Genomic DNA, 57,671 nt, shown 5'->3' on the forward strand with positions numbered 1-57,671 from the left:
GCGCGTACACGAGAAAACCGCGTGGATGCTGCGCGCTACCGCGCAATAATCACACTGCAGTAGCTGTATTGTTGATATCGAATGGCCCGCCGAACGCGGGCCATTTTTTTACAGGATGTTTGTCAGTGCCCACGCGCTTCCTTCAGCATTTGCAGGAAGGCGCGGGCGGGTGCAGACAGTGCGCCGTGGCTGCGAAATACGACACCCAACTGCGGGCTGACTGCGGGGGTGGCAAGGGGAATGCTCGCCAGTCCGTATTCCGCCATCTGCGGCACGCACAGCGCGGGCATGGCGCTCACACCCAAACCTTCCTTCACCAGCTTGCCAATGGTACTGAGCTGATACGCTTCGCAGAACAGGTGCGCCGGTTTGCCGCACTCTGAGAAGGCGGCTTCAGTCCAGCGGCGCACCGCCGAGCCTCGATTCATCGCGATAAACGGCAGGCTCGTAAGATCGGCCCAGCGCAGGGTTTTACGCGTGGAAAGTGGATGGGCCGGCGGCAGAACCGCGTGAAAGCGGCTGTCTTCCAGCGGTTCGAATGCGAGCTCGGCCAGATCATCCGGCCGGAAGGTGATACCGAGTTCCGCCCGTCCGTCGCGCACGGCGGCGAGAACCTGCTCCATCACGATGTCTTCCAGGGCCAGATCCACCTCCGGGTGCAGCCGGTGGAACCGGGCCAGCAGGGGCGGCAGCCGGTTCAGCGCATAGGCCGGTATGGCTGCGATGGCGAGCCGCCCGCGCTCCAGTGCGAATTGGCGCTGGATTTCCTCGATAGACTTGTCCCAGTTCTCCAGCAGCTGTTCGGCGCGGGCGGCGAAACGCTGCCCCTCCGGTGTCAGGCTCAATTGCCGGCTCTCGCGGTTGAACAGGGGGCCGCCGACGCTGGCTTCCAGGTTTCTGATGGCGACCGATAGGGCGGGTTGGGAGATGTGCAGGCGGGCGCTGGCGTCGGCCAGGCTGCGGGTGCTGGCGACCGCAACAAAGGCGCGCAGTTGTTTGATTGTGGTGCTCACGGCAAAGGTTCCGGCCTGTCTGTTTGTTAATAAAACTTTAACTAATGTTAATAAGTTTAAATTGGTTTTAAATGTTAGACCAAGGCATGATTGCCCCTATCGCGTTCTGGCGAATAATGGTCTTTAGTCGAACTAAGCCAAATAACGAATAGATCGAGAGAGCAGCCGAGATGAGTAACCAAGCCCTCCCCCTGTGGCAGCCCACTGCCGAGGCTATCGCGTCCACCCAGATGGACGCCTTTCGCCGCCACATCAATGACAAGTTTTCGTTGCAGCTGGCGGATTATGCCGAGCTGTACCAGTGGTCCGTGGAAGAGCGCGAGCATTTCTGGGCCGAATTGTGGGAGGTGGCCGGGGTGGTCGCAGAAACCCGTGGTGAGCGCGTGCTCGGGGCAGATGTCATGCCGGGCGCCGAGTGGTTTCCCGACGCTCGCCTGAACTTTGCCGAGAACCTGCTGCGCTACCGCGATGACAAGGTCGCGCTGGTCGAGCGCCTGGAAAACGGTCGCAGACGCCAACTGACGTATGCGGAACTGTTTGAGCGCGTGGGCACCCTGGCGTCGGCACTCGACGCCGCCGGAGTCGCCAAGGGGGATCGCGTAGCCGGCTTCATGCCCAATATCATCGATACCGTCGTCGCCATGCTGGCGACAACCAGTCTCGGTGCCATCTGGACATCCTGTTCTCCCGATTTCGGGATCAATGGGGTACTGGATCGCTTTGGGCAGGTGCAACCAAAGATTCTGTTTGCCTGCGAGGGATACTTCTATAACGGCAAAACCATCGACTCATTGCCGCGCCTGGAGCAGATCGTGGCCCAGATCGAGTCGATCGAGCAAATGGTGGTGGTGCCGGTTGCCCGCAGCGCAGCGGACACCGCTGAAGCGATAGCGGGGCTTGAGCGCGCGGTGGTGCTGGATGGCTTCCTCGAAACGGCGCCGGCCCGTGCGCTGACTTTCGTGCAAACCGAGTTCAACCACCCCCTGTACATCATGTATTCCTCCGGCACCACCGGGGTACCCAAGTGCATCGTGCACGGGGTGGGCGGTACCTTGCTGCAGCACCTGAAAGAGCACCAGCTGCATACCGACATGCGTCGTGACGATACCCTGTTCTATTTCACCACCTGTGGCTGGATGATGTGGAACTGGCTGGTTAGCGGGCTCGCGTGCGGTGCGACTCTGGTGCTGTTTGACGGCTCGCCTTTCTATCCCGCGGCCCAGTCCCTGTGGGATATGGCGGATGAGGAAAACATCAGCGTGTTTGGTACCAGTGCGAAATATATTGCGGCGCTGGAAAAAGACGGGTGCAAGCCCCGTGAGAGCCACAAGCTGGAAAAGCTGCGCGCGGTGTTGTCCACCGGCTCCCCCCTGGCCCATGAAGGGTTCCGTTACGTGTACCGCGATATCAAGGAGGATGTTTGCCTTTCTTCCATTTCCGGCGGTACCGACATCATCTCCTGTTTTGCCCTGGGCAATCCCACGCTGCCGGTCTATGCGGGAGAGCTGCAATGTCGCGGCCTGGGCATGGCGGTAGAAGTCTGGAATGACGACGGCAAAGCGGTAGCACAGGAGAAGGGCGAGCTGGTGTGTGCGAAGTCCTTCCCGTGCATGCCGATCAGCTTCTGGAATGACCCGGATGGCAGCAAGTATCACGGTGCCTACTTTGACAGCTGGCCCGGTGTCTGGGCGCATGGTGACTACGCGGAAATCACCGGCCATGGCGGCGTGATCATCTACGGCCGCTCCGATGCGGTACTCAACCCCGGTGGCGTGCGTATTGGAACAGCGGAAATTTACCGTCAGGTCGAAAAGGTCGAGGAGGTTCTGGACAGCATCTGTATCGGCCAGGAATGGGGCGACGATGTCCGCGTTGTACTGTTTGTCGTGCTGAGAGAGGGGGTGGCGCTGGATGAGGCGTTAACCCAGAAAATCCGTACCACCATCCGCGCCAACACCACGCCGCGCCATGTGCCGGCCAAAGTGATTCAGGTGGCGGATATCCCGCGCACCATCAGCGGCAAGATTGTCGAGCTGGCGGTGCGCAACGTGGTTCACGGTCGACCGGTGAAAAACCAGGAGGCGCTGGCGAACCCTGAGGCGTTAACCCTGTTTGAAAATCTGCCGGAATTGCAGACCTGAGTAACTGTGCAATCAGGGGGGAGGCAGTGCCAGTAGAGGCCTGCCTCCGCAATCGGCAAGTGGTCAGGCGTGCTGATGGGCGCCCTGATGTACTTGCTTCACCGCGCCAATTTCGTGTTCTTCTTCATCCATTTTCTTGAACGCGAGCCGAATAAAGAACGTCGCCATCAGGCAGACGAAGGCAACGATGGCCAGGCTCAGCAGGCCAGAAAAGCTGGTGAACAGGTCGATCAATGCGTCCATGGTAAGCTCCTTCGGTTGGTATTGCTTGATGAGTCCAGTGTACGAGGCGCCTCGTCACGCCCCTTGATACAGATCAAGCTTGCTCTTCGTGCCTGCCACGTTTTTTCCTCCCGTTTCCATCATCCGCCCACTGTGGTATACCGCGCCCGGCATTCTGCGCTACCCTGTTGGGAGCCGATTGCGAATAATTCAATAATTCACGGAAGATCAGCAATGATTACGTATCTGTACTGGGCCGCAGTCATCGGGCTTGCGGCACTTTGTCTGTTTGCAGGCAGTCGCCTTGGAAGCCTGGGGAAGGGCGCTATCGTCGGGGCCATCGTGTTTCTGGTGGGATGGCTGGCGTATTACTTCCACTATGAACAGGTTTTCGTCAAACGTTTCGGTGGTGTGATGCGTATCAGTGTGCCCGAGGGGCAGCGCCACCTCGGATCCACCTGGAAAGACGACAACCTCTGGGTGGAAAACTATGACCCCAGAACCAATGAGTGCATTTTTTCCGAATACTCCAAAGGCAACCTGCTCGAGGGGCGCGTGGTCATCAAAAACTGTAATCCCCTGATTGAGAAAAAAGAGGCGCCTGGGGCCTTCCCTGCGCGCTGATAGCTTTTGCACCGTGTGATGGGTTGGCGCCCTTTACCCGGTGCCGACCCGGCAACTTTTCACCGTGGCCGGCGTCGCAGTAGTGAATATTTGCAAACGGATAGTTGAATTGCGTCTCTTTCTTCCCGCCACCTGGTACAGCACCCTCGCTGTAATACTGTCGTGCTGCCTGGCCATTTCTGTTATTCAGCCGGCACAGGCGTTGCCTTTTATCGATAGCCTGCCAAAGTTCAAAATTCGCGTCTCGGAAGACCGGGAGCTTCAGGACTGGCTGCGCGAGCAGGTGAACCAGCAGCGCAAATCCAGCAGCGTATTGAAGTCCTACGAGGATCCGCTGGATGTTGCCCGCTACGAACGGGGTACGCTGGAGAAGCTGTTGCGCTCACGCGGCTATTACGATGGCCGCGTGCGCCAGACGGTCACTGACGGCGAAATCCTTTACCGGGTGGTGCCCGGTCCCTTGTATCGGATCAAGACCCTGACAGTAAAAATGCCGCCACATTTGCGCGCGGATTTTCCCGGTGTCGGCCTCAAGGTTGGCGACCCGCTGGAGGCTGAGAAGGTTACCGAGGGCGTCAGCCTGATCGAGAAATATCTCGGCGACCACGCCTGCCTGTTAAATATCGAGGTGGATTACAAAGCCACGGTGATTCACAGCGAACAGGCGGCGCGCCTGGTGTACCGGGTGGCGCCAAGCCCGGAAGTGCGGATTGGCGAGGTTCAACTGGAAGGGTTGAGCACGGTCAATGAAGACTACCTGCGCAAACGCCTGCAATTGAAACCCGGAGCCTGCTTCAACCGCCGCAAGGTCGATGCCGCGCGCCTGCGCCTGTTGCGCACCAACCTGATCGCCGGGGTGAACAGCGAAGTGTCGGAGCCGGTGGATGGTGTGGTGGATGTCACCTTTCGCTTGCTGGAGCGCAATCACCGCACCGTTCGCCTCGGGGTTGGCTACACGTCTGACGAAGGGGCGGGCGTATCGGCCGGGTGGGAACACCGCAACATACTGGGGCGTGGCGAAAAAATCGAAGTGGAAACCCGGCTTAACGAAGTCAAGCAATCCCTGAAAACGGAATTGCTGGTGCCGCGTTTTTTCCGTGACAATCAGGAGTTTTCTGCCAAAGCGGAAGCATCCAATGAAGAGCGGGACTCCTACCAGGCCAAAGCCCTGACCCTTGGCGGCAATATATCCCGGCGCCAAACCCGCAATCGCACGTTCAGTGTCGGTAGTGAGCTCAAGTTCAGTGAGGTAAAGGAAGAGGGCGAAGAGAGCGAAAACTACCGGTTGCTGTCTTTCCCGCTGGCAGTCAAAGTGGATACCACCGATAACCTGCTGGACGCCCGTCGCGGTGCGACAGTCACCATGGAGGTCAAGCCCTACCTGGATCTCAAGGGCTCCGGTACCCGCTTTGTAAAAAACACGCTGGTGATGACCGGCTATCTGACCGCGCAGGAGATGCGCTTTGATCCCACCCTCGCGCTGCGCATCAAAGCCGGTGTAATCAGCGGCATCGACAACCTGGACATCCCTGCCGACGAACGCTTCTATGCTGGCGGCGGTGGCTCGGTGCGCGGCTACAGCTACCAGGCGCTGGGGCCGCGCCGTCTACTGCCGCCAGCACAGCCCGGCGATCCGCCCACACTTTCCGATCCGATCGGTGGGCGTGCGCTGAGTGAAATCTCCCTCGAGGGGCGTTTCCGGTTCACCGACACCTGGGGTGGGGTGCTGTTTCTCGACGGAGGCAATGCCTATGCGGATCCGCAACCACGCTTTGACTCCAGCCTGTTCTGGGGTGTTGGCCTGGGTGTCCGCTATATGACCTCCTTTGCTCCTCTGCGCTTTGACGTGGCATTTCCCCTGGAGCGGCGGGAAGGACTTGGCGACAGTGCCTATCAGGTTTATGTCAGCTTGGGGCAGGCATTCTGATGGCGAGGCGAGGCTTTCTTTCGCGTCGCCGCTGGCCGCTGTTAACCAGCCTGGCGATTGCGCCGCTAATCCTGTTATTGCTGTTTGTGGTGCTGCTGGGGTCGGAGTCTGGCCGGGTAGCCCTGACGCGAAGCGGCCTGTCCGCGGCGGGCCACTACCTTCCAGACCTGGAAATCGTCGTTGGCGAGATCGGAAGCCGGGAGTTCGGGCACTGGTATTTCTCCCACCTCGACGTTCGCTACCAGCAACAGCCGTTGCTGGACGCGCGGGATCTGACCCTGCACCTGGACCTGCAACCCCTGTTGAGTAAGCAGATTCATCTTGTGGAGGTGAGCGCGAAATCCCTGTGGTTCGACAATATCCTGCTCGGGAAGTACCTGGCGGCCCACCCGCCGCCGGAAGAGGTTGAGGAAGTCGCCGAACAGGCGGATGCCTTGCCGGTACCGGCGATACTGGTCGACAAGTTGGCGGTGGGCAGCCTCACGCTGATTGACGCGCAGCTCGAAGGTTTGCCGGTGCTCTCCGTTGCAGGGCAGGGCAGTTATCGCTGGCCCGGAAAAGAGTCGGGCCTGGACTTGGCGATTGAAGAGCACGGCGGCCACCAGTTGCGCATTCACCTCGAGGGCATTTTGCAGTCAGCGGATCACTACCAGATCGCGTTGTCGGCCAGAGAAAATTCCGGTGGCTTTCTGTCCCGGCAACTGCAGTTGCCAGAGAACCAGGATCTGGATGCCCAGGGAAAAATCACGCTGCATGTGCGGGACGACAATCACGTTACGGCGACTGTGGAGCAATTTTCACTGCCGCTGGTTGCCCACCAGTTCGGTCTGGTGGGCGCCGCTGAAATCACGTTGAGTCCGTGGGCGGTGACCACTGACGGTCTGGAATTAACGGTGGATGATTCCCGCCATCGTATTGCCGGGCAAGTAAATGCAGAGGAGATGTCGCTTGCGCTCAAGTTCAATCGCCTGCCCATCGCCATATCCCAGCCCTGGCAGGATTACCTCGTTGGTGGATGGTTGAGTGCAGACCTGAATGTCGCGGGGCCGCTGACATTACCTCAGGTCAATGGCAGCCTGGAACTGAAAAGTCGCTATCAGGCGCAGCCGCTGCATCTGACCGGTGAGGTGGAAACCCGGGACAAAAATATTCGTATCCAGACTGCCCGTTTGGTATTTGCCGGTGCGCAACTGAATCTTGGGGGAACGGTCGATCTCAACAGCGAATCCATAGATGTTGCCGGTTTGATTGAGCGCTTACCGCTGAAAAAAGTGCGGGAGATTCTCGCTGCGCTGGAACAGTCCCGTGAAATCGAAATCCCGCCGGACATTGATGCTGAAATTGCCCGCTTATCGGTAAAGGCTTCAGGGGCCTGGGTGAATCCGCAGCTGGTCGTTCAGGTTGATGGCCGGGTTCTTTACCGGGATCTGGCCGCAGAGGTGCACGGCGCGGCGAGCGGCGACCTGAAAAAATTCGCCATCAGCGACATCGTGCTGGAAGGTGAAGGGGTGCGGGTCAGCGGCAGTGGCGAAGTGGATATCGAAAAGCAATCCCTGCAGTTCCAGCTGGACGCTGCAGCCCGGGATCTGCAGCTCGCAGAACAATTGGGATTGCCCCTTACCCCGGGAACGCGGGTGAATCTGGATGCGGTGGTTGCTGTGACGGGGCCCTGGGTAAACCCGCAGGTTTCTGCGCAGCTGAATTCGCAGGGGGACTATCAGAATTACCGTTATCAACTGGGCGGCGGCGTGTCGGGCGATGTGAACAAGTTGACCCTCGACCGACTGCGCCTGGATCTGTTCACCGGTGCGGAGCTGCCGGCGGAGCCCGATCACTCCCTTGTGGCCGGCGACCCGTCGGCACCGGCGGAAGACTATCCGCTTAAGGAGCAGGACAAGCCTGCGGAGGCCGAGCAGAGCGCCGGAAGTCTTGCCGGGCTGGTCGAGGACTCGGGCTTGTCCGCCCGCCGCGGACATGCGTGGCTGGAAATTAATGGCGTGGTGGAGCCGCAGGCACAGCGGGCAAATGGCAGCATTGCGGGGCGCAACATTCCGGTGTCACTGCTGGAGCTGGTAGGGGCCGAGCTGCCGCCTTCCCTGGTGGGTGAGTTGAGCCTGGACGGCCAGTTTTCCGGTTCTTTTTCCGCTCCGGAAGCGGGCGTGAACCTGCTGGGCCTGGGCAGTTTTCGCGGTGAGCCCTGGCAGATCCAGGGGGATGTCAGTTTTATCGATAGCCAGGTGCGGCTGGCTGACGTGAGGCTGTTGTGGGCCGGGCGCAACCAGCTGGTTGCCAACGGCAATCTCGGTAAGGACGCACTGGAGCTGGATTTGCGGGCGCAGGCCACGCTGGCTGATTTTGAGGACTGGATCGCCGCGGACATCAGCGATAGCGGTGAGCTGACCCTGTGGGCAACGGCAACAGGGTCACCGCAGGCGCCGGACCTTGCGGGTGAAATCAAGGTGACCGGTCGCGCCCCTACATTGCGCGACGATGCTCTGGTACAGGCGCCACTGAGCCTGATTGTTTCCTGGCAGACGGAAGCTGGTGACCTCAAAGGAACGCTCAATGCCAGCCATGGCAGCAAACAGGCGGCCGAAGCGACCATGACGCTCGCGATAGCGCCGATCCTCGAGCAGCTGTTTGCCAAACAGAGCGCGGGAGAGTCTCCGCCGCTACCCATCAAGATGGATGCACGTGGCCAGGCTGACCTGGCCACGTTCGGGGCCTTCTTCGACCCGGAAATTCATACCATGCGGGGGCAACTGGCGTTTGCGTTCACGGCAGACGGCAATACGCTGGCGCCGAACATGCGCGGCAATATCGACCTGCGCGATGGCTATTATGAGCACCGGCCCAGCAATACCCGCCTCCGGCAGCTGGTGTTTGTAGCCGAGCTGACACCGGAGCAGTGGCGCATCGTACAGGCCAGTGCCAGGGATCGCGACCAGGGACGCATCGAGCTGGAGGGGGCGGTCACCTTCCGCGCGCCGGAACACCCGGCCCTCGACTTTGTTTTGCGTGCCCGGGAAGCACACCTTTTGAATATGCCCGCGGCCAAGGGTGCCTTCTCCGGGGAGCTCAAACTCACTGGATCCACCGAGGATGCGCTGCTTGCCGGGCGCCTTAATCTACGGCCGCTGGCGCTGCAGGTTGAACACTTCCTCGGCAGCAGTGTGCCGGAAATTGAGGTCATCGAGGTCGAGGTGGATCAAAACCGTGAAACCGCGGGTCCTTCCATGCTGCAGAACATCGGACTGGCGCTGGAAATAGTCCTAGATCAGCAGTCCTATGTGCGCGGACTCGGATTGGATTCGGAACTGAAAGGCAAAGTCGGGATTACCGGCACCGCCGCCGATCCCCAGGCTTCCGGAACGCTCACCATCGTGCGCGGCAAATTCGATTTGCTTGGCAAGAAATTTGACCTGCAGGAAGGTCAGATCCAGTTCGAGAACAATGTCGCGGCCATTTATATCAAGGGGCTGCATACCTACCCCGAGGGTGAAATTACCGCGGTCATTTCCGGTACAACGGACGACCTCAAAGTGGAATTCAGTTCCAACCCTGCGGCCGCCCAGGATGAAATTTTTGCGCAACTGCTGTTTGGCAAATCCCTGACGGATATCTCCCCGCTGCAGGCGGTGCGCCTGGTGACCATTGCGCGCACGCTGCAAAGCGGCGGTACCGGCTTTGACCCGGTGGCGAAAACCCGCGAGCTGATTGGCCTGGATACCCTGGACTTCGAATCTGAAGAAACCGATGAGGGGGACCAGTACGCCCTGAGCCTAGGGAAATACATCACCAGCCGGATCTACCTGGAGTTGCAGCGCAGTACGGATCCGCTTAATCCGTGGCACGCAGAAATGCAGATCGAGCTGCGCAAGAATTTACGCCTGGAAATCAAGTCCTCGGATAGCAATGAAAGCAGCGCCGGTAGTGTCGAACTGCAGTGGAAGAAGGATTACTGACGGTCTATACAGAGAAAACGCCTTTAATAAACCACAGGGAAGACGGTATGGAATATTCAATTATTGTGCTGGCCGCCGGATATTCCCATCGTTTTGGCAGTGACAAGAGGCTCGCCAATCTCAATGGCGAGCCGATGCTGATAAAGACCCTGCAGAACATACTTTCCGCGGTCGGCGAAAGGGATGATGTGGGTATCCAGGTCGTCATCCGGGCCAGCGATCCCATTGTCAGTCCACAGCTAGCCAAATTGCCTGTGCAGGTACTGAATGCGCCGGTCTGGCCGGTGAGTATCGGCGCGAGCCTGTCGTCCGCGGTAGAGCAGCTTACCAGGCAGGGGGTTATCCCCAAGACCATGCTGGTCTGCCTGGGCGATATGCCCTTCGTGGAACCGGACACGATCCGGACCTTGCTTGCAGAGTCGGACGAAAACAGTATTTGTGTTCCGGTCTGTGCCGGCACCAGGGGTTACCCCATTGCCATTGGTCGCCGCTTCCTTTCCGCACTTTCCCGCCTGCGCCGCAGTGGCCTGGAAAAGGTACTTCGTCTTTATTACGACGCGGTGCGGGATGTGGAGGTACAGGATCCCGCAATCAATTGTGATATCAATCGCCCCGACGACTATTACGCAGTAGTGCGGCAGGATCTGTACGGAAAAATTTCTGCAGTTCCCGATATAACTGAGGATGTGCCGCTTCCATCTGCAACGGAATAATGAAATACGCTTCGGTAGCCACGGCAAAAAACTCTGCCGGCGATTGCGCTCCGTAGGTGTCCAGCACGGAGACGCGCTGGGTTCCGGCCGGGTTGGTAGTGTCGCCGGGTTCCTCGCCGCTATCACTTTCATGGTGCAGCGTATGTAGCCGCTCGCGCAGCTCGAAAAACGCCTCGCGCATTACCGGGCCCCAGGTCTTGCCCTCCGCGCTGTTGGCGAACAGCGGCCGGCCATCCACATAACCATCCTCTTCGTCCAGCTTGTGCGCAAATTCGTGGATCGCAACATTGTGACCCCGTTGCGGGTGGGTAAGCCCCGCCTTCAAATCCCCCCAGGAGATGACCACCGGCCCGCGATAATGCGCTTCACCGGCGCGTGCGCTCTGCCGCGTGGATTCGATATAGCCCTCGCGGTGTATTTCCTCGGCCACGTAAGCGTCAGGGTACATCAGCACCGTGCGCAGATCGGGGTAGCAGCTATTTTCACGCTGTAGCAGGAGCAGGCAGGCATGGCCGGCCACTGTGACCTGCATTTCTTCGCTAACTGACAGCCCGTCACATCCCACGAACTCCTTGTCGCGCAGGAATAGGCTGACGTTTTGCTGCAGTTCGCGCTGTTGCGCCGGCGCCAGGTAGCGGTAGAGGGCAAGATTTTCAGCAAGTAGTGCGATTTGCCGGGGTGTCAGTGTCCGGCTGCGCAAATAGCGCAGCCGACTTCGTTGCCAGGCGTGAGGAATGACCCAGACCAGAATCGCAAAAAGAATGACAGCGAGAAAAGTCAGCAAGTCGCCCTCCCGGCGTCGGCAACAGCAAAGGTCGAGTGATCCTGTTGGGCTTCGGCGGATTACGCTTTGGCTGTTCGCCGAAACTTTTCACCCAGCCAGTTTTGAAATTGCTTGAGCTTGTGGGCGAGGCGGCCGCGCTTGGCCTTGCGATCCTTGTCCTTGGCGCTGACCAGCCAGGCGATCTGTATCACCCGGCGCTCGCCTTCAAATGGCAGGTGGCCATGATAAGAATTGTCTGCGCGCTTGAATGCCGCCAGGGTGCCGTACACAGGTTGAATTTCGGGAATCACTGTCGCTTCGTAATCGCTGATGCTGTGCAGGAAGCGCAAACAGCCGTCGCTGGTCTGTTCCCAGTCGTCGTTCAGGTAGAGGAGCGCGGTGGCAATTTTGGATTTGCCATCGGTGTGGATATTGCCATGGCGTTTCTTGAGTCTTCGTGAAATCGATACATAGGTGGGGTACTGGGACAGGCGGTCTATGCCGAGTCTGTCTCCCAGGGCATCGGCGAATTCAGGCTCCGTCATACGCGCGATCAGTGCGTTCACGCTATCCCCGCACTCGCGGCTCTCATAAGGCAGGTAGCCGGCGCCTTTCAGTTTTGGGAAGTCTGCCAGCAGGGATGGCATGACATCGCGGGGCAGGGTGCCTCGTGACACCATGAAATTGAAAGGCTCGCTCTTTACCAGGGTCTCTTCACTGGAGAGAACGGCAGTCTGCAGCCAGCTACGGGCTTCCGCGGCGAATGTCGACATTATTATTGGCCTCTTTGTGGGGACTGTCGCGCAGTATCTGATCAGGCCAAACATATCAGAGCTGAGTACCCCAGCCAATTGCTGCCGTTTTAGGTCGTCGCTGAGAGTGGCCCCAAGTCACGCATGGAAAGGAGGCGGGTAGGCACAGGCGGAATTTAAGCAGGGTAACTGGGCGTAAACGCTGGAGTGGCGCCCCCGGGTGGACTCGAACCACCAGTCCGGACTTAGGAGGTCCGTGGTTTATCCTGTTAACCGACGGGGGCGGAAGGCGGCCATTCTAACCATTCGGGCGCTTCATGTCATGGTTGCCCGGGTTCTCCCCTTTTCGTCGGCTCCCGTTTGTGCGCCCTGCCACGTTTTGCGCAGTTGTTTCACCGCTGTCACCTAAGGTAACGCGCGCAGTATTGGGGTTACCAATGCGCCCCAGCAAGGCGCAGCCTGCCTGACGCTTTTAAATAGCCAGAAATTGTCGCGATTTGGTCACAAATTGGCGCTAATTTGGCGTCGCTTGCGGGGAGCTGGGCGGTGGTCGGGTCGGGATATGTTGGCGTCGGATCTATCTTTTGTAACCTTCGGAAAAACTGCCCGGGCGTGGCTTAAAAGTTGCTTGACCGAAAAAGCTTACGCTGGCTAATCTGCGAAAGCACAACAACAACAGACAAAGTGTTTCTGCCCTGGCAGATCGAGATTGTGGAGTTTTCTATGAACGGTAACGTTGACGAAAATGACATCGATTTTGATGAAGCTGACTCTTCTTTGGGAGATGAGCTGCTGTATACCCCTCAGAGCCCTCGCGACGCCCGCCGCATGGTCGAAGACCGGCTGGAGGAGATGCGACTGCGAAGGGAGCTGATGGACTATCAGTTAGACTTCTGACTCCGCCAGGAAAGCGGCCGGGAACCGGAGCCAAAAGCTCCGGTTCTTTGTTTTGGGGCATGCCAATCTTGACGGTGCCGGGTGCCGGGGGCCGGGATTCGGGGGCGGGAGGTTGCTACTATCCTGGGGCCCTGCGATCTTGGCAGTGGAACTGAAAGTATCCGGGCGCGGTTTGCATGCCTTCTGGCGAGGTGTATATTGGGGCGTCGTTTGTACGCTTTGCCCGGGCTTGGCCCCGGATTCGAATTGACGATGGAATGAGTGGGATATAAGCGGGACATATAAAGATAAAAGGAACTTCAGATGGTAGTTTCCGACAGGTTTGAAAGCCGGGTTTATTCGGAAGTTTCCGAGTCTGGTGAGACGCTGGTGATTCGCGTATCCGGCCACTTTGATTTCAATTTGCATCGGGAATTTCAGCGTGCTTACCGCAACGTGATACCCGCGCCCAAGAAAATTGTCCTGGATCTTTCTGCCACCGAGCACCTGGATAGCGCAGCCCTGGGGATGCTGCTATTGCTTCGGGATTACTGTGTCGAGGTCGGCCGAGATCGGGCTGAGCCTGAGGTCGAACTGGTGAACCCTAACGCCCACGTGTCTCATATCCTGACCGTTTCAAATTTCGATCGGATTTTCAGCATTCGCTGATCATCCGTCGCCACTGTTCTTCAGCATGCCTGACTTCCGTATTCTTATCGTTGAACCTGACGCGCAGGAAGTCGCGGATATCCAGGCGCTTATTCATAATTGGGACTACACCACCGAGCAGGGGCGGGCGAGGCCGGCACTGATTTGCACGGTTGGCAATGCCGCAGAGGCGGTTTCGGTGTACGAGGAGTTCCGTCCGGAGCTGATCATATTGGGGCCGCTGGCGGCGCAAAGTGCAAGCCCAGCCGAATTGCGCCGTTTACGGCAGCAAAGTGGGATCGAACCGGTACCGATTCTGTTTGTGCAGGAGCTGCAGGAAAATGGGATTGTCCAGGAACCGTTGAGCGGCTGTGACGATGTTCTGACCAAGCCTTACAGCCCGGCACTTGTGCAATTGAAGCTGGCATCGATTCGCCGCTTCTGCGACTTCAGCCGATCGCTGATCGCCCAGCGCGACAGGTTGCGCAGGCATCACGCGGACTTCCTGCAGGAGCAGGCAAATGCGCGGGAAATTTTCAGCAATCTCGGCAATGAGAGCTGTCTCGACGTAACTCCAGCAATTCGCTACCACCTGTCGCCGAGAGCGGTTCTGAATGGTGACCTGCTGGCGGCAACGCACTCCCCTGATGGCAAACTGGTGCTGATGCTGGGGGATTTCGCCGGTCACGGGTTGGCCGCCGCAGTCGGTGCCGTGCCCCTGACATCTATTTTTTACTCCATGGTGCCGCGCGGGTTTTCATTCAATCGCGTACTCCGGGAAATAAATCGCAAGCTCTACGATATTTTGCCGCGACAGATGTTTTGTTGCCTGGTAATGCTGGAGTTTGATCCGCGGCGCAATCACCTGCGACTGTTGAATGCCGGCATGCCGAGCCCCTGCCTGAAAAGCGTCAATGGCGAGCTGCGAATGCTCGAATCCCGTCATCTGCCACTTGGCGTGCTCGCGATGGATCAGGTCGAGCGCTCAGTGGTTAACCTGCGTGTGCGCCCGGGAGATCGGTTGTACCTGTGGAGCGATGGCGTTCACGAAGCGCGCAATGGCGAGGGCGAGCACTTCGGCGAAGCCCGATTGCTGGAATTACTCGGGGGCGGCAGCGGCGACAAAGGCGTGGGAGAGGGATCCGCGTTTGAGCGCATATTGCTGGCGGTAAATGCGCATGCATCGCAGCAGCACGACGACCTGTCGCTGGTCGAGCTTGATCTGACTGATGAGTCGCTTTTTCGCGGTGCCGCTGCCGACGTTGAGTGCAGCAGTGAGCGGAGAGGTGGGCGCATCGGCGAGTGGTCCATCAGGCTGCGCCTGGCTGAAGCGGAGCTGCGCAACGCCGACCCGTTGCCACACCTGCTCAGTATTCTGGCGCAAATGCCCGGTGCGGCCCGCTTCCAGGAGGAGTTGGCCATCGCGCTCAGCGAGCTATTTAGAAACGCCCTTGAGCACGGTGTGCTCGGGCTGGATTCGTCGCTGAAATGCACCGATGAAGGTTTTGTGCATTACTACGACCTGATGGCGGAGCGCCGCAGTGAGTTGGACTCCGGCTGGATCAGCATTGGCCTGCGCTGCCGCGACTGGGGCGGCGGCGGGGAGCTGTTCCTGGAAGTAGAAGATAGTGGTGCCGGGTTTCCTCAGGTGAGCGAGAAAAAGGGTATTTATTCCGGACGGGGGCTGGGGTTGCTGAATTCCGTGTGCCGGCAAGTGGTCACGCGGCCCGGCAGCAGCCATGTGCTTGCGGTGATCGACTGGGGCGAGCCGGTCGGCGGTCAGGCCGAGACGTTATAGGTATCCGCGAAATCCGCACAAACCCGGGTTGGGCCGGTATAATGCCGCCTAATTTTCGTCAACGTCGGTGTGTCATGGCCTCGAACCTCCCGGGATCGCTGGAAGTGCGGAACCTCTCTTGTGAAAGAGACGGTCGCCCGTTGTTTTCCGGTCTCAGTTTTTCCCTCGAGCCGGGCACCGCGGTGCAGATTCTCGGTGCCAATGGCGCCGGTAAAAGCACTCTCATCCGTACCCTGGTTGGCAGTGCCGACGATTTCAGTGGTGAAATCCACTGGTGCGGCACGCCTTTTCCCTCAGCCCTTTCCCGAATGCGCCAATCCCTGCTCTATATTGGTCACAAGGCTGGTGTCCGCCGCGGGCTGACACCACTGGAAAATCTCGCATGGTACGGTGCCACTCGCGCTGATGCATTTGCGGCGTTGGCGGCGGTGGATCTTTACGGCTTTGAGGATGTGCTCTGCCAGCAGTTGTCCGCAGGCCAGGGGCGCCGGGTCGCACTGGCGCGGTTGTTTTTGCCTTCGGCGCCGGTGCTGTGGATTCTGGACGAGCCATTGGCGGCGCTGGATGTACGCGGGGTGGCGAGCCTGGAAAAGCGCATGTCCGAGCACCTGACGGCGGGTGGCAGCGTATTGCTGACCTCGCACCAACCGGTAAACCTGAACCCCCTGCAGCACGTGGATCTCGCCGATTATCAGGTTTCTTATGTTCCTGCGGGCGAACTCTCGGCGTCACAGGAGTCGCACAGTGCCGACTGAATCTGCAGTTGCCGGTGATGAGCGCGGTATGGGAGTCAACAGGTTGGACACTGCCACTGGCCCCGGTTTTTATACGCTGTTGCGCACTGAGCTGCTGCTGGCGCTGCGCAGTCGATCCGATATCGTAAACCCGCTGCTGTTCTTTGTGACGGTGCTGGCGATGATGCCGCTGGGCATTGGGCCGGATCCGGAGATGCTCTCGCGCATGGCGCCCGGGCTGATCTGGGTCATGGCATTGCTGGCGACGTTGCTGTCCCAGGAGTCACTGTTCCGTGGGGATTTTGAAGACGGGTCTCTCGAGCAGCTTTCACTGCAACCACAGCCGCTCTATTTTGCCGTGCTGGCAAAGGTCGCGGTGCACTGGCTGGTGACCGGCCTGCCACTTGCGGTGTTGTCGCCTATGCTCGGGATGATGTTGAACCTTTCCGGCGCGGGCTATCTGCCGTTGGTGATTTCACTGTTATTGGGAACGGCCAGTCTGAGTCTGATCGGTGCAGTCGGTGCCGCACTGACCGTTGCCCTGCGTCGTCCGGGGCTGCTGCTGGCGTTGATAATTATGCCGCTCTATGTACCCGTGTTAATCTTCGGCACCGGAACGGTGCAGGCTGCGCTGGATGGGTACAGTTACAGTGCCCAATTGGCCGTGTTGGCGGCGATTCTCGCTGCAGCGCTGGCGCTGGCGCCCCTTGCTGCGGCTGGGGCCGTGCGGATCAGCCTGGATCACTAAATCGGGATATTTGCAGGTAACTTCCCATTACCCGTTTGCCGCAGCGGTTCGCGGCGCAACAGGAGTCATGACATTGGCCTGGCAATGGTTTCACAGACTGGGATCTCCGCGCTGGTTTTATCAAAAGACCAGCGCCTGGCTTCCGTGGTTGGGCGGCGCCGGCCTTTTGCTGTTGCTGGTGGGCTGTGTATGGGGTCTTGGTTTTGCGCCCGAAGACGCGAAACAGGGCAACAGTTACCGGATCATCTATATCCACGTGCCCGCGGCCTTTCTCGCCCTGGCCGGGTACTACATCATGGCGATTTGCGGCGCCATTGGCCTCATATGGAAGATGAAGCTGTCGTTCGTGGTCATGCGCGCGGCGGCTCCCATCGGCGCGGCGCTGACCTTCATCGCGCTGTTCACTGGTGCCGTGTGGGGCAAGCCGACCTGGGGAACCTACTGGGTCTGGGATGCCCGGATCACCTCCATGTTGATCCTGTTTTTCCTCTATTTGGGTGTCATGGCACTCTCTGGCGCGTTTAGCCGCGAGCAGACAGCCGACAAGGCCAGTGCGCTGCTGGCGCTGGTCGGAACCGTCAACATCCCGATCATCTACAAGTCGGTTGACTGGTGGTTCACCCTGCATCAGCCGGCGACCCTCAAGCTGACGCAATCCAGCACGATCGACCCCAGCATGTTTTACCCGTTGATCACCATGATCGCCGGTTTTTACCTCTTTTATGCCTGGGTGCTTACCCTGCACACCCGCACGTTGATATTGCAGAGAGAGTGGCGCACCCAGTGGGTTCGGGAGCTGATGGGATCGTCATCAGCGGCCGCCAGTCGCGCGCATTGAGCGAGGAACAATCATGCAGTTTCAGTTTGACAGTCTCTCCGCATTTTTCGCCATGAATGGCCACGGCCCCTACGTATGGGCGGCTTACTTTGTTGCGGCTGCGGTACTGGTTGCCCTCGCGGTGACGCCTGCGCTGCGCCAGCGCCGGATGGCTCGTGAGTTCTCCCGCCAGTTGCGGCTTGAGGAGGCCCGCCGTCGTGCCGCGAAGCCGCAGGTCGCTGCGCGGGCCGGCGGTGAAGCCGAAGCGGTCAAGTAGCGCCCCTGGCCGCAGACGGCGGAAACCCAATTAGCCTGGGGCGGGCAGAGGCCTGAGTGCTGTGCCCCGCATCCAATTTCCAGATTTAGTAACCCTTAGATAGACCCCGGACCAACATGCATCCAGCCCGAAAACAACGTCTGATTCTGGTGATCCTGCTGGTGGTGCTTTCCAGCGCTGCTGCGGGTTTTGTGACTTACGCCATGCGCTCGAATATGGACTACTTTTATGCACCCAGCGCGTTTGTCGCGGGTGAAGTCCCATTCGAGAAACGCATTCGCGCCGGCGGTTGTGTGGTTCCGGGCAGCGTCGTGCGAGACAAGGACTCCCTTGATGTCCGTTTCGCGCTGACCGACGGCAATGCGGAGCTGGAGGTGGTCTTCGACAAAATCCTGCCAGACCTGTTCGCGGAGGGTGAAGCTGCGGTGGTAACCGGCAAGCTGCAAAAAGACGGGTATGTGCGTGCGGACCAGGTTCTGGCCAAGCACGATGAATCCTATACACCGCCCGAGGTGGCCGAGACTATGCAGAACCAGGCGAGCTGCAGCGGAGATGCCAAGATATGAGTCCTGAGCTGGGCCACTTTGCCCTGATTGTTGGTTTGCTGCTGTCAGTGGTGCTGGCAGTGGTGCCGCTGCTTGGCACCTACACGGGCCGGGTTCTCTGGATGGATACCGGTCGCCCGCTGGCCCTGGGTGTGCTGGCGTTTACGATACTGGCGTACATCTGCCTGACCGTTGCCTTCGTCAACAGCGATTTCACCGTGGCGTATGTGGCGCAGAACTCCAACAGCATCCTGCCGATGATGTACAAGATCACGGCTGTGTGGGGTGGTCATGAGGGGTCGATATTGTTATGGCTCCTGATGCTGTCGGGTTGGGCTGCGGCGGTGGCGCTGTTCAGTCGCCAGCTGCCCGCTGTGCTCGTCGCGCGCGTGCTGGCGGTACTCGGGATGCTGATGGTTGGCTTCTTCCTGTTCATCCTGCTCACATCAAACCCGTTCGACCGTATCCTGCCGTTCCCGCCCAACGATGGGGGCGACCTGAATCCGCTGTTGCAGGATCCGGGTATGATCATTCACCCGCCACTTCTGTATATGGGGTACGTGGGTTTCTCAGTGGCGTTTGCCTTCGCCATCGCTGCCTTGCTGGAAGGTCGCCTGGACAGTACCTGGGCCCGCTGGGCACGCCCCTGGACCGCTGTGGCCTGGTCCTTCCTGACACTGGGCATTGCGCTGGGCAGCTGGTGGGCTTACTACGAGCTGGGCTGGGGTGGCTGGTGGTTCTGGGATCCGGTTGAAAATGCCTCTTTCATGCCGTGGCTGGTGGGTACCGCACTGTTGCACTCCCTCGCGGTTACTGAAAAGCGGGGCCTGTTCCGCAGCTGGACTATCCTGCTTTCCATCTTCGCGTTCAGCCTGAGCCTGTTGGGCACCTTCCTGGTGCGTTCCGGCGTGCTGACTTCAGTGCATGCGTTCGCGACGGATCCCCTGCGCGGCGGATTTATTCTCGCCTTCCTGGCCATAGTGGTGGGTGCTTCGCTGTTGCTGTTCGCGTTACGCGCGCCAGCGGTGAGTGCCGGCAGCGTGTTTTCGTTCCGGGCGCGGGAAACTTTCCTACTTAGCAACAACGTGCTGTTGGTGCTGATTATGGCGGTGGTGCTGACCGGCACCCTGTACCCGCTGCTGGCCGATGCGCTGAACTGGGGCAAGATCAGCGTGGGGCCGCCGTTCTTCAATATGTTTTTTGTGCCACTGATGCTGGTGCTGTGTGTCTTGCTCGGGCTCGGCATTCACGCCAACTGGAAAGACAGCAAGGTACAAAAGCTGCTGCGCGCCTGGGGCGCACCGGCGGCGGTTGCGCTGATTGGCGCGCCGGTAGTGACCCTGCTGGCCGGGGAGTTCCACTGGGGGGCAATGCTGGCGGTGTTTGCCGGGCTGTGGGTGATCGCGGCGAGTGCGGCGGATATCCTCGCCAAATCCCGCAACGCCGAAACCCTGTGGGCTGGATTGAAACGCCAGCGTGCCAGTTTTTATGGCATGCATCTGGGGCATATCGGCCTGGCACTCTCTGTGCTCGGCGTCGCCCTGACTACGGTCTACAGCATCGAAAAGGACCTGCGCATGTCGCCTGGCCAGAGTGCTGAGATGGCGGGGTATGAGTTTACCTTTGAGGGCGTGCGCCAGGTGCGTGGTCCCAACTATCGTGCCTCCGAGGGCGTACTGTCGGTGCGTGAAGGCGGGCAGGTAGTGGCTGAGCTTCATCCCCAGAAACGCAATTACCTCTCCGGTGGCAACACTATGACCGAGGCGGCGATCGATACCAGTCTTTTCCGGGATCTCTACGTGGCCCTGGGTGAGCCCATGGACAAGAGCAACCTTTCCGGCGATTGGGCTGTACGCCTGCAATACAAGGCGTTTGTTGTGTGGATCTGGCTGGGTGCTGCACTGATGGCACTGGGTGGAGGCATTGCCGTGGCCGACAAGCGCTACCGCAAAGTCACCGCCACGCGAGCCAGCCAATCCGCGGGTTCGGTAGCCGGCGGTCAATCGCCAGCTGCAGTCTGAGTATGCGTGACAAGGAAATACGGAAACTATGGGTCGCCTGAAACTCTTCCTGCCCCTGATTATTTTTGCCGCGCTTGCCCTGCTGTTCTGGCGCGGGCTGTCGCTGAACCCGCAGGAGATGCCGTCGGCACTGCTGAACAAGCCTGTACCGGAGTTTGCCCTGCTGGACGTGGAGGCCAATCGAGAACTGCAGAAATCGGATTTGCCAAAGAAACCACTGCTGCTCAACGTATGGGCTACCTGGTGTGTTTCCTGCCGAGTGGAACATCCGTACCTGAACAAGCTGGCGGAAGAGGGCGTGCCGATCATCGGTATCAATCTCAAGGATGACAATGACGCGGCGCAGAAATGGCTGGAAAAATTCCACGATCCCTACGTTTTCTCGGTAGCGGATGTGGAGGGACGCCTGGCCCTGGATCTCGGTGTGTTTGGTGCACCGGAAACCTTCCTGGTGGACGCCGGTGGCACCATTCGGTGTAAACACGTCGGTGTTGTGGATGACCGCATCTGGCAAACCAAATTGCAGCCGTTGTACGAGCGTTTACAAACTCAATCCTGGGACGAATTTTCTGGTGAGCTACCAGATTCCCTGCTCGCCCGTTGTCACTGAAACGGAAGAAAAAAAGAGCCGTTTTATCTGCTGGCTGGGGCCAGTAACGGATAAGACGGCTTTTTTGCATCAGCTGGAGGCCGCCCGTGCCCAGTACCCGGATGCTTCTCATCATTGCACGGCGCTGGTAATTGGCAGCCCGAGTAACCCGGATGTCATGCAGGCAGACGATGATGGAGAGCCGGGTGGCAGTGCTGGCCGACCTATGCTCGAACTGCTGTTGAAGCAGGAGATCGGCAACGTGGGTGCGATTGTCACTCGCTACTTTGGCGGCACCAAGTTGGGTGTGGGTGGGTTGATGCGTGCCTACCGCGGTGCGGTTGGTGCGGCGTTACAGCGGTCTGAGTTGCGCCCGCACGTGCCCCTGGTTCATTGCCGTATCGCCTGTGATTTTGCCGGCGAATCGCGCCTGCGTTTCCTGGTTACACAGCACCAGGGGGTCTGCAGCGGCGTCGATTACAGCGACAAGGTGCGCATTGATATCGAGTTGCCGGAAACTGAGTGGACTCAGCTCCAGTCCAAGCTCCTTCCTGAAGGATTTGAGGTCTGCCCGCAATAGGGGCGGCGCAAAATTTCTCCCCCAAACACTTATTTGCCACTCAGCCGACAGTTTCCCGCTTCCCTGGCGCGGCAGGCGACGGCTGGTTTGACACCGCTGTCAGTCGCCAACTAGCTTGACAGCGCTGTCGGCCAAAAGCCGTAAAGCGCACTGTTCAAAATTCATTCCTAAAAGGGGTGGTGTCGATACGCAGCATCCGGCCCTTGCGGCCAATGCAGTTGCTGCGAGCAGCCGCAACACCGCGGCAGGGCGTACTTCCCGCTAACGAGATTCCCTGCTTCATTCTCGCAGCGGTCGCTTTGGCAGCTCCTTTCCTGTTTGCTGCCGAAGCTCCGGTTGTGAGCCGATCGCCCGAGGGCTGAGCGGTTCTGCCGGCACGGCTGATTTTCTTGCTGGTCATGCCGTTTCGTTTCTCCGTCTTATGCCCCCGGTGCGGTTGTAGATGTGCCTTCAAAACAGGTTCAACGCCTGTTCCCAAACTTCCGAATCTTCGACTGGGAGAAGAAGACTCTATGAAAACAAAAATAAAAATTGTGTCTATGTTGTTCAGTTTGCTGGGTAGCGTCGGCGTCGCAGCCTACGACTGCAGCAATGTCGCGGAGTATGAAGAGGGTGCCAGCTACGGCTCGGGTGCCACAGTTCAGAGCGGAGGCAATGCCTATCGCTGCGATGTGGGTGGCTGGTGCTCACAGGGTGGACCTTATGCACCCGGCACCGGCTGGGCCTGGGCCAATGCGTGGAGCGATCTCGGAACCTGCGAAGTTTCCAGTTCGAGTAGCAGTTCCAGTGGCGGATCCAGCAGTGGCTCCAGTGGCGGCAGTACGAGTAGCTCGGGATCTGGTGGTGGCGGAAGTTCCAGTAGCTCGGGCGGGTCTTCCGGTGGTGATAGCTGTCCGGCTTATGTGGCTGGATCCAGTTACAACGCTGGCGATGTGGTAAGCAATGCCAGCGGCTATTACGCCTGCTCGGTAGGGGGCTGGTGTTCTTCGGGGAACAGCGCGTACGAACCGGGAGTCGGTTGGGCATGGGAGCATGCCTGGGCTGCAACTACGGCGGAAGCCTGTGCCGGCGGCAGCAGCAGTGGCGGCAGCAGCGGCGGAGGAGGCACGGTGCCGGATGAGTTCTTCTGTGCGCCCGAGTGGAAGACCGGCACGCTCTATACAGCTGGCAGCATCGTGGCTTATCAGGGCATAGCTTACCGGGCATTGGTGGATACCCACTCCATTACTCCGGACAACACCACTTATCCTGGGCAATGGGAAGTCGCCGGCTATCCGGATGACGCCCTGTGCCCGGTGCCGATTCCCAATGATATCGACTATGGCGAAGCGCAACCGGTGGCGGGCAACCTGGATGCGGGGCTGGTGAATCCCACCGGTACTGTTGGTGCCGCGCGCATTGCGAATACACAATCTACGCTCAGCGGTACAAAGGGTGGCGTGGATCCCGCGACTGACAATGGCGGTGACCACGGTGGTCTTGACGTGGATAACGGCGCGCGCGGTTCCAAACTGGTGCCTGGCAGCCTGCCGCTTCAGCACAATACCTACGACCTTACTGCCGGCACCGAAATCGTGACTTACATCGGCGATTGGGCGATCTACGGCCGGCGTTACGATTTCACCAAACTGGCGGCTTCCAACCTCAATCGCATCGTGTACGGTTTTGCCGGGATTTGCTACCCGGATGCCAAGAACGAACAGGACGGCGGTTTCCCAACAACGGCACCTGCTGCGGTCATGCGCACCTGTAATCAGAGCAATTTGCCGGACGGCGCCATGGCGGTTGCGGATTTCGAGGCAGCGTTCCTGCGGGATGTGGGCGTTGCGCCCAAAGGTGTGGTCGGCACCGAGAGTATGTATGAGCTGGACAAAGACAAAGTCGGCGGTGTGTTCGGTGTGTTGTATCAGCTGCGCCGGCAAAATCCACAACTGAAGCTTGACCTGTCCATTGGCGGCTGGACGCTCTCGGAAGGCTTCCCGTGGATGGCCCACGACACCGCGCGCCGCAAGGCCTTTGTGGACTCCGTAGTGCACTTCCTCGAGCGTTTCGATTTCGACGGTGTCGATATCGACTGGGAATACCCGGGCAGTGATGGCGCAGTCGCCGGAATGGCGCGGGAGGACGACGGTGAAAACTATGCGCTGCTGATCCGGGAGTTGCGCGCCGGCCTGGACTGGCTGAGCGAAAAGACCGGCAAGCCGTATCGCCTGTCTTCGGCCATCCCTGCGGGCCTTGGTCGCCTTGAGCGTATCGACTGGTCCCAGGTGCACCCGTACATGGATCGCCTGTATGCGATGACTTACGACCTCACTGGTGCGTGGGAGCGTGAAATCTCCCATCACACGCCGCTCTACAACAACCCCAATGCCGTGGGCTCGTCCGCGGGCACTTCCGCAGACTGGACACTGACCTATCTGCAAAGTCTCGGTGTGCCCGCCAACAAATTGATGATTGGCGCCGCCAATTATCATCGATCCAAGGCGACCGGCACGGATGACATCCTTGAGTTCACTTATGGTCTTACGGGCTCAACCAGTTACGGCGATGGTAACTGGAGTGGTGCCAATCTGATCCTGGGTATTGCCGGGCTCGGCTCCTGGGAAGCGGGCGTTATCGAAGGTTACGATCTTTACCAGAATTATCTCGATCGCAATATCAATCCACGCAACGGCTACTGGCTGTACACCGATAAAGAAGCCAATGCGGATTATATCTTCAATGACACCGTCGGTGCGTTTATTTCCGTTGAAACCCCGCGCACTGTAGCCCTCAAGGCACAGTATGCAAAAGATAACGGCCTTGCCGGGATCTTCTTCTGGATGGCTGAGCAGGATAACGGCTACAACCTGAATACCGTTAACCATGTACTCGGCAACAGCCTGGTGAGCGGCAGCTCGGATGGCGATCCCGCAAGCCAGATTCCGGTCTGTGGGCGCAATATCACGGCCGCGGAGTGTGAGGCCCTGATTGCTCCGCTGAAGTAGGCGGAAACCGCGAACGGATGTAATCAAGCCAGCCGCGCAACCTGAAATACGCGGCTGGCTTGATTCCTCCACCACGACCTATTTATCCAATTACCAATAAAAATAATGGAGTTGCTATGCAAACTGGTTTTTCATCGAATGTTTCGCGGTGGATTACTGCAGCCCTGTTGATATTCGGCGCATCGTCGGTGTCCGCTTATGACTGCAGTGGTCTTTCCGAATGGGAAAGTGCGGCCACTTACAATGGCGGAGCCCTGGTGCAATACGAGGGTACGGCCTACAAGGCAAATTGGTGGAGCCAGGGAAACAACCCTGCCCAGTTTTCCGGCGACTGGCAGGAGTGGACGGCGCTGGGCCAGTGTGATGGCAGTAGTTCCTCCGGCGGTTCGTCCTCGAGTTCATCATCGGGCGCATCATCGTCTTCTTCAGGATCATCATCCGGTTCTACCTCCTCTTCATCGTCTTCGAGCGGTTCCTCCGGTGGATCCTCTGGTGGTGAGGTGTGTGCCTCGCCAGAATATGTGGCCGGTACGGCTTATGCGGCGGGCGAACTGGTGCAGAACGTCGGGTACGAGTATCGGTGTGATATCGCCGGCTGGTGTTCGTCAGCCTCCGCCTGGGCTTATGAACCGGGTGTGGGTTCCTACTGGGATCACGCATGGACAGAGGTGCGGAGCTGTGACAGCTCATCGAGTTCCTCGGGTGGCTCGTCTTCCGGCAGTGGCAGTTCCGGTGGCTCAAGCAGCTCATCCAGTGGCGGTTCGAGCGGCAGCAACAGCAGCCGGATAATTTCCGGGTACTGGCACAATTTTGACAATGGCTCGGGCGTGATTCCAATTGCCGATGTATCCGACGCGTTTGATACGATCAATGTATCGTTTGCCGAGCCAACCGGTTCGGCTGCTGGTGAAATCGGTTTCGTGCTGGACCCATTATTTAACGAGCAGGATTTTATTGACGGGATTCAGGCCAAGCAGGCCGCGGGCAAAAAAATAATTATCAGTATCGGCGGCGCCAATGGCCAGGTGCGTCTTGAGAGCACTCAGGCGCGCGATAACTTCGTCAGCTCCATGATCGAGATTATCGACCGCTATGGCTTTGATGGTTTGGATGTGGATTTTGAGGGGCACTCGCTGGAGCTGAATGCGGGCGATGTGGATTTCCGCAATCCCACCACCCCGGTGATCGTCAACCTGATCGATGCCCTGAAAGCACTCAAGGCGCATTACGGTGAAAGTTTCATGCTTACCATGGCCCCTGAGACTTTCTTCGTGCAGCTGGGGTACAGCTTTTACGGTGGATCCTGCTCCGGTTGCGATCGTCGCGCGGGCGCTTACCTGCCGGTGATCCATGCGATGCGCGATGACCTGGATTGGTTGCAGGTACAGCACTACAACTCCGGCGCCATCATCGGCCTCGATGATCAGTATCACACCATGGGCGTTGCGGATTTCCATATCGCCATGGCGGATATGGTTTTAACGGGCTTTAACGTGGGCGGTAACCCTGATTACTACTTCCCGCCCTTGCGGCAGGATCAGGTGTTAATTGGCTTGCCAGCGAATGTGAATGCCGGTGGTGGTTTTACCTCCGTCAGTGAAGTGCATGCGGCGTTGAATTGTCTGGTGAAGTTGCAAGGGTGTACGACGTACACGCCGCACACCGAAACCGGTTGGACAGGGTTGAGGGGATTAATGACCTGGTCTATCAACTGGGACAAATTCAATAATTTTGAATTTTCTACGGAGCACCGGGCATTTTTGGATGAGTTGTGAGGGTGGTTGAAGTTTGATTCGGAGGGTGCCGGTGCCGGGCTGTGTCCGGTGTCGGTACCTCTCACCTTTCGGGCGCCTGGCGGCGTCTTAAATTGCTGGCGCAATTTGATCGAACTTGGGTTCTCGCACGCCGATCTACCACATACGAAAAAGGCCCACACTTTCGTGTGAGCCTCTTTCGTATGTGGCGGACCGGACGGGACTCGAACCCGCGACCTCCGGCGTGACAGGCCGGCATTCTAACCAACTGAACTACCGGTCCGCATTCCTGACTACCCTTTGAAAACTCTGCCAGGCAGATGAAAGGGATTGGTGGGTGGTACAGGGGTCGAACCTGTGACCTACGCCTTGTAAGGGCGCCGCTCTACCAACTGAGCTAACCACCCCGCGTCAGGAGCTGCGTATAGTAATGATTGTTTTCGGAGTTGCAACGATTTTTTTTAAAAAATTTTTGAATGGCTGTATCCAATGATCTTTGGTCATTTTTGGAGCGATGTCGGAGAGTGGAAACGCGTCACCATGGAATCGGGGGATTTGGGGTAGCATGCGCTTTTCTGAATCCGAATGGGGGAATTTCTGTGAGGCGATATGTGCTAATTGCTGGGGTGTTGGCGGTGACGGGCTGTCAGAATATGGAAGCCGTTTCTCCCTGGATTGATGTAGGGAATCAGATCGCGAAAAACGCCGGTTATGACACGGACTCGAAAATGGCGGGGGCCATTCGTGAGACGTTGAATGTCAGTACCGACAGGGCCGCAACTGGATTGTCTCAGGTGGGTGCATTCCGGCTGCAATTACCCGCAGCGGCGCGGCCGGTCGCTGACAGTCTGCGCCAGTTTGGATTTGGCAGCTACGTGGATCAGCTGGAAACGGCGATGAATCGCGGTGCGGAGCAGGCGGTAGCGGAGGCTGCGCCGGTATTCAAACAGGCAATCGCCAGTATGTCGGTTCGCGATGCCCTGGGTATCGTTCGCGGCGGGGACACTGCGGCCACTGATTATTTCCGTGGGCAGACCGAGAGCGCCTTGCGGATGCGCTATCAGCCCATTGTTGAGGCAAACCTGCGCAAGACCGGGTTTTACGACCAATACAAAAGCATGCTGGCGGTTTATGAAAAACTGCCGATTGCGAACAAGCCGAGTGTCGATCTGGAGCGTCATGTAATTGATAGCAGTATGACGACACTGTTTGGGCGCATTGGTGAGGAAGAGACGTTGATCCGCAGGGATCCCGTTGCACGGGGTAGTGTGCTGATCGGGCAGGTCTTTGGTGAGGGGTGATTCTCCCAAGGGGTAAGCGGAAGGGCACGCGCATCGCGTGCCTTTTTGTTTTCGGACGGGACTGATTCGCCGCTGCGCTGCTCACCCTGCGGGCGCCTGGCGGCGTCTTAAATTGCTGGCGCAGTTTGATCGAACTTGGGTTCTCGCACGCCGATCAGCCATATACGAAGAGGGGCCACACTTTCGTGTGTCTTTTTGTTTTCGGACGGGACTGATTCGCAGCTGCGCTGCTCACCCTTCGGGCGCCTGGCGGCGTCTTAAATTGCTGGCGCAATTTGATCGAACTTGGGTTCTCGCACGCCGATCTACCACATACGAAAAAGGCCCACACTTTCGTGTGAGCCTTTTTCGTATGTGGCGGACCGGACGGGACTCGAACCCGCGACCTCCGGCGTGACAGGCCGGCATTCTAACCAACTGAACTACCGGTCCGCATTCCCGACTACCCTTTGAAAACTCTGCCAGGCAGATGAAAGGGATTGGTGGGTGGTACAGGGGTCGAACCTGTGACCTACGCCTTGTAAGGGCGCCGCTCTACCAACTGAGCTAACCACCCCGCGTCAGGAGCTGCGTATAGTAATGATTTTTTTTCGGGCGTCAACGCCTGTTGGAAATTTTTTTTGTCTTTCAAAGAGTTAAGTCTGGTTTGGGTGGCGGCATTGGCTTTCTGGCGCTGTGTCCCGAGTCATTGGCACTGCTATAATCCGCCGACATTTCGCCGGAGAACTCCTGTGCTGACCAGACGCTTGAAAACGCCCTTCATCGCCATGCTGACCCTGCTGTTCGCAACGCTGGTACAGGCATCCGTGGAAGTTGAGCCGCTATCCAGCAAAGAGCTGCAGGCTCGCTACCAGATTCTGATTGAGGAGATGCGCTGTCCCAAGTGTCAGAACCAGAACCTCGCGGGCTCCGATTCCATGGTGGCTTCGGATTTGCGGCGGGAGATCCGGCGGTTGCTGGAAGAAGGGTTCAGTGATCAGGAGATCAACGATTACATGGTCGCCCGCTACGGTGACTTTGTGCTCTACCGGCCACCTCTGCAGCGCAACACCCTGGCTTTGTGGCTGGCGCCGGGGATTTTTGCCGCGCTGGGGTTGCTGACCCTGGTGACGATTGTGGTGCGTTCGCGGAATGGTCGCGGCAACCGTCAGGACACTGAAATAGAAGAGTTGAGCGCCGAAGAGCAGCAACGGCTGGCCCGGTTGCTTGGGGAAAGTGCGCAGGAGCAAGAGAAATGACGGAATTGTGGATATTGCTTGCGCTGCTCGTGCTGCCGCTCGCGGCCTTTATCGCCTGGCCGGTTTTACGTCGGCGCAGGAAGATTTCCGGCGCTGTAGGTGCGGAAACTGCAGGTGCCGAAGCGGCCCAGAAAGCGCTGTTTCGCGAGCATGTGGCTGAGCTGGAGCAGTCCCTGGCCAGTGGCGCGATTGATGAAGCTCAGTACCGTTCGATGCACGCGGAACTGGCGCGAAAGTTTTTGAAGGAAGAGGGGCCGGCGTTCCAGCTTGCGGAGGCGAACCTGGGCGGGCGGGGATTGCTGTTCGCACTGGTCTTTGCGGTGCCTTTCTGTGCGGTAGGGCTCTATCTCAGCTGGGGCGCGCACGATGACCTGGCGCTGTACCGGGATATTGTGGCCAGTCAGTCCGGCCAGGCTGACATGGACAGTGAGGCCCGTATCACCCAGCGCCTGCGGGAGCGGGCCGAGTCTCATCCGGAGGATCTCACGGGGCGCTATGTGTTGGCGCAGCGCCTGCTGGTCAGTAATGACCTGCAGGGAGCGGTTACCCAGTACCGTTATATCGTGGCCCACGAGCCCGGTGCTGTCGCGATCCGGGCGGAGCTTGCGCAGGCACTGTTTTTTGCCAATGGCTCCCGCATGACCCCGGAGGTCAGCGCCGAGGTCGCCAAAGTTCTGGAGGCCCAGCCCGGCAATACCACGGCGCTGGGACTCGCGGGTATTGCCGCCTTCGAAGAAAAGCAGTTCGGTGAGGCCCGATCCTACTGGCAGCAGGCGCTGGTTCAGATGACTCCCGGATCCAATGCCTACCAGGCGCTGGCCGCCGGTGTTGCCAGGGCAGAAGCCGCATTGGCCAAGGCCGGGGGAGATGTTAATGGTGCGGCTACCACTGCCAAGTCGGGCGTCGCAGAGGCGGCGGAGGTTGCCGACAGCGCTGCCGGCGAGAACAGTATCCGGGTCAAGGTTACCCTCTCGGATGCGGCCAGCGCTGCGCCGGAAACCCCAGTGTTTATCTATGCGCGCACGGCGGAAAGCCCGATGCCCCTGGCAATCGTCCGCCTGACGGCGGCAGACCTGCCGGTAGAGGTGGTGTTGGACGAGTCCCGGGCCATGATGCCGAGCCGCAGCCTCAAGTCTGTGGACGAAGTGGAGCTGGTGGCGCGCCTGGCTGTGAGCGGCAACGCGCGGCCGGCACCGGGCGACTGGCAGGGGCAGGTCAAGTCATTGCCTCGCAGCGACTGGGGCAAGCCCGTCGATATCGCCATCGACGAAAAGATCTGACCTGTTTCGTATCCGATACGGAGTATTGGGCGGCAGTGGCAGCAGGCCGTTGCTGCAGATGGGAGTGGCTGGTCAAAAATAGCGCTGAAACCGCGCTCCCAGCGATGTACAATCGGCGGTTTGCAGTGGCAAAACGGCGAACTGCCTGCAATTGGTAGTCAGATTCCCCAAATCAATCAAGCAAATTACAACGAAGAGCGTTCGGCGGTTATCTCTATCCGCACGGGCGCCGGATGTTACCGAGTTTCAAGACCATGCGTTTGAAGTGCATCAAGCTGGCCGGGTTCAAGTCGTTCGTCGACCCGACCACCGTCTACTTCCCATCCAACCTCAGCGCCGTGGTCGGTCCGAACGGCTGTGGCAAGTCCAATACCATTGACGCCGTGCGCTGGGTGATGGGTGAGTCGTCCGCAAAAAACCTGCGCGGCGACTCCATGACCGACGTTATCTTCAACGGTTCCAGCGGCCGCAAGCCGGTGGGGCAGGCGTCGATCGAACTGGTGTTCGACAACTCCGCCGGCAAGCTCGCCGGTGAATACGCGGCCTTCAGTGAAATCTCGGTCAAGCGCAAGGTGACCCGCGACGGGCAGAACAACTATTACCTGAATGGTGAGAAGTGCCGCCGCCGGGATGTGACCGACCTGTTCCTTGGAACCGGTCTCGGCCCGCGCAGCTATGCGATCATCGAGCAGGGCATGATCTCCAAGCTGATTGAAGCCAAGCCAGAAGAGCTGCGGGTATTCATCGAAGAGGCCGCCGGTATCTCCAAATACAAGGAGCGTCGCCGCGATACGGAAAACCGTATGCGCCGCACCAAGGAGAACCTCGAGCGCCTTACCGATATCCGCGATGAGCTGGATCGCCAGCTGAGCCGCCTGGAACGCCAGTCGGCGGCAGCGGAAAAGTACAGCCGCTTCAAAGAAGAAGAGCGCACCCACAAAGCACACCTGCAGGCGCTGAAATACCGCGACCTGGACGACCAGGCCAAAGCCAAGCAGCAGCAGATCGGCGAGCTCGAACTCACCGTGGAAGAGCTGGTGACCCGCCAGGTGAGCTGCGATACCGGAATCGAAGAACAGCGTGTGGCCTACCACGACCTGTCCGACGCCTTCAATGAAGTCCAGGGCCGCTTTTATGCAGTGGGTGCGGATATCGCACGCCTGGAACAAAACATTGCCCACGCCCGTGAGCGCAATGCGCAGTTGCAGTCCGACCTTTCCCGCACCGAGCAGGAGTACCGCGAATCCCAGGCGCTGCTGTCGGCGGACCAGGAAAAAGCCAGCGAGTTCGAAGCAGAGCTCGAAGTCATCGTGCCGGATCTGGAAATGGTGCAGGCCGCGGAGGAAGAGTCCGCCCAGACCCTGCTGACCGCCGAAGACCAGATGCGCGAATGGCAAAACGAGTGGGATCAGTTCAACCAGGGCGCTTCCGGCTCGCGCCAGAAGGCGGAGGTTCAGCAGTCCCGTATCCAGCACCTGGAAACTTCCAGCCAGCGCCTGCAGGATCGTATCAACCGGTTGAAAGCCGAGCGTGAGGGGCTGGCCGGAAGCGGAGATGACAGCGAACTGGAGCAGCGCAATGAAGAGCTGGCCGAGCTGGAAATGCAGCTGGCCGAGCGTCGCGAATCCATTTCAGAGCAGACTGAGCAGCTGAGCGACCTGCGCAGGCAGGAGAGCGAGCTGGCTGCCGAGCTCGATAAAGAGCGTCTGCAACTGCAGACCAGTCGTGGTCGCCAGGCATCCCTTGAGGCCCTGCAGCAGGCTGCCATGGGGCAGGGAGAGTCGGTGGCCAACTGGCTGCAGACACAGAATCTTCAGGACAAACCGCGCCTGGCGGAACAGATTCGAGCGGAATCTGGCTGGGAGACCGCCGTAGAAACGGTGCTCGGTGCCCAGTTGCAAGCGGTTTGTATCGATCGCATTGAATCGCTGCAGGACAGCCTCGCCAGCTTCGATGGCGGTCAGGCGGTATTTGTTGACGGTCAGGCGGTCACATCCGCAGCGGGTGGCAGTCTGCCCAAGCTTGCCGATGTGGTGCAGGGACCGGCGTCGCTGCAGGGGCTTGTCGATGGCATCTATACCGCCACAGACCTGAACAGTGCACTGGCGCAGCGCAGCCAGCTCAAGGCTGGCGAGAGCATCGTTACCCGCGACGGCTTGTGGCTGGGCCCGAACTGGCTGCGGGTGAGCCGCGGCGCTGATGCCGAGGCCGGCGTACTGGCGCGCAAGCAGGAACTGGAAGACCTTGAGCAGGCGCTCGCGGAGTGCGAAGCCCGTATCGAAGAACTGACCGAGCAGCGGGAACAGTTGCGAGCGCGTGCCGGTGAACTTGAATCCGGTATCGAACAGGCGCGCAACGACGCCGAACAGCTGAATCGCCGCACCGGCGACCTGCGCAGCCAGCTCTCCGCCCAGCGTGCGCGCCAGGAACAAATGGATGAGCGCCGCCGCCGAATCGAGCAGGAGATTGCCGAAGTCCGCGAACAGATGGATGGCGAAGCGGAATCCATTTCCGAGGCGCGAATCGTGCTGCAGGAAGCGCTGGAGGCGATGAGCGACGATACCGATCGCCGCGAGTCCATGCTCGCCCGTCGCGAGGAGCTGCGTGAGGCCCTCGACGCCGCGCGCCAGCGCGCACGCGAAGACAAAGATCGCTCGCACGAACTGGCCATGCGCGAGCAGTCGGTGCGCACCCAGAAAGTTTCCCTGGAGCGTACCCTGCAGGTTCTGCGGGAACAGGTAGAGCGCCTGCAGACTCGCCGCGAAGAACTGCGCCAGCAGATGGAAGATGCGCAGGATCCTTCACTGGACTACCAGAGTGAGCTGGAAGAAAAGCTCGCCCAGCGCATCGATGTGGAAACCGAGCTTTCCGAAGCGCGCAAAAAGTTGGAAGAAGTCGAGACCAGCCTGCGTACCCAGGAGCAGGAGCGCCACAAGGCAGAGTCGGCTCTGCAGGGCCTGCGTGCACAGCTGGAGCAGCAGCGCCTGACGGCGCAGACACTGGAAACCCAGCGTGCCGGTCTGGTAGAGCAGCTGCGTGAATCGGATCACGATGTGGAAATTCTGCTGGATGAACTCCCGGAGGAATTGACCATCGAGGCGGTGCAGCAGGATCTGGAACTGGTGGCCGCACGTATCTCCCGCCTGGGGCCGATCAACCTGGCGGCCATCGATGAATACAAGCAGGAGTCCGAGCGCAAGAATTACCTGGATCGCCAGTATGGCGACCTGACCGATGCGCTGGAAACCCTGGAAAATGCGATCCGCAGGATCGACAAGGAAACCCGTACCCGCTTCAAGGAAACCTTTGATCAGGTGAACGGTGGCCTGCAGGAATTGTTCCCGAAAGTATTTGGTGGTGGTCACGCGTACCTGGAGCTGACCGGGGAAGATTTGCTGGATACCGGTATCGCGATCATGGCGCGTCCCCCGGGCAAGCGAAACAGCACCATTCACCTACTGTCAGGTGGTGAGAAGGCGCTGACGGCCATTGCCCTGGTTTTCTCGATCTTCCGCCTGAACCCGGCGCCTTTCTGTATGCTGGACGAGGTTGACGCACCGCTGGACGACGCCAACGTGGGGCGTTACGCGCGCATGGTTAAGGAAATGTCAGAGCACGTGCAGTTCATTTACATTACCCACAACAAAATTGCCATGGAAATGGCCGACCAGTTGCTGGGCGTCACGATGCATGAGCCGGGTGTATCCCGACTGGTATCGGTAGACGTGGAAGAAGCGGCGGAGTTGGCCTCGGCGTAGGGAGAAAGAGCGAAAATGGACAACTGGCTGATCAACTTGCTGGCGCTGTTGCTGTTCGCCGTTGTGGTGGACGGTGCACGCCGCGCTTATTTAAAGCACCGCGATACGGTAAAGGTCTCCCGCAATCTATCGCGCGCGATGCGGCGCGACATGAACGAGCGCGAGTACGATGACCTCGACACCGATATCCTGTCTCCGGCGCGCAAAATGGATGTGGGCGCGACCACAGTGCGCAAGCCGTCGGTAATCGACGATTCCGAGCTGGAATACATCGACCCGGAAGAGGCGGAAAAACGCCGTCAGATTTCCGCCGAGCTGCCGGGCACGGTACGTGTGGTACAGCGCCGCAAACCCGAAGATGCGTCCCAGGTAAATCGACAGGTGCAGCAGAATTTCCAGTCCTCGCGCAAGCCGCTGGCGGGCAGCAAGCCTGGTCGGGTGGCGGCGGAAGACGCGTCGAGCGAAGCTCGCATTCCGGAACAGGCATCCCTGAATCTGGATGAGCAGGTGCCGATGCTAATGGATTCTGTGGCCGACGAGGCCGCAGCAGCGCCCGCTGGCGAATTCGTGTCCGCATTCAATGAGCCGGCTGTCGGTGGTGATCTGGTCGCCGGTGGCGAGCCCGATGAAGACTTTGTGGCCGCACAGCGTCGCGAGCCCTCGCTCGACGAGTCGGTGAGTCTCGAGTCGCTTCAGGCGGTGGATGTAGAGCAAACTGTGGCCAGCGATAAAATGGCGCCTCCCGCCGAAGAGCCGCTGGTTCAGAAGAAGTCCGGCTGGAATGCGGCAGATATCAAGTTTCCGGAGCTGAAAAAGGCTTCGCCGTTTGCACGCAGCAAGGACAAGGGCCCGGCTTCAGAGCGCGCCGGTTCTCGCCAGAGTCCATCCCGACAGAAATCGGCGGAAGCCCGTCGCGAACTGCCGGTGGAAGAGGTCCTGATCCTCAATATCATGGCGCCCCAGGGGGATTACTTCGAAGGCAACGATCTGCTGCGGGTACTGCTTTCCAGCGGCCTGCGTTTTGGTGATATGAATATCTTTCACTATCACTGCGGCGAGGCAGGTGAGGGCCCCGCGCTCTTCAGCCTGGCGAATATTGTGGTGCCTGGCACTTTCGATATGTCGCAGATGGAAGATTTCACCACGCCCGGTGTCAGCCTGTTCCTGACCCTGCCCGCCGAGGTGGAAGCGCTCAAGGCACTGGATACGCTCCTGACCACTGCCCGCAACATTGCCGAGCAATTGGGCGGAGAGCTGAAAGATGAAAACCGCAGCGTCTTTACCGGCCAGACTGCGGAACACTATCGTCAGCGGGTAATGGAATTCCAGCGCCGCAAGGCGTTGGCCAAGGCCCAGGCCTGACCCGCTGCCATTCCGGTACTGATTTCCGGATAAAGCATCGAAGCGTTGACGGGTGCTCGTTATTGCGGGTGCCCGTTTGTCGTTTCAGAAATCGAAAAATATCAAATAAAAGTTTATTGACCGCCAATGAACGAACAAAACATCCCCCTCGATGTGCAGACCCGGGTTGCGGAGCTGCACGACATTCTCAACCGGGCCAACTACCAGTACTACGTGCTTGATACCCCGGAATTGCCTGATGCGGAATACGACCGCTGCCTGCGCGAACTGCAAAAGCTGGAGCAGGAGTATCCGAGCCTGGTTACCACGGACTCGCCGACGCAACGGGTCGGAGCGGAACCACTCAGTGCCTTCACCCAGGTGCGGCATGAGTTGCCGATGCTCTCTCTGGATAACGCGTTCAGTGATGAAGAATTACAGGATTTTGACCGTCGTATCCGCGATCGCCTGAACAGCCAGAATGCAGTCGAATACGCGTGCGAGCCCAAGCTTGATGGCATCGCCGTAAGCCTGCTGTATCGCAATGGTGTACTGGAGCGCGCTGCGACCCGCGGCGACGGCACTGTCGGGGAAGACATTACCCAGAATGTGCGCACGATTTACTCGGTGCCTCTCAAGCTCCTCGACGGCGATGTGCCGCCAGTGCTCGAGGTGCGGGGGGAAATCTACATGCCGAAGGCCGGATTTGCCGAGTTGAATGACAAGGCCCGTGCCGCGGGGGAGAAGCTGTTTGTCAACCCGCGCAACGCGGCCGCCGGCAGTTTGCGCCAGCTGGATCCGAAGATTACCGCCAGGCGACCTCTGCAGCTCTGCGTGTACAGTGTCGGGCTTGTGGAAGGTGGCGAACTGCCGGAGCGGCATACCGATATTCTCGAGCAACTGAATCGCTGGGGATTCCGTATCAACAGCGAAATGGCGGTGGCGGAAGACATCGATGCCTGTATTGATTACTACCGCAAGCTGGGCGAAAAGCGCGAACAGCTGCCGTACGATATCGACGGTATCGTGTTCAAGGTGAACAGTATCCCGCTGCAGAAACGCCTGGGCTTTGTTGCCCGTGCCCCGCGCTGGGCCACTGCCTACAAATTCCCGGCCCAGGAGGAAATGACCAAACTACTGGATGTGGAGTTCCAGGTTGGACGCACCGGTGCGGTGACGCCGGTTGCGCGGCTGGAGCCGGTATTTGTCGGCGGTGTCACTGTGTCCAATGCGACCCTGCACAACCGCGACGAAATTGCCCGCCTCGGGGTCAAGGTCGGCGATACCGTGATTATTCGCCGTGCGGGAGACGTGATTCCGCAGGTAGTTTCCGTGGTCGAAAGTCGGCGCCCGGACGATGCCCGGGATATCGAATTCCCGGATCACTGCCCGGTGTGTGATTCCCCGGTCGAGGCCACGCCGGGAGAGGCGGTGGCCCGCTGCAGCGGTGGCCTCATATGCAGCGCCCAGCGCAAGCAGGCAATCAAGCACTTTGCGTCGCGCAAGGCGATGGACATCGATGGCCTTGGCGACAAGCTGGTCGAGCAGCTGGTGGATGAGGGGTTATTGCACTCTGTATCCGGTCTTTATCACCTGGAGCTCGACGCCCTGGTTGCGCTGGAGCGGATGGGGGAAAAGTCGGCCCAGAACCTGCTGGATGCACTGGAAAAGAGCAAGGACACAACGCTGCCCAAGTTTCTCTATGCATTAGGCATTCGCGAGGTGGGCGAGGCGACCGCGCGCAATCTCGCGCGACATTTCGGTGAGCTCGATGCGTTGATGCAGGCAGACACGGAAGCCTTGCAGCAGGTTGAGGATGTAGGCCCGGTCGTGGCGCACTATGTGGCGGAATTTTTTGAGCAGCCTCACAACCTCGAAGAAATCGAAGCTCTGAAACAGGCTGGTATTCGCTGGCCTGCGGAAGAGCAGCAGGGCGGTGAGCAGCCGCTGGCGGGGCAAACCTGGGTGCTGACCGGCAAACTGGAAACTCTGTCCCGCAGTGAGGCGAAGGATTATCTGCAGCGCCTCGGGGCCAAGGTTGCGGGCAGTGTTTCTGCCAATACCCATACGGTGGTGGCGGGGCCCGGTGCCGGTTCAAAACTGAACAAGGCCCGAGAACTGGATCTTCCGGTTTTGGATGAGGAGGCGCTGATTGCGATGTTGCGCGAGAGGGGTATCGAAATCTGACCGTTCTGAACGATTTATCAACATGTTGCTGGAGTTTTATTTGCGGATTTCGCAAATGCGAACGGAATGGCGATTTGCATAAACTGGAAGGTGGCTTTCTGGTGGCAGCGCCGTTACAGTTGGCGGGATAAATAGTTTCTGGAATGCGTGTTGTAGCGTACGCGAGGATTGTGCAGAGTGATTCAGGGCGATCAGGAATCCATTGTTTACGGCTGTATTAAAGACAGTAACAGCCTCACCGGCGGCAGCGACCGCCGCCGGGTCAATCGCGAAGCCGTTCTCGCCTTGCCGAGTGCAGACGAGTGGCCGTTTTTGTGTCGCGATATGTTTTCCATTCCCACCATCAAGATGAAGCAGTCCCAGTACCAGACGGATGTCATCCATTTCGGCGCGTCCTACCGCGCGGTCGAATATGAGTGGAACCACTGGATCCAGAAATTCGAGGAACTGCTGCGCAGTATGTACTGGGTTTCTGCCACGGTGCACCTGGAAACCGAACTTTCCGGTACCCACTCGTTTACCTGGGAGGCGGCTGGCCTCTACCACGAGCCGGGCTGCGGTGATATGCAGGTACGCTGCGAGTGGACCCAGGAAGGTCGCGTCAGCATGTAACCATGCAATCAGGGCACGCCCATTATGCGTGCTCCTGAGCGCGAGTTGCTCCCGATCTCCAGTCCTCCCCGTCTTCTGACATTGTGTCGTTCTTTTCAGAGTGCCGTCGGATACCTATCCGGCGATTTCCAGTTGTAACGCATGCGCGCTACTCTTCCTTATGCGCAATTCCCCGCATTGATCATCGGTTAGGTTGTCCGAATTCTGCTTCACAGATTGAAAGGACTAAAGCATGGCCAGTAAATTTCGCACAGAGAAGGATAGTCTCGGCGAAGTCCAGGTTCCGGCTGATTCACTCTATGGTGCCCAGACCCAGCGGGCCGTCGACAATTTTCCGGTAAGTGGGTACCCACTGCCGGTACCTTTTATTCGCGCAGTAATTGCGATCAAAAAGGCTGCGGCGGAGGCCAATTGTGGACTCGGGCTGCTGGATGGTGATATTGCTGCAGCGATTGTTTCCGCCTGTGATCAGGTTATGCGCGAGGATTTCGCCAGGCAGTTTCCGGTGGATGTATTCCAGACGGGCTCGGGCACCAGTACCAACATGAATGTGAATGAGGTACTTGCCCGTCTCGCGAGCGCCAGCTCGGGCGTGGATGTCGGGGCGAACGATCACGTCAATATGAGCCAGAGCAGCAATGATGTGATTCCGTCGGCCATCCACCTGTCAGCGATGCTTGAGATTCAAAACCACTTGTTGCCCGCGTTCTGGCACTTACAGCAGAGTATCGAGCGCAAGGCGAGTGCGCTGGGGGACGTGGTGAAGACCGGCAGGACGCATCTGATGGATGCGGTGCCGGTTACCCTGCAACAGGAGATGTCGGCGTGGAGTGCACAGCTGCACTTGTCCTGCGAGCGGCTGGAAAGTGCGCTGCCAAGGCTTGCGCAGCTCGCGCAGGGCGGTACCGCGGTAGGGACGGGGCTAAACGCGCACGAGGATTTCGCGGAACGATTTGCCCAGCGTCTGAGTATTGAGTGTGGTATAGCCGTTCGCCCTGCGGATAACGCGTTTGCTGCGATTGCCAGCCAGGATACTGCGGTAGAAATCTCCGGCCAGCTAAAGACGGCTTCGGTCACGTTGATGAAAATTGCCAATGATCTGCGCTGGATGAACAGTGGTCCGCTCGCTGGCTTCGGAGAGATCGCGCTGCCGTCACTGCAGCCTGGCAGCAGTATCATGCCGGGCAAGGTGAACCCGGTGATCGCGGAATCTGTGGCGATGGTTTCTGCGAAGGTGATCGGCAATGACGCCGCTATTACGGTGGCTGGTCAAAGCGGTAATTTCCAGCTGAATGTCATGCTTCCGCTGATAGCGTTTTCCGTGTTGGAAAGTATTCACTTACTTGGTAACGCCGCAAGGTTGCTGGCGGACAAAGCCATCGACGGGTTCGAGGTCAATCGGACGCGTATTGCCGAAGCGCTGGGTAAAAACCCGATCTTGGTGACAGCCCTTAACCCCGTGATCGGATACAGTGCTGCGGCGGAAATAGCCAAGGCGGCTTATGCCAGTGGTCGACCGATTCTTGATGTCGCATTGGAAATGACGGATCTGTCGGAAGAAGTGCTGAGGGAAATTCTGGATCCGGCGAGATTGGCGAAGGGAGGGATCATCCGTGGCAACTGATGCAGGCAAAGGAAAATAGCCAGCTGACCCGATTGCTTAAGATATTCAGGTCAAGGCAAGAATAGCGAACAGTATCGCGAGCATCAGTATCCCCAGGCACCCAATCCATATGCCCAGCCTGGTCAGGGTTTTGCGATCTTCCTCGCGGTAGATCAGTCGCTGGCTCTCGGTTTGCCTTCGAATAACGCTGTCGGCTGCATTCTGAAGCATCCGGTTTTGTACCTCCTGTTAGTTTTTCCGATAAATCTGCTGCGTATCGCTGATCCATGTTGAGCTGGTCACCGCAGCGTGGGTATCAGTCGGGCAGCGGCGTTGACAGTGGTGCGGTGATGCTTCACGATTCTGCGCCGCATATACCTGCTGGAGGCCGGTTGCCTTCAGATACCATTGGGTTAGGCCTTTTGCCCGGCTTTCGATAGTATTTAAGGGTAGTGTTGTCGGTCGTGGCCGACTAGCCATTCATTTCTTTCAGATAAGTGCGCAGACTATGGCCATAAAACGCCGTCGATCCTTTGTTACCAGTGTTCTGGCTTGTATTGCATTCATCGCTGCGGCGATCTGGAGCTGGGATTTACCGGTGGCCGATGTGTTGAGCTACCTGGTATTGATGCTGGTGTTTCTTGTCGTGATCGTGGCCGTTGCATTCGGGTTCGGCGCGCTGCTCAATTGGTTGCGCAATCGTAGAAATAAATAAATGGCGAGTACCAGCGAAGAAGACATCCGCATTCCCATTGCTTATGTGCAGCGATTACTGGAAGAAGCTGCGCGCAATGGTTGCAACAGGGACGAACTGCTGGCTTCGGTGGATATCGATGAGAGTGAGCTCGAAGGTACCGCTGCGTTCTCGGCTGTCAAGTACGGTCGCCTCTATCAGCGGGTAATGTGGCTCGCGCAGGATGAGTGGTTCGGGATGTTGAGTGGTGGGCGCGTGCGTCCGGGCTCTTTCCGGCTGCTTTGCCTTACCGTGGTCAATTGCGCGACAGTGCGGCAGGCCATTACCCTCAGCGCGGAATTCATGGAGATCTGTCGCGGGTTTCGGGTAAAGCCGGTGCTGAACAGTCACGACGGCCGCGAGCGTGTGGTCATCAGCGGGATCAGTTCCCTCGCAGATGGCGAATTCGAGCAATTGCTCGCGGAGACCAATCCCAGTGTGATTCGTACAACCCTGGCAGTTTGGCACCGTTTCTACTGCTGGCTGGTTGGACGGGAAATTCCACTGGCGAAACTGCATTTTTCGTTTTCCTGTCCGGAAGAGTTTGTCGCCCTGGCGCAGAGTGAAGCTGAGGAACTGTTGTTTGACCAGCCGAGCAATGCACTGGAGTACGAAAGCCGTTACCTGGACTACCCGATCGTCCAGAGTCCGCAAACGCTGGAAGATTTCATTCGCACTGCACCGTATCACCTGGTGATCAGCGACGGCAGTGCGAACAGTATCAAGACCAAGGTCAAGACGATCCTGAACCGGGATGTCAGCGAGTCCATGCCCGCCGCAGAAGCGGTGGCGGAACGGCTCAACATGTCTGTCACCACACTTCGCCGGCGCCTTCAGCAGGAAAACACCTCGTACCAGAAGCTGAAGGACGAGTGCCGGATGGAGGCAGCATTCCACTACCTCAGCTGTCCGGATCTCTCTAATGCCCAGATTGCCGAGATGCTTGGCTTCGATGAAGCCAGTGCTTTTTTTCGGGCGTTCAAAAAATGGACGGGCGTTACGCCTGGTGAGTACCGCAAGAGCCCCCGCCCAACTGCCACAGCACACTGATAAGCCCGTTTTTCCCGGGTTGCCCTGACTGTCGCGTCACATCTCCCCGCCGTATTTTGTTATCGCTTTGGGCGGATTTCGCCATGGCAGGCGGTAGCTAGTTCTTACTATGATGAATAAAACCAACATATGGGTCACAAGTTTGCCCCAGGGGCGGGCACGCCCAACCAAGATAACCTTTTGCGAAAGAAGAGAGGGTATACAGAATGAGCGAGATCAAGATTCCGCTGCGTGACATGCGCTTCGCGATGCGCGAACTGCTGAACTGGGATCAGCACTATGCGTCGCTGGGATATGAAGACGCGAGTCCTGACGTGGTGGACGCCATTCTGGAAGAGGGCGCCAAATTCTGCGAAAACGTCCTCGCTCCGCTGAATCAGATTGGTGACCAGCAGGGTTGTACCTGGAAGGACGGAGAGGTCAAAACTCCCGACGGCTTTAAAGAAGCCTACCAGCAGTTCGTAGAAGCTGGCTGGCCGTCTCTCGCGCACGACGTTGATTACGGCGGCCAGGGCCTGCCGCCTTCGCTGGGTACTGCGCTGAGTGAAATGGTTGGTACGGCGAACTGGTCCTGGGGCATGTACCCGGGCCTGTCCCACGGTGCCATGAACACCCTGGAAGAGCACGGCACCGAAGAGCAAAAGCAGGCGTACCTGACCAAGCTGGTTGAAGGTACCTGGACCGGTACCATGTGTCTGACCGAGCCGCACTGTGGTACCGACCTGGGTATCCTGCGCACCAAGGCCGAGCCGAATGACGATGGCTCATACGCCATTTCCGGTACCAAAATTTTCATCTCTGCCGGTGAGCACGACATGGCAGAGAACATCGTGCACATCGTGCTCGCGCGTCTGCCCGATGCGCCCGCGGGCACCAAAGGCATTTCCCTGTTTATCGTGCCTAAATTCCTGCCGAACGCCGATGGTTCCGTTGGCGAGCGCAACAGCGTCAGCTGTGGCTCACTGGAGCACAAGATGGGCATTCACGGCAATGCAACGGCAGTACTGAACTTTGACGGCGCGAAAGGTTTCCTGATCGGCCCGCCCAACAAGGGTCTGAACTGCATGTTCACCTTTATGAACACTGCGCGTCTGGGTACTGCGCTGCAGGGCGTCGCGCATGCCGAAGTGGGCTTCCAGAAGTCCCTGGCGTACGCCAAAGACCGTCTGCAAATGCGCTCCCTGAGTGGCCCGAAGAATCCGGACGGTGCAGCGGATCCGATTATCGTGCACCCGGATGTGCGCCGTATGCTGATGACCCAGAAAGCGTTTGCTGAAGGTGGCCGCATGCTGACCATGCTGTGTGCGCAGCAAGTGGATCGCACACACGTGGGTTCTGAGGAAGACAAGAAAGAAGCGGACGACATGCTGGCGTTCCTGACGCCGATCGCAAAAGCTTTCCTGACAGAAACTGGTTTTGAATCCGCCAACCTGGGCCTGCAGTGTTTCGGTGGTCACGGTTACATCGCTGAGTGGGGCGCAGAGCAGAATGTTCGCGACGCGCGTATCGCCACCATCTATGAAGGTACCACCGGCATTCAGGCGCTCGACCTGCTGGGCCGTAAGGTGCTGATGAGCCAGGGCGAACTGCTGCGCAAGTTCACCAAGGTCGTGCACAAGTTCTGCCAGGCGGAAGTCGACAACGAAGCACTGGCTCCGTTCGTCGCCAAGCTGCAGGAAATCAACAAGCAGTGGGGCGACCTGACCCTGCACGTTGGTGCCAAGGCGATGGAGAACCCGGACGAAGTTGGCGCGGCTTCCGTGGACTACCTGATGTACTCAGGCTATGCCGTGCAGGCCTACCTGTGGGCACTGGCTGCCAAAGTGGCAAACGAAAAACTGGCAGCGGGCACTGAAGAGCAGGATTTCTATCGTGCCAAGCTGGCTACCGCGCGTTTCTACTACGACCGCATTCTGCCGCGCACTGCTGCCCATGCCGGCGCAATGCAGAGCGGTGCTGACAACCTGATGAGCCTCGACCCGGAACACTTCGCGTTCTGAGTTCGATGAAGTAACACCGCCGCTGGCAACAGCGGCGGTGTTTTGGTTCTGCAGTCGGTCAATTATTACGACTGCAGAGTCTATACCCGGAGTATCAATGCGGTTACCGGTACATATTTTTGAGCGCTTACAAAGCCTTACTTGTTTGCCTCCAGTCACTCGGGTACAGTTCCGGCTGCCAGATGGCAGCGATTTTTACCTGCAGGTCGCTCGCGAAAACGGCGCGGATAATGGACGCGTAGTCGCGAAGCAGAACATGGGGTTGATCGCAGATCCTGAGCTTGAGCTGGAAATGTCCTTCGATACGCTGAAGGATGTGATTGAGGGTTCGCTCAGTGCGCGGCACGCATTCCTGCTCGGGGATATCCGTTATACCGGTGATCGAGATCTGGCGGCGGCGTTGGCCGACCTTTTTGCCGCCACTTAAACAACACCGAGAAACAATCCAAAGACAGACAGGTTTCTGCCATATATCTCGGCTAGGTACCTGCTGAAAAACATCAATTAAACAATAAATATCAGTCCGTGAGGCCCCGAAATCCGGGGTTTTCGACTATAAACGGACATGGAGAATATCGAGATCAATCCCAGTCTGTGAGTTCCCCTGAGAGTTTGAATGCTATGAGGGAGACTTATGCGTCCGCGGTGACCCAGTTTTCATTCTGGTGGCGCCGGTGAGGCGGGCGATGGGAGTGGCTCAATTCACCACCACAAAAACAACAGCATTGGGAGAAAGAAGTTGGACATCGACCGCAGTATCCTTGACGTGTTTTCGACCGCATCGGCGAAATACGCTGACCGTCCGGCATTTACCTGTCTGGGGCACACTCTGACCATTGGCGATATTGACCGCCTGAGCGCCAACTTTGCTTCCTACCTGCAAAACAATACCAGTTTGAAGCCCGGCGACCGCATTGCGGTGCAACTGCCGAATGTTCTGCAATACCCTGTGGTTGTGTTTGGTGCATTGCGCGCTGGCCTGGTCGTGGTCAATACCAACCCGCTGTATACCCAGCGCGAACTCAAGCATCAGCTGAATGATTCCGGCGCCAAGGCGCTGGTGGTTGTCGCGAATATTGCTGATACGGCGGCTGCAGTGGTTCCGGAGACCGGCGTAGAGCAGGTGATCGTCACTGAAATTGCCGACCTGCACCCGCCGATCAAGCGCCTGCTGATCAACAGCGTGGCCAAATACATCAAGAAAATGGTGCCGGAATTCAGTTTTGCCAATCGCGTGCGTTTCACTGACGCGATCGCGACAGGAGCGAAGCTGCCGCACGAGGATGTACAGCGCGCGCCGGAGGATATTGCGGTACTGCAGTACACCGGTGGAACCACTGGTGTAGCGAAAGGCGCGATGCTCACCAACCGCAACCTGGTGGCGAACATGGAGCAGGTGCGCGAAGCACTCGGCGACTCCATGAAAGAGGGCGAGGAGTTCTATGTTTCCCCGCTGCCGCTGTACCATATTTACGCGTTTACCATTCATTGCATGTGTCTGCTCACAACGGGCAACCATTCACTGCTGATTCCGAACCCGCGCGATATTCCGGGTTTCGTAAAAACCTTGAAGGGCAAACGGTTTACTGGTTTTGTGGGCCTGAATACGCTGTTCAACGGCCTGATGCGCGATTCCGACTTTGCTCAGCTGGATTTCAGCAAGCTGCATACCACCTGCTCCGGTGGCATGGCACTGACCCGTGATACCGCCAAGCGCTGGGAAGAAATGACCGGCTGCGTGGTGATTGAGGGCTACGGTATGACCGAGACCTCACCGGTCGTTTCCTTCAACCCGGCCGATGCGATCCAGCTGGGTACTGTCGGTTTACCGGTGCCGGGGACCGAAGTGAAGGTAATGGATGAAAATGGCAATGACCTGCCGAACAATTCACCCGGTGAGCTTTGCGTTCGCGGACCCCAGGTGATGAAAGGCTACTGGGAGCGCCCGGAAGCTACGGCAGATACCATCGATTCTGAGGGCTGGCTGAAAACCGGCGATATGGCGGTGATCCAGGATGATGGGTACATCAAAATCGTTGATCGCAAGAAAGACATGATCATTGTGTCCGGATTCAACGTGTACCCGAATGAGATCGAAGACATTGTCAGTGCTCATCCGAAGGTAACCGAAGCGGCGGCCATTGGCATTCCCAATGAGCGCAGCGGTGAAACGGTCAAGCTGTTTGTGGTCAAGGCGGATCCGTCCCTGACAGCAGAAGACGTGATCGCCTACTGCCGCGAAAACATGACCGCGTACAAGGTGCCGAAAAACATCGAGTTCCGCGATGACCTGCCGAAGACCAATGTCGGCAAGATTCTGCGTCGTGAGCTGCGCGATGAAGAGCTGAAAAAAGTTGAGGCTGAAGTTAGCGCCTGATAGCGAGAACTACGACGCCTTTGAAAAACCCGCTGCTGGCAGCGGGTTTTTTTATGCCGGAATTTTATGTCCTGACACAGCGTGTAGGGGAATGCGCGGCGAGAGGTGTTCTCGGTGCTTTCGAGGTGGCTGGATCGTGTTTTGCGCTATAAATAGGGAAACCCGACAAGTGCACCGCGCATGACTGAACACGACCACAGGTCTACATTGATCCACGAGGAGTTGCCGGCAGAGCACGAAGATCCTCTGATCCGGGTGTTGCATTCGGTAATCCGTAATGCCATTCGTCTGCTGGCCGTCATCATGGCGCTGGTAATCATCTGGAGTGTGGCTGGTGTGGTTTTGGTGCTTTACGAGCGCCTCACCACGCCGCCGATCCTGCTGTTGGATTACAGTGACCTGTTCGATGTATTTGGTGCCTTTATGCTGGTGCTGATTTCGATCGAAATCTTTATCAATATCCGGCTGTACCTCGGCTCGAACATAATACCGGTGCAACTGGTGGTTGCCACTGCGCTGATGGCCATTGCGCGCAAGGTCATTGTGATGGATCTCGCCGATACCGGGCCGGATTACATCTTTGCCATAGCTTCCGTTGTGTTGGCGCTGGGTGTGACCTATTGGCTGGTGGCAAAGAGGGAAAAGCTCGCCGATGGGCGCGGTAGCGGCCTCGTGGTTAAAAGCGAGCGTGATGTCCCTGAGCGCAAGGAGGAAAGGTAAGCGCTTGGCTGAAAAATGTTGGCAGGTAAATTAAAAAAGGGCGCCCGGCAGAGGCGCCCTTTTTATCTTTGAACCAGATTATTTTCTGGTGTCGGCACTTTCGTCCCGAATTGCGCGGAACTCGTTGCCTTTATACCAGTTTGGCCAGTGGCGGCTGTTAGCCAGCTCCAGGCCGATTTCCAGGCCCAGCGCCAGATCCATCGCCGCGCCTTCCAGGTTCCACTGCGGGTCGTATTCATCGCCTGGCTTGTGGTAGGCGTGAGCGGTGTACTCATCCCCTTTTTCCTGCGCCCAGGCGCGACCGTGTTCGAAACTGTCGGTGCCGGAATCAAAGTAGAGCATTGGCACGCCTTTTTTGGCGAGGCTGAAATGATCCGAGCGATAGAAGTAGCCGCGTTCCGGATGATCTTCCGGAGCCAGGTAGCGGCCCTGTTTCTCCGCGGCCTTCTCCAGCACTTTTTCCAGTTCGCTGTTGCCGTAGCCCATCACGATGACATCGCGCATTGGCCCGAGCACGCCCATGGCGTCGAAGTTGATTCCGGCCACGGTTTTTTCAAGCGGCACTACCGGGTTTTCCGCGTAGTACTTGGAGCCGAGCAGGCCCGACTCCTCCGCGGTTACCGCAACAAAGACGAGGGAGCGCTCGGGACGCTGCGGCAGCTGCGCAACTTGGCGGGCCATGGCCAGCAGGCCGGCAGTCCCGGTTGCGTTATCCACGGCACCGTTGAAGACATGGTCTTCACCGCTGGCGTGATCATTGATACCCAGGTGATCCCAGTGCGCGGTGTAGATGATGGCCTCATCCGGGTGTTTGCTGCCCGGCAGTTTGGCCACGACGTTGCGCGAGCTGGAGGTGCGTACCTCGCTTTTCAGGGCCACGCTGGCGTTGAGGTTCAGGGGCTTGGGTTTGAATCCGCGCTGTTTTGCGGCGTCCATTTCCTGTTGCAGATCCAGGCCCGCAGCCTTGAACAGGTCTTTGGCTGCGTCGCCGGTGATCCAGGATTCAACGGCGACACGGCCGGCATTTTTGTCGTCAGCGGCGAGGCTGATCTGTGCGCCGGACCAGCTGCCACTGACCACTTCCCAGGGGTAACCCGCGGCACCGGTTTCGTGAATGATGATTGCGCCTTCTGCGCCCTGGCGCGCGGCCTCTTCGAACTTGTAGCTCCAGCGGCCGTAGTAGGTCATGGCGTTGCCATTAAACAGGGCTTTATCCTGCGTGGCGTAACCTGGGTCGTTGACCAGGATCACCGCCGTTTTGCCGGTCATATCCAGGCCTGCGTAGTCGTTCCAGTTGTTTTCCGGGGCGACTATGCCGTAGCCGACAAAGACCAGCTCGCTGTTTTCCAGCTGGCTCTGAGGTACCTGGCGCTGGCTGAACGCGACCATGTCGGACAGTGGCTGCAGGGTCTGGGTGTAGGCTTTGCCGTCGACTTCCCCGGTGATTTCCAGTGGGGTGCTTTCGATTTGCATCTCCACTACCGGTACCTGCTGGAACCAGCTGGGTTTGCCTTCTGCATCTTTGGCGCCCGGTTCCAGTCCGTATTGGCCGAACTGCTCGGCCAGGTAGTTTACGGTCAGCTCTTCGCCTTTGGTGGCCGGCGCGCGACCCTCATACTCGTCAGATGCGAGTACCGCGATGTGTTTGTGCAGGTCCTGTGCCATCGCCGCGATTTCGGCTTTTTCGGCACCGCTGATGGTCGGCGCTGCGGGGGCTTCGCCGGCCGCAGCTGCCGCTTGTGACTGTGTTGCCTGCGCGGGCGCAGCGGCGTCACTGGAGGTTGTCGGTTCCTTCTGGCTGCATCCGAAAACCGCTGCGGCAATACCCGCAGCGAGCAGGCTCTTCAGCAGTCCAGCCCCCCGATTTTTGATTGTTATCATGTTACTTCCTGTTCACGTCAATGAAATAAAAGTGGGTGAATTGGGAATACTCAGTTTTTTGCCATGAATGCCAGCGTTGTGCGGATAGGGTGCACAATGTCGTAGGCCAGCTGTCGACAGCGAGCCGGCGACCAGCCTTCTACCGGGTCGGGCAGGTTGTCGTTGTCTTTGAAAGGCATTTCCAGGGTAAGCGCCAGTGTGCGGAACTGGTGGCCACACCAATTGGTACCCACGGTCATGTTGGCCTCGCCCGGTTTGTCCAGTGGGTAGCCTTTTTCGGTCTGGAAGTCCGGACTGATGGCTTCGAAGGCCTGTTTGAACACGTTTTCCAGTGCTGCGTGGCGCTCGTCGTAACCCGGAATGCCTTCACAGGCGGCAACAAAGTTGAAGGGCAGTGCCTCATCGCCGTGGATGTCGAGGAAGATATCGCCACCGGTTGCCAGCATTTTTTCCCGTACCAGATAGACTTCCGGGCTGCGATCCATACTCGGGTTTTGCCACTCGCGATTCAGGTTGGCGCCGGCGGCATTGGTGCGCAGGTGACCGCGTACGCTGCCGTCGGGATTCATATTCGGCACTACATAAAAGACCGTGTCTTCCAGCAGGCTGCGGGCACCGGGGTTGGATTCATCCAGCAGGGCCTCGAGGAATCCCTCGACAAACCATTCTGCCATGGTCTCGCCGGGGTGTTGGCGAGCAATCATCCAGACCTTGTTTTTTGCCTTGTTGGCATCGCCAACAGTGAGCAGGGTCATGTCGCGGCCATCGAGTGTCTGGCCGAGGGTTTCGGAGTTCACCCGTTCATCGGACTGGGCCCACGCCAGCAGATCCAGGTGCCGCTCCCACGAGTAGGGGGCGAAGTAGGCGAGGTAGACCGAAGGCTGGTCCAGGTCGATGCTGAAGTCGAGCGTGTTGCCATCGTACTTTGCGTCGATGCGGAACCAGTTATGGCGGTCGTAAGACGCACATACCTGATAGTTCTCCCAGCCTTCGGGATAGGCGGCCTTACCGGCATTGACGATGCTCATCGCATAATTGTTGCCAATCTTTCCGTCGAGGCGAAAGTGGAACCACTGGTAAAAATCCGACTGGTTATCGAGTCGGATAGCCAACTGGATCGGGTCGCTGTGGGCGTCGATGACTTTGATGTTGCCGCTGTCGAAAGCGCTGCTGATATGCATGCTGATGCTCCGCTTTTGTTTTGTCAGGAGGATACAGAATTGGGACGGAAATTCAGGGTACCCCAGTGTAGCTTGGGGCAAAGCGCTGTGGCAGCGCTGTTTGCGAGCATAAAATCTTGTTAATTATCGCGGAGCTAAAATAAAAAGGCACGGTATTCTCGCGAATACCGTGCCCCTGCCATTCCCTGGCTGCACCTGCTGAGACTACTGCTCCTTGAAATTTCTGGCGTCGACCAGTGACGACTGCTCACTGCCCTGGTTGTTGCGCGGGTGCGATATTCCGGTGCCCCCATCAGAAACGTAGTACTGCTCCCTGACATACCTCAGCAGGTGCTGTTTAAAGTTTAGGCACCGTGCTCGGCGAATGTTGCAGGCCGGGAAAAGTTGGCGTGCAATCGGTTAACTTGTGTGCATGCCGACTTTCGCCGTTTCCTCAGTCGAAATTGAGCTCGCCGTCTTTCCAGTATTTGGTGCCCTTGAGTGTGGCCTGCAGGGCAATGCCGCTTTCTGTCAGCTGGTACACGCGCATGCCATCCATCACGACTTCGCCCCCAACTGCCACGCCTTTTTCCTGTGCCTTTGCCGCTGCATCCGCATGGCCGCCAAAAGACCAGCCTGAATTGACAAAGCGATTCATCACCGCGGGGGAATCGAACACAAACAGCGCGCGGAAGTCTTTCACCCCGAGGCCGAGGCCAACGCCGACTTCGCCCATTTTCATGTAGGTACGTTCGCCGCTGTTGCTAACGGCTACACCGTAGCCGGTGGACGCACTTGCCAGCAGCAGGTTCACGTTGACGTTGCTGAACACTGCATAGCCGGGCGCCCGGGCGACGTCGCCGCGCAGATCCGGCTTGAGTTGGTAGAGCTCGTTGAGCACCTGCCGTTCGGTTTGCTGAATGTGCTGGCGCTGTTCATCGCGGGTCTGGCCCGGTGCGGCGCAGGCGGCAATGAGTGCGACCTGGCTCAGGATCAGCAGGCGGCTCAGGGCGCGTAATATCGCGGACATGGTGGATCTCCGTGGCAGAACTCGGTTTGAAACCTGTAAATGGGTGCCAATTCGGCATGAGTCAGTGAGAATAGCGACGGAGTGCGCCAGTGCCTGCGACCTGGCGCACAAAGTTCGCCAACGTTACATTACACGCCACTTTAATGCCGGCCGGCTCTTCGGGTATTCTTGGGCCGGTTAGGCTTCGGGGGGCAAGTGGGCCCCTGAAGTGGCCGGTTATTCGGTGTACAGGTGCTGTTGCTGAACGTGACCGGTGAGAAAAATCACCCGAACAATTACTGTCTGAGATTTTCCCATGAAGAAATCCGTAAAGCGCGGCGTTGCCGCCACCTGCCTGTTGACCCTGGCCCTGAACCTCACGGCCTGTGGTTACTTCCTGTACCCGGAGCGCAAAGGTCAGTCCGGCGGACGGGTTGACCCGGTCGTGGTGATCCTCGATGGCGCCGCACTGTTGTTCGGCATTCTGCCCGGCATCGTGGCGTTCGCGGTGGACTTTACCAATGGCACCATTTACCTGCCGTCCGGCGGTTCATCCGCGATTGATCGCCACCTGACTGCCGTTGACCCGGCACAGGGCAAGCAAGTGATCGATCAAAACGGCCAGGCGTGGATTGCACTGCCGCTGGATGCCGTTGCCGGACAAAGCAGCGATATCGAACAGATTGCACAGGCGGTGGGTCGCTACGTCGGCGCCCCGGCCGGCGCTGCGCAGGTCGTGTGGGTGGAAGACCTGGCTGCACTGAACAGTGCGCTTGCCCTGGCTGACACTACCGCAGCGCGCTGACCCTTGAGATGGCGGAGCCGGTGAATCGGGAATTCGCGGGCTCTGCCCAGACGGTGGCTGGGTCGGCCCGGCGCTATGCGCAGCCGCCCGGCCCCTTGTACCTGCCGTTTGTATATGCGCCGCAGATCGTCCATATGGGGCTCAATCGCCTGAGTGGTCGCGATTGGATTCAGCCCTGCCCGCAACTCCCCAACTACCAGCACAACAAACTCTGTGCCCGTCGCCGGCTGCAGCAGGGCGTATTTGCGTCTGAGCCGCGCTCCCTGCCTGCGCAGCGGGAGCTGGCATCCACGCTGCTCGGCCACCTGCTGGGCGATCACCGGGCCTATCACCGTGAAGCTGAGCGGCTGGTCTGGCGCGGGGCAGGGCATTCTCTGCACTGGCCGCTGGCGGTTGCCGCCGCCGAACCCCTGTGGGATGCGAGCCTGTGGGTGGCCGATGACATATGCCTCCTGCTGCCTGGCGCGCACGGCTATGAACTGGCTGCCGCTTCCCTGGCGGCGCCGAGCTACTGGAAGCTGGAAGACAAGATTGGGCGGCCACTGAACCAGATCCACAAACCGGTACCGGGCTTTAAGGAACAGCTTGCCGCACAGATGGGGCGCTTCTTTGATCACCTGCGGCCGGAGTATCCGGTGTGGCGTGGCAACTGGTCTGTGGTGGACTCGCCAGAGCTTTTGCAGCGGGGCGGGGGCAGCGAGCCCGGCGATCGCCTGTATCTGCGCGTCGAGCGCCAGTCATTGCGACGCCTGCCGGAGACAGGTGCAGTAGCGTTTACCATTCGCGTCACTATCAATCCGCTCAGCGACCTTCTCTCGGTAGAGGGTGCTGTGAGCGCGCTGGCGTCGGCCGTTGCGGGGATGTCGCCACGTGAATCCCGCTACAAGTCACTTGCCCCGCTTTTGCCCCGGCTTCAGCAGTTCTTTGCCGAGCAGGCGTCAGCGCCGGCCGCCGCTCAGGGCGCCCAATAGACCCCGCACCAACTCCCTGCCAATCTGGCGCCCGAAACTGCTGGCCGCCCGGCCGAGTGATTTTTCCAGGGTGCTCGCGGTCCTTGCGGATTTGCGTGGCCGATCCGGGGTGGATCCGGCCTGTTCTTCGAGGTGCGCGCGCCGCTGGCGCAGCTGCTCGAAGGCGGATTCGCGATCTACGCTTTGCGCGTATTTGCGGGCGAGGGGGTCTTCCTGTAACAGCTGTCGCCGCTCGCTGTCATCCAGTGGGGTAAGACGCGATGCGGGCGGATGGATCAACACCCGCTCCACCGTTGCCGGCACCCCCTCCCGATCCAGGCAGGACACCAGTGCCTCGCCCACGGCGAGTTGGGTGATGGCCGTTGCGGTATCAAGATTGGGGTTGGCGCGGAAGCTTTTTGCCGCCGCTTTCACCGCCTGCTGTTCGCTGGGGGTATAGGCACGCAGCGCGTGCTGAATCCGGTTGCCGAGCTGCGCGAGGATGCCTTCGGGAATATCCATGGGGTTTTGTGTAATGAAGAACACACCGACGCCGCGGGAGCGGATCAGCTTGACGATCTGTTCCACCTGGTCGCGCAGGGCTTTGGGCAGGTCGTCGAACAGCAAGTGGGCTTCGTCAAAGAACAGTACCAGCTTCAGGGCGCTGTCGCCGGACTCAGGCAGGTTTTCATAGAGTTCTGCCAGTATCCACAACAGCAGGATGCCGTAGAGGTGGGGCTGCATGTTGTGTGCATCCAGCAGGTGAATCTGCTGACCGCGCACAAGGTCGCTCAGATCGAGCGCCGGCTCGCCAAACAGGGCGTCTGCGCCCAGGGATTCCAGCGCAAGGAGTTTTCGCTTGATCGCACCGAGGCTGGCGGGGGAGATGGTGCCAAAGTCCGGCTGCAGCGATTTGCGATAGGTTTCGGCAAAATTGATCAGCGCCAGCAGGTCCTTCCAGTCGAGCAAAAACAGGCCCAGTTGATCCGCGATGTGAAACAGCAGTTGCATCAGTCCCTGCTGGTTGTCATTAAGGCTGAGCATTTGCCCGAGTAGTTCGGGGCCGAGCTCGGAGGGCGTTGTGCGCAGGGGGAGCGCATCGGGGCCCCACAGGGAGACGGGGCAGGGGTGGTAGTAAGTGGTATCGAGGCCGAAGCGCGCAAGGCGCTCGCTGACTTTGGCGCTATTGCCACCGGCGGCGGCCAGGCCCGTGAGGTCGCCCTTGAGATCCGTGACAAAAGTTGCAATGCCACGCTGGTTGAGCTGCTCCACCAGATAGCGGAGCGTTACGGTCTTGCCGGTACCGGTGGCGCCGCAGATCAGGCCGTGACGACTCAGCATCTGCGGCAGCAGTTGTACGGTTGCCTGCCCGCTGTCGGGGGCGAGGCCGACAGGAATTGGATCCATGATTTGTGCCACTCACTTGCCGATGCCTTAACTGTAGACACCGGCGTTTGTGGCGGTGGGCTCAGTCCGGGTTTCTGCAGCCGCTTTTAAAGGCTTTGGGTGACAGGCCAGTCCAGCGCCGGAACGCCTTGCCGAATGCGCTCTCGTCGCAGTAGCCCAGTGCCGCGGCAATATCCACGTTGGTCTTTTCGCCTTCGCGCAGCCACTGGCAGGCATAGTGGCTGCGTACCTCATCCTGGATGGCGCGGAAGCTGGCGTTTTCCTCCAGCAGCTTGCGTCCCAGGTGGCGCGGGCTGATGCACAGCCGCGCGGCGACCTGCTCGCGGCTCAGTTGCGGTTCCTGCTGCAGCAGGTGGGCAACGCGCAGTTGCAGGCTCTTGCTGGTGAGCGCCTTGAGCAGCGCGTCGGCCTCGGGTTTGAGGCGTGCCATAACCTGGCGGTCTGCCGCCATCAGCGGAATCTCCAGATCCTGCGGGCGCATGCGGATGCCAGACACCGGGCTGTTGAACTGCACCGGTGCCTGCAGCAAATGCTGGTACTGTTGCTGCACGGCGAGGGAGGGCGTAGGGTAGGCCAGCATTACGCTCTGGGGCTGGAATTCGTTGCCGGTCATTACCCGCGCCTGCGCCAGGCAGATGGACAGCACGGTTTCCACCCGCAGCCGCGCACAGCGCAGGTAGTTGGGCTGATAGCAGAGTTCGACGTAAAAGCTGCTGCGGCGCATTTCGAACTGGCCGCCCTCGCCGAGCAGTGGGTGGTAAATCAGCAGCTGCTCGATGGCGGCGCCGAGGTTTTTCTGGGTCATCAGCAGGTAGCCCACGAGTCCCATCTGGCTGCCCTGCATGGCCTGGCCAAGACGCACGCCCAGCAGGGGATCCGGATAGGCTTCCTGCAGTGCCAGCCAGATATCTTCCTGCACCCGCATCGGCACACGATCTTGCTCGTTAATGTGGGTCATTAAAGATTTGGCAGTAGGCGGGAGTTCCAGCTGAAGGCGCTCCAAACCACTGATTACTGCGCGTGTGTAGCTTAGTGTGACGCTTCTATTGTCTGGTGGGTTCACTAGTGCTGTCCGAAATTAACCAGAGACTGCCCGATTATGACGACAGCCTTCCGGGTTGTCACGCTATATTGACCGCGATGTGAGATTTCGGGAGAAGAATAATGAAACCCTATGCAGTCATCGGCGCCGGCCCCATGGGCCTCTGCAGTGTGCGCAACCTGGTCAAGCACGGCATCCCCTGTGTGGGCTTCGAAATCCACAGCGATGTGGGCGGCCTCTGGGACATCGACAGTCCCACCAGCACCATGTACGAATCCGCGCACCTGATCTCGTCCAAGAGAATGACCGAGTTTGCGGAATTCCCCATGGGCGACGACGTGGCCCTTTTCCCGCACCACAGCGAACTGCGCCAGTACTTTCGCGATTATGCGGAGAAGTTCGATCTTTACCGCCACTACGAATTCAATACCGAGGTCGTCAGCTGCGAGCGCGCCGGCGACGACTGGCAGATCACTACCCGCAGCAATGGCCAGGAGCAGACCCGTATGTTCGGCGGCCTGCTGATCGCCAACGGCACCCTGCATCACCCCAACAAGCCGCAGCTGCCGGGTGATTTTGCCGGTGAAGTGCTGCACTCCGCCGATTACCGCGACCCGGCCATCTTCGACGGCAAGCGGGTGCTGCTGGTGGGCTGTGGCAACAGTGGTGCCGACATCGCCGTCGACGCCGCGCACCGCGCGAAAAGCGTTGATATCAGCCTGCGCCGCGGTTACTACTTCCTGCCCAAGTTCATCGGCGGCAAGGCAACCGATGCCCTGGGCGGCAAAATCAAGCTGCCGCGCGCTATTCAGCAGCGCATCAGCGCAGCGATTTCGCGCCTGATGCTGGGCAAGCCGGAACAGTACGGGCTGCCCAAGCCGGACTACAAGATGTTCGAATCGCACCCGGTGATCAACTCGCTGATCCTGCACCATATCGGTCACGGCGACATCAAGGCGCGCAAGGATATCGAGAAAATTGATGGAAGCAAGGTCACGTTTGTTGACGGCAGCTGCCACGAGTACGACATGATCCTGCTGGCCACCGGGTACAAGCTTCACTATCCGTTTATCGCCCGCGAGGAGCTTAACTGGACCGGTTTTGCACCGCGCCTGTACCTGAACGTGTTCCACCCGGAGTACGACAACCTGTTCCTGATGGGCATGGTAGAGGCGGCGGGTCTCGGCTGGGAAGGGCGCAACCGCCAGGCGGAAATGGTGGCGCTGTATATCCAGCAGCTGGCGAAAGGGGCGAAATCTGCCCAGCAGCTGAAAGCGACCAAGCGCGAAAAGGCGGGGGCGCGGGCCGACGGCGGCATGCAGTACCTGGAACTGGAGCGCATGGCGTATTACGTCCACAAGGACACCTACCTGGAAGCGATGGCCGGTCACACTCGGGACTTGCTCAAGGATTACGGCGCCGGGGATACTGTCTCTGCTCCAGCCGCTGCGGTGCAGGCGGCCAACTGAGGCCGCCCCATCCAATCCCTGATAAACGCGCTTCCCGACCGGGTCGGGAAGCCGCAAGACCGGTAACGTTTCCGTGAATTCAGCCGTAACCGTATCCATAGAAAGTTTCCAGATGTCGCCGGTGGCCCTGTTGGCCCTGAATGCCGTGTTGGCCTTCATGATGTTCGGCGTGTCCCTGGGGCTCCGCACCACTGATTTTGCCAACATCCTGCGGCGTCCTGTGGCCCCGGTGACCGGGCTGGTCGCGCAGTTTCTCTTGCTGCCGGCGATCACCTGTCTGGTGACCTGGTTGCTGGATATCAGTCCCGGCCTCGCGCTCGGGATGATTCTGGTGTCCTGCTGCCCGGGTGGCACCTTTTCCAATGTCATGACCTGGATAGGCCGCGCCAATGTGGCGACGTCCGTCAGTATGACCGCGGTTTCCAGCCTGGTGGCGGTGGTCATGACGCCATTCAATTTTGCCTTCTATGGTCACCTCAACCCCAATACCCGCGACGCTCTGCAGGCGATCTCCCTGCCGGCGGAAAACATGGTACTGGTGGTGGTGGCCGTTTTGGCTGTGCCCATGCTGCTGGGGATGGTGATCGGTGCCCGCTACCCGGCGTTTGCGCAGAACAGCGAACGCTTCTTCCGCACCGCATCGCTGGGAGTGTTCCTGCTGTTTGTGGTGGTGTCGTTCAGCAAGCACTGGGAAACCGCGCTTTCGATAGCCGGCGCGGTGCTGGTGCTGGTGATTGCCCACAACGCCCTGGCCTTCCTGATCGGCGACCTCAGTGGGCGCGCGGCGCGCCTGCCGGTGGCAGATCGCCGCGCGGTGACCATGGAAGTGGGCATCCAGAATTCCGGACTCGCGCTCGCCATTCTCTTTACCTTCTATCCCGGTGCCGGGGAAATGCTGGTGGTTGCCGGCTTCTGGGGTGTCTGGCACCTGGTGTCGGGGCTTTCCCTCGCCGGTTACTGGAATTTCACGCAGCGCCGAGATGCGCGCGCGGAATCACTGCAAGCGGAATCTGCCTGACGCTGTAATCGCAAGCAGTCGCGCGAATAGTCAAACATAAGAGCAGAACAATGAACGAAAAACGCGTATTGATTACCGGCGCTGCCGGTTACGTAGGTCAACAGCTGGGGGAGCTGCTGGCGAAACAGATGGCGGTCGTGGGTGTGGATATCGTCCAGCGCGAAGCAGCCTTTCCGATCATCAAAATGGATATCTGCGATTCCGCGCTGACAGAGTTGCTGCGCGCGGAGCGCATC

The 57,671-nt window shown here is 58.9% G+C and carries 48 protein-coding genes and 5 tRNA genes (2 of these 53 cut by a window edge); 38 read left to right on the forward strand and 15 right to left on the reverse strand.

The annotated features are described in order from the left end of the window. Nucleotides 1-49, forward strand: the 3' end of a protein-coding gene (locus tag ACNKU7_RS12850) for a Dps family protein (RefSeq protein ID WP_418297392.1). It extends 422 nt beyond the left edge of the window; 49 of the gene's 471 nt are visible here — the last part of the coding sequence; its start codon lies beyond the left edge, outside the window; it ends in the stop codon at nt 47-49. Between the two features lie 73 nt (nt 50-122). On the opposite strand, the gene ACNKU7_RS12855 is transcribed toward ACNKU7_RS12850, so the two are convergent. Beyond that, nucleotides 123-1,013, reverse strand: coding sequence for a LysR family transcriptional regulator (locus ACNKU7_RS12855; protein WP_418297393.1), 891 nt, complete (start codon nt 1,011-1,013; stop codon nt 123-125). Nucleotides 1,014-1,183: 170 nt separating this feature from the next. Here ACNKU7_RS12855 and ACNKU7_RS12860 point away from each other — a divergent pair, with 170 nt between their 5' ends. Then, nucleotides 1,184-3,154 carry an acetoacetate--CoA ligase gene (locus tag ACNKU7_RS12860; protein WP_418297394.1) on the forward strand — a complete coding sequence of 657 codons (1,971 nt, stop codon included), beginning with the start codon at nt 1,184-1,186 and terminating at the stop codon, nt 3,152-3,154. 63 nt (nt 3,155-3,217) lie between these two features. Here the strand turns inward: ACNKU7_RS12860 and ACNKU7_RS12865 are convergent, their stop codons facing one another. Continuing rightward, nucleotides 3,218-3,397 carry a DUF3149 domain-containing protein gene (locus ACNKU7_RS12865; RefSeq protein WP_418297395.1) on the reverse strand — a complete coding sequence of 60 codons (180 nt, stop codon included), beginning with the start codon at nt 3,395-3,397 and terminating at the stop codon, nt 3,218-3,220. Between the two features lie 213 nt (nt 3,398-3,610). On the opposite strand from ACNKU7_RS12865, the gene ACNKU7_RS12870 reads away from it, so the two are divergent. The 4 genes from ACNKU7_RS12870 (at nt 3,611) to ACNKU7_RS12885 (ending at nt 10,605) form a co-directional block, all read left to right on the forward strand. Continuing rightward, nucleotides 3,611-4,000, forward strand: a complete 390-nt coding sequence (locus tag ACNKU7_RS12870; RefSeq protein WP_418297396.1) for a hypothetical protein — start codon at nt 3,611-3,613, stop codon at nt 3,998-4,000. Between the two features lie 109 nt (nt 4,001-4,109). Further along, on the forward strand, nt 4,110-5,927 hold the full coding sequence (locus ACNKU7_RS12875; RefSeq protein WP_418297397.1) for an autotransporter assembly complex protein TamA: 1,818 nt from the start codon (nt 4,110-4,112) through the stop codon (nt 5,925-5,927). Beyond that, nucleotides 5,927-9,892, forward strand: a complete 3,966-nt coding sequence (locus ACNKU7_RS12880; protein WP_418297398.1) for a translocation/assembly module TamB domain-containing protein — start codon at nt 5,927-5,929, stop codon at nt 9,890-9,892. Before ACNKU7_RS12875 ends, ACNKU7_RS12880 begins: the two co-directional genes overlap by 1 nt. Before the next feature lie 47 nt (nt 9,893-9,939). Continuing rightward, the gene (locus tag ACNKU7_RS12885; RefSeq protein ID WP_418297399.1) at nt 9,940-10,605 is read left to right on the forward strand and encodes a nucleotidyltransferase family protein; all 666 of its coding nucleotides are present in this window, start codon (nt 9,940-9,942) and stop codon (nt 10,603-10,605) included. Here the strand turns inward: ACNKU7_RS12885 and ACNKU7_RS12890 are convergent. The 3 genes from ACNKU7_RS12890 to ACNKU7_RS12900 form a co-directional block, all read right to left on the reverse strand. After that, on the reverse strand, nt 10,496-11,389 hold the full coding sequence (locus ACNKU7_RS12890) for a M90 family metallopeptidase (RefSeq protein WP_418297400.1): 894 nt from the start codon (nt 11,387-11,389) through the stop codon (nt 10,496-10,498). The two genes, ACNKU7_RS12885 and ACNKU7_RS12890, sit on opposite strands and share 110 nt — an antisense overlap. 59 nt (nt 11,390-11,448) lie before the next feature. Further along, a complete protein-coding gene (locus ACNKU7_RS12895) occupies nt 11,449-12,141 on the reverse strand; it encodes a 2OG-Fe(II) oxygenase (RefSeq protein ID WP_418297401.1) in 693 nt (230 codons plus the stop codon). A 187-nt stretch (nt 12,142-12,328) separates the two neighbouring features. Further along, nucleotides 12,329-12,404: transfer RNA gene (locus ACNKU7_RS12900), tRNA-Arg, on the reverse strand. 439 nt (nt 12,405-12,843) lie between these two features. Between ACNKU7_RS12900 and ACNKU7_RS12905 the strand changes: the two genes are divergently transcribed. From ACNKU7_RS12905 to ACNKU7_RS12965, 13 genes are all read left to right on the forward strand, one after another. Beyond that, nucleotides 12,844-13,017, forward strand: a complete 174-nt coding sequence (locus ACNKU7_RS12905) for a PA3496 family putative envelope integrity protein (protein WP_418297402.1) — start codon at nt 12,844-12,846, stop codon at nt 13,015-13,017. A 303-nt stretch (nt 13,018-13,320) separates the two neighbouring features. Next, nucleotides 13,321-13,665, forward strand: coding sequence for an STAS domain-containing protein (locus ACNKU7_RS12910; RefSeq protein WP_418297403.1), 345 nt, complete (start codon nt 13,321-13,323; stop codon nt 13,663-13,665). 25 nt (nt 13,666-13,690) lie between these two features. Continuing rightward, nucleotides 13,691-15,442: an ATP-binding SpoIIE family protein phosphatase gene (locus ACNKU7_RS12915; RefSeq protein ID WP_418297404.1), complete on the forward strand. Its 1,752-nt coding sequence runs from the start codon at nt 13,691-13,693 to the stop codon at nt 15,440-15,442. Between the two features lie 74 nt (nt 15,443-15,516). Continuing rightward, on the forward strand, nt 15,517-16,197 hold the full coding sequence (gene ccmA, locus ACNKU7_RS12920) for a cytochrome c biogenesis heme-transporting ATPase CcmA (RefSeq protein WP_418297405.1): 681 nt from the start codon (nt 15,517-15,519) through the stop codon (nt 16,195-16,197). Nucleotides 16,198-16,225: 28 nt separating this feature from the next. After that, nucleotides 16,226-16,924: a heme exporter protein CcmB gene (gene ccmB, locus ACNKU7_RS12925; protein ID WP_418297452.1), complete on the forward strand. Its 699-nt coding sequence runs from the start codon at nt 16,226-16,228 to the stop codon at nt 16,922-16,924. A gap of 73 nt (nt 16,925-16,997) precedes the next feature. Continuing rightward, nucleotides 16,998-17,762, forward strand: a complete 765-nt coding sequence (locus tag ACNKU7_RS12930) for a heme ABC transporter permease (RefSeq protein ID WP_418297453.1) — start codon at nt 16,998-17,000, stop codon at nt 17,760-17,762. A gap of 13 nt (nt 17,763-17,775) precedes the next feature. Then, nucleotides 17,776-18,018 (forward strand): heme exporter protein CcmD, encoded by a 243-nt coding sequence (ccmD, locus tag ACNKU7_RS12935; RefSeq protein WP_418297406.1) that lies wholly within the window; start codon nt 17,776-17,778, stop codon nt 18,016-18,018. A 116-nt stretch (nt 18,019-18,134) separates the two neighbouring features. Continuing rightward, nucleotides 18,135-18,584 (forward strand): cytochrome c maturation protein CcmE, encoded by a 450-nt coding sequence (gene ccmE, locus ACNKU7_RS12940; RefSeq protein WP_418297407.1) that lies wholly within the window; start codon nt 18,135-18,137, stop codon nt 18,582-18,584. After that, nucleotides 18,581-20,584: a heme lyase CcmF/NrfE family subunit gene (locus tag ACNKU7_RS12945; RefSeq protein ID WP_418297408.1), complete on the forward strand. Its 2,004-nt coding sequence runs from the start codon at nt 18,581-18,583 to the stop codon at nt 20,582-20,584. Before ccmE ends, ACNKU7_RS12945 begins: the two co-directional genes overlap by 4 nt. 28 nt (nt 20,585-20,612) lie before the next feature. Continuing rightward, on the forward strand, nt 20,613-21,194 hold the full coding sequence (locus ACNKU7_RS12950) for a DsbE family thiol:disulfide interchange protein (RefSeq protein ID WP_418297409.1): 582 nt from the start codon (nt 20,613-20,615) through the stop codon (nt 21,192-21,194). Then, a complete protein-coding gene (locus tag ACNKU7_RS12955) occupies nt 21,157-21,753 on the forward strand; it encodes an IMPACT family protein (RefSeq protein WP_418297410.1) in 597 nt (198 codons plus the stop codon). Before ACNKU7_RS12950 ends, ACNKU7_RS12955 begins: the two co-directional genes overlap by 38 nt. Before the next feature lie 512 nt (nt 21,754-22,265). Continuing rightward, on the forward strand, nt 22,266-24,740 hold the full coding sequence (locus tag ACNKU7_RS12960; protein ID WP_418297411.1) for a glycosyl hydrolase family 18 protein: 2,475 nt from the start codon (nt 22,266-22,268) through the stop codon (nt 24,738-24,740). A gap of 116 nt (nt 24,741-24,856) precedes the next feature. Then, on the forward strand, nt 24,857-26,515 hold the full coding sequence (locus ACNKU7_RS12965; protein WP_418297412.1) for a glycosyl hydrolase family 18 protein: 1,659 nt from the start codon (nt 24,857-24,859) through the stop codon (nt 26,513-26,515). A gap of 185 nt (nt 26,516-26,700) precedes the next feature. Here the strand turns inward: ACNKU7_RS12965 and ACNKU7_RS12970 are convergent. Then, a tRNA-Asp gene (locus ACNKU7_RS12970) sits at nt 26,701-26,777 on the reverse strand. Between the two features lie 48 nt (nt 26,778-26,825). Next, nucleotides 26,826-26,901: transfer RNA gene (locus ACNKU7_RS12975), tRNA-Val, on the reverse strand. A gap of 246 nt (nt 26,902-27,147) precedes the next feature. Between ACNKU7_RS12975 and ACNKU7_RS12980 the strand changes: the two genes are divergently transcribed. Continuing rightward, a complete protein-coding gene (locus ACNKU7_RS12980) occupies nt 27,148-27,795 on the forward strand; it encodes a DUF4197 domain-containing protein (protein WP_418297413.1) in 648 nt (215 codons plus the stop codon). 355 nt (nt 27,796-28,150) lie between these two features. Here the strand turns inward: ACNKU7_RS12980 and ACNKU7_RS12985 are convergent. Both ACNKU7_RS12985 and ACNKU7_RS12990 read right to left on the reverse strand, forming a co-directional pair. After that, nucleotides 28,151-28,227, reverse strand: a tRNA-Asp gene (locus tag ACNKU7_RS12985). Between the two features lie 48 nt (nt 28,228-28,275). Then, nucleotides 28,276-28,351 (reverse strand) — tRNA-Val (locus tag ACNKU7_RS12990). Between the two features lie 175 nt (nt 28,352-28,526). Here ACNKU7_RS12990 and ACNKU7_RS12995 point away from each other — a divergent pair. From ACNKU7_RS12995 to ACNKU7_RS13025, 7 genes are all read left to right on the forward strand, one after another. Then, nucleotides 28,527-29,033 (forward strand): cytochrome c-type biogenesis protein, encoded by a 507-nt coding sequence (locus ACNKU7_RS12995; protein WP_418297414.1) that lies wholly within the window; start codon nt 28,527-28,529, stop codon nt 29,031-29,033. Further along, the gene (gene ccmI, locus ACNKU7_RS13000; RefSeq protein WP_418297415.1) at nt 29,030-30,313 is read left to right on the forward strand and encodes a c-type cytochrome biogenesis protein CcmI; all 1,284 of its coding nucleotides are present in this window, start codon (nt 29,030-29,032) and stop codon (nt 30,311-30,313) included. The genes ACNKU7_RS12995 and ccmI overlap by 4 nt, the downstream gene beginning before the upstream one ends. 254 nt (nt 30,314-30,567) lie before the next feature. Further along, on the forward strand, nt 30,568-34,071 hold the full coding sequence (smc, locus tag ACNKU7_RS13005) for a chromosome segregation protein SMC (RefSeq protein WP_418297416.1): 3,504 nt from the start codon (nt 30,568-30,570) through the stop codon (nt 34,069-34,071). Between the two features lie 15 nt (nt 34,072-34,086). Then, entirely contained in the window at nt 34,087-35,433 is a 1,347-nt protein-coding gene (zipA, locus tag ACNKU7_RS13010) for a cell division protein ZipA (protein ID WP_418297417.1), read from the forward strand. A 126-nt stretch (nt 35,434-35,559) separates the two neighbouring features. Beyond that, on the forward strand, nt 35,560-37,599 hold the full coding sequence (gene ligA / locus ACNKU7_RS13015) for an NAD-dependent DNA ligase LigA (protein WP_418297418.1): 2,040 nt from the start codon (nt 35,560-35,562) through the stop codon (nt 37,597-37,599). Nucleotides 37,600-37,776: 177 nt separating this feature from the next. Continuing rightward, nucleotides 37,777-38,211: a hypothetical protein gene (locus tag ACNKU7_RS13020; protein WP_418297419.1), complete on the forward strand. Its 435-nt coding sequence runs from the start codon at nt 37,777-37,779 to the stop codon at nt 38,209-38,211. A gap of 232 nt (nt 38,212-38,443) precedes the next feature. Further along, the gene (locus ACNKU7_RS13025; protein ID WP_418297420.1) at nt 38,444-39,835 is read left to right on the forward strand and encodes a class II fumarate hydratase; all 1,392 of its coding nucleotides are present in this window, start codon (nt 38,444-38,446) and stop codon (nt 39,833-39,835) included. 45 nt (nt 39,836-39,880) lie between these two features. Here the strand turns inward: ACNKU7_RS13025 and ACNKU7_RS13030 are convergent, their stop codons facing one another. After that, nucleotides 39,881-40,045, reverse strand: coding sequence for a hypothetical protein (locus tag ACNKU7_RS13030; RefSeq protein ID WP_418297421.1), 165 nt, complete (start codon nt 40,043-40,045; stop codon nt 39,881-39,883). A 277-nt stretch (nt 40,046-40,322) separates the two neighbouring features. Here ACNKU7_RS13030 and ACNKU7_RS13035 point away from each other — a divergent pair, with 277 nt between their 5' ends. From ACNKU7_RS13035 to ACNKU7_RS13060, 6 genes are all read left to right on the forward strand, one after another. Continuing rightward, entirely contained in the window at nt 40,323-40,529 is a 207-nt protein-coding gene (locus ACNKU7_RS13035; RefSeq protein ID WP_418297422.1) for a hypothetical protein, read from the forward strand. Continuing rightward, nucleotides 40,530-41,597: an AraC family transcriptional regulator gene (locus ACNKU7_RS13040; protein ID WP_418297423.1), complete on the forward strand. Its 1,068-nt coding sequence runs from the start codon at nt 40,530-40,532 to the stop codon at nt 41,595-41,597. Between the two features lie 206 nt (nt 41,598-41,803). Further along, nucleotides 41,804-43,597, forward strand: a complete 1,794-nt coding sequence (locus ACNKU7_RS13045) for an acyl-CoA dehydrogenase C-terminal domain-containing protein (RefSeq protein ID WP_418297424.1) — start codon at nt 41,804-41,806, stop codon at nt 43,595-43,597. Nucleotides 43,598-43,742: 145 nt separating this feature from the next. After that, complete coding sequence (locus ACNKU7_RS13050; protein ID WP_418297425.1) at nt 43,743-44,024, forward strand: SCP2 sterol-binding domain-containing protein; 282 nt, start codon at nt 43,743-43,745, stop codon at nt 44,022-44,024. Nucleotides 44,025-44,336: 312 nt separating this feature from the next. Next, nucleotides 44,337-45,974 (forward strand): AMP-binding protein, encoded by a 1,638-nt coding sequence (locus ACNKU7_RS13055; RefSeq protein WP_418297426.1) that lies wholly within the window; start codon nt 44,337-44,339, stop codon nt 45,972-45,974. Between the two features lie 180 nt (nt 45,975-46,154). Further along, the gene (locus tag ACNKU7_RS13060) at nt 46,155-46,694 is read left to right on the forward strand and encodes a phosphate-starvation-inducible PsiE family protein (protein WP_418297427.1); all 540 of its coding nucleotides are present in this window, start codon (nt 46,155-46,157) and stop codon (nt 46,692-46,694) included. Nucleotides 46,695-46,772: 78 nt separating this feature from the next. Here the strand turns inward: ACNKU7_RS13060 and ACNKU7_RS13065 are convergent, their stop codons facing one another. The 3 genes from ACNKU7_RS13065 to ACNKU7_RS13075 form a co-directional block, all read right to left on the reverse strand. Beyond that, entirely contained in the window at nt 46,773-48,575 is a 1,803-nt protein-coding gene (locus tag ACNKU7_RS13065) for a M28 family metallopeptidase (RefSeq protein WP_418297428.1), read from the reverse strand. Between the two features lie 50 nt (nt 48,576-48,625). Continuing rightward, nucleotides 48,626-49,756, reverse strand: coding sequence for a M14 family metallopeptidase (locus ACNKU7_RS13070; protein ID WP_418297429.1), 1,131 nt, complete (start codon nt 49,754-49,756; stop codon nt 48,626-48,628). Nucleotides 49,757-50,189: 433 nt separating this feature from the next. Next, nucleotides 50,190-50,765, reverse strand: coding sequence for a lipid-binding SYLF domain-containing protein (locus ACNKU7_RS13075; RefSeq protein WP_418297430.1), 576 nt, complete (start codon nt 50,763-50,765; stop codon nt 50,190-50,192). Between the two features lie 295 nt (nt 50,766-51,060). On the opposite strand from ACNKU7_RS13075, the gene ACNKU7_RS13080 reads away from it, so the two are divergent. After that, the gene (locus tag ACNKU7_RS13080) at nt 51,061-51,549 is read left to right on the forward strand and encodes a hypothetical protein (RefSeq protein ID WP_418297431.1); all 489 of its coding nucleotides are present in this window, start codon (nt 51,061-51,063) and stop codon (nt 51,547-51,549) included. 20 nt (nt 51,550-51,569) lie between these two features. After that, nucleotides 51,570-52,520, forward strand: coding sequence for a heme-dependent oxidative N-demethylase family protein (locus ACNKU7_RS13085; RefSeq protein WP_418297432.1), 951 nt, complete (start codon nt 51,570-51,572; stop codon nt 52,518-52,520). Here the strand turns inward: ACNKU7_RS13085 and ACNKU7_RS13090 are convergent. Together ACNKU7_RS13090 and ACNKU7_RS13095 are read right to left on the reverse strand one after the other, a co-directional pair. After that, a complete protein-coding gene (locus tag ACNKU7_RS13090; protein ID WP_418297433.1) occupies nt 52,488-53,906 on the reverse strand; it encodes a helicase HerA-like domain-containing protein in 1,419 nt (472 codons plus the stop codon). The two genes, ACNKU7_RS13085 and ACNKU7_RS13090, sit on opposite strands and share 33 nt — an antisense overlap. A 61-nt stretch (nt 53,907-53,967) precedes the next feature. Next, nucleotides 53,968-54,864: an AraC family transcriptional regulator gene (locus tag ACNKU7_RS13095; RefSeq protein WP_418297434.1), complete on the reverse strand. Its 897-nt coding sequence runs from the start codon at nt 54,862-54,864 to the stop codon at nt 53,968-53,970. A gap of 206 nt (nt 54,865-55,070) precedes the next feature. Here ACNKU7_RS13095 and ACNKU7_RS13100 point away from each other — a divergent pair, with 206 nt between their 5' ends. The 3 genes from ACNKU7_RS13100 to ACNKU7_RS13110 form a co-directional block, all read left to right on the forward strand. Beyond that, nucleotides 55,071-56,417 carry a flavin-containing monooxygenase gene (locus tag ACNKU7_RS13100; protein ID WP_418297435.1) on the forward strand — a complete coding sequence of 449 codons (1,347 nt, stop codon included), beginning with the start codon at nt 55,071-55,073 and terminating at the stop codon, nt 56,415-56,417. 73 nt (nt 56,418-56,490) lie between these two features. Further along, nucleotides 56,491-57,435, forward strand: a complete 945-nt coding sequence (locus ACNKU7_RS13105; protein ID WP_418297436.1) for a bile acid:sodium symporter family protein — start codon at nt 56,491-56,493, stop codon at nt 57,433-57,435. Nucleotides 57,436-57,485: 50 nt separating this feature from the next. Next, on the forward strand, nt 57,486-57,671 hold the start of the coding sequence (locus ACNKU7_RS13110; protein WP_418297437.1) for an SDR family oxidoreductase. It continues 810 nt past the right edge of the window; the window shows 186 of its 996 coding nt (coding positions 1-186); the start codon lies at nt 57,486-57,488; the stop codon falls past the right edge of the window.

Origin of the sequence: Microbulbifer weihaiensis (assembly GCF_048323715.1) — a bacterium.
Classification (GTDB): domain Bacteria; phylum Pseudomonadota; class Gammaproteobacteria; order Pseudomonadales; family Cellvibrionaceae; genus Microbulbifer.

Excerpts from the sequence above, each read along its gene's own strand:
- ACNKU7_RS12860 (WP_418297394.1), top strand. The coding sequence starts at position 1,184 with ATGAGTAACCAAGCCCTCCCCCTGTGGCAGCCCACTGCCGAGGCTATC.
- ACNKU7_RS12865 (WP_418297395.1), bottom strand. The coding sequence starts at position 3,397 with ATGGACGCATTGATCGACCTGTTCACCAGCTTTTCTGGCCTGCTGAGC.
- ACNKU7_RS12870 (WP_418297396.1), top strand. The coding sequence starts at position 3,611 with ATGATTACGTATCTGTACTGGGCCGCAGTCATCGGGCTTGCGGCACTT.
- ACNKU7_RS12880 (WP_418297398.1), top strand. The coding sequence starts at position 5,927 with ATGGCGAGGCGAGGCTTTCTTTCGCGTCGCCGCTGGCCGCTGTTAACC.
- ACNKU7_RS12885 (WP_418297399.1), top strand. The coding sequence starts at position 9,940 with ATGGAATATTCAATTATTGTGCTGGCCGCCGGATATTCCCATCGTTTT.
- ACNKU7_RS12895 (WP_418297401.1), bottom strand. The coding sequence starts at position 12,141 with ATGTCGACATTCGCCGCGGAAGCCCGTAGCTGGCTGCAGACTGCCGTT.
- ACNKU7_RS12905 (WP_418297402.1), top strand. The coding sequence starts at position 12,844 with ATGAACGGTAACGTTGACGAAAATGACATCGATTTTGATGAAGCTGAC.
- ACNKU7_RS12910 (WP_418297403.1), top strand. The coding sequence starts at position 13,321 with ATGGTAGTTTCCGACAGGTTTGAAAGCCGGGTTTATTCGGAAGTTTCC.
- ACNKU7_RS12915 (WP_418297404.1), top strand. The coding sequence starts at position 13,691 with ATGCCTGACTTCCGTATTCTTATCGTTGAACCTGACGCGCAGGAAGTC.
- ccmA (WP_418297405.1), top strand. The coding sequence starts at position 15,517 with ATGGCCTCGAACCTCCCGGGATCGCTGGAAGTGCGGAACCTCTCTTGT.
- ccmB (WP_418297452.1), top strand. The coding sequence starts at position 16,226 with ATGGGAGTCAACAGGTTGGACACTGCCACTGGCCCCGGTTTTTATACG.
- ccmD (WP_418297406.1), top strand. The coding sequence starts at position 17,776 with ATGCAGTTTCAGTTTGACAGTCTCTCCGCATTTTTCGCCATGAATGGC.
- ccmE (WP_418297407.1), top strand. The coding sequence starts at position 18,135 with ATGCATCCAGCCCGAAAACAACGTCTGATTCTGGTGATCCTGCTGGTG.
- ACNKU7_RS12945 (WP_418297408.1), top strand. The coding sequence starts at position 18,581 with ATGAGTCCTGAGCTGGGCCACTTTGCCCTGATTGTTGGTTTGCTGCTG.
- ACNKU7_RS12950 (WP_418297409.1), top strand. The coding sequence starts at position 20,613 with ATGGGTCGCCTGAAACTCTTCCTGCCCCTGATTATTTTTGCCGCGCTT.
- ACNKU7_RS12960 (WP_418297411.1), top strand. The coding sequence starts at position 22,266 with ATGAAAACAAAAATAAAAATTGTGTCTATGTTGTTCAGTTTGCTGGGT.
- ACNKU7_RS12965 (WP_418297412.1), top strand. The coding sequence starts at position 24,857 with ATGCAAACTGGTTTTTCATCGAATGTTTCGCGGTGGATTACTGCAGCC.
- ACNKU7_RS12980 (WP_418297413.1), top strand. The coding sequence starts at position 27,148 with ATGGAAGCCGTTTCTCCCTGGATTGATGTAGGGAATCAGATCGCGAAA.
- ccmI (WP_418297415.1), top strand. The coding sequence starts at position 29,030 with ATGACGGAATTGTGGATATTGCTTGCGCTGCTCGTGCTGCCGCTCGCG.
- smc (WP_418297416.1), top strand. The coding sequence starts at position 30,568 with ATGCGTTTGAAGTGCATCAAGCTGGCCGGGTTCAAGTCGTTCGTCGAC.
- zipA (WP_418297417.1), top strand. The coding sequence starts at position 34,087 with ATGGACAACTGGCTGATCAACTTGCTGGCGCTGTTGCTGTTCGCCGTT.
- ligA (WP_418297418.1), top strand. The coding sequence starts at position 35,560 with ATGAACGAACAAAACATCCCCCTCGATGTGCAGACCCGGGTTGCGGAG.
- ACNKU7_RS13025 (WP_418297420.1), top strand. The coding sequence starts at position 38,444 with ATGGCCAGTAAATTTCGCACAGAGAAGGATAGTCTCGGCGAAGTCCAG.
- ACNKU7_RS13030 (WP_418297421.1), bottom strand. The coding sequence starts at position 40,045 with ATGCTTCAGAATGCAGCCGACAGCGTTATTCGAAGGCAAACCGAGAGC.
- ACNKU7_RS13035 (WP_418297422.1), top strand. The coding sequence starts at position 40,323 with ATGGCCATAAAACGCCGTCGATCCTTTGTTACCAGTGTTCTGGCTTGT.
- ACNKU7_RS13040 (WP_418297423.1), top strand. The coding sequence starts at position 40,530 with ATGGCGAGTACCAGCGAAGAAGACATCCGCATTCCCATTGCTTATGTG.
- ACNKU7_RS13045 (WP_418297424.1), top strand. The coding sequence starts at position 41,804 with ATGAGCGAGATCAAGATTCCGCTGCGTGACATGCGCTTCGCGATGCGC.
- ACNKU7_RS13060 (WP_418297427.1), top strand. The coding sequence starts at position 46,155 with ATGACTGAACACGACCACAGGTCTACATTGATCCACGAGGAGTTGCCG.
- ACNKU7_RS13065 (WP_418297428.1), bottom strand. The coding sequence starts at position 48,575 with ATGATAACAATCAAAAATCGGGGGGCTGGACTGCTGAAGAGCCTGCTC.
- ACNKU7_RS13070 (WP_418297429.1), bottom strand. The coding sequence starts at position 49,756 with ATGCATATCAGCAGCGCTTTCGACAGCGGCAACATCAAAGTCATCGAC.
- ACNKU7_RS13075 (WP_418297430.1), bottom strand. The coding sequence starts at position 50,765 with ATGTCCGCGATATTACGCGCCCTGAGCCGCCTGCTGATCCTGAGCCAG.
- ACNKU7_RS13080 (WP_418297431.1), top strand. The coding sequence starts at position 51,061 with ATGAAGAAATCCGTAAAGCGCGGCGTTGCCGCCACCTGCCTGTTGACC.
- ACNKU7_RS13090 (WP_418297433.1), bottom strand. The coding sequence starts at position 53,906 with ATGGATCCAATTCCTGTCGGCCTCGCCCCCGACAGCGGGCAGGCAACC.
- ACNKU7_RS13095 (WP_418297434.1), bottom strand. The coding sequence starts at position 54,864 with ATGACCCACATTAACGAGCAAGATCGTGTGCCGATGCGGGTGCAGGAA.
- ACNKU7_RS13100 (WP_418297435.1), top strand. The coding sequence starts at position 55,071 with ATGAAACCCTATGCAGTCATCGGCGCCGGCCCCATGGGCCTCTGCAGT.